Source organism: Oceaniglobus indicus, assembly GCF_002751875.1.
Classification (GTDB): Bacteria; Pseudomonadota; Alphaproteobacteria; order Rhodobacterales; family Rhodobacteraceae; genus Oceaniglobus; species Oceaniglobus indicus.
The window spans coordinates 112,284-169,954 of record NZ_NMZM01000009.1 but is presented as its reverse complement, the minus strand read 5'-3'; the positions used below and the strand labels follow the sequence as shown (position 1 = coordinate 169,954).

Sequence of the window (57,671 nt, the reverse complement as noted above, 5' to 3'; positions counted from 1 at the left end):
AGGACGCGATTTCTTGGCTCGAAAAACACCTTGAGGCCCGAGGCAGCGATACCGAGGAATCCCTGATCGCCGAGCAGAACCGCCAGACCGCCGCCAACGTGCGGATCGGCAACGTGATCCGCAGCCTGCGCAAACTCAACGACATCGATTGGGCCGACTGGCTGGAATCCGTCAGCGTGGTCGACAGGCAGCTGCGGGCGCGGTCCGACTTTGCCGCGCTCGATCCGCGGTCGCAAAGCCAGTATCGCCGCGCGGTCGAGGATCTTGCGCAATGGTCCCGGCGCCCTGAACCCGACGTGGCGGAGGTGGCCCTTGACCTGGTCGATGCGGCGGGGCCGGACATCGCCATTCACGATGTCGGATCGTTCCTGATCGGCCCCGACCGCGATCGGCTTGAATCCGCGCTGTCGGCCAGGGTTCCGTGGAATGTCCGTCTGCGTCGCCGGGTCCGGTCGCTGGACTGGCTGGCGGTCGCCGGTCCGGTGGGCCTGATCACGCTGGCGCTGGTCGCGGTGGCCTATGGCGCGCTCGAGCGCGGGCCGGCCGGAACCGTCGCGGCGATCTTCCTGACGCTTCTGGCGTTGCTTCCGGCCAGCGAGGCGGCGACCGGATTGTTCAACACGCTGGTGACGATGTTCACGCCGTCGACGCGGCTGGTCGGCTATGCCTATGACGACGGGATCCCGGCACACGCACGCACCATGGTCGTGGTGCCCTGCCTGATCGGATCGCGCGACACCATCGATGACCTGGTGCGCACGCTCGAGGTGCATCACCTGTCCAACCCGAAGGGCGAGATCGGCTATGCCCTGCTCAGCGACTGGCCGGACAGCGCCCACGAGAGGACCGATGAGGACGACGCGCTGCTTGCATATGCCCGGCGCGCCATTGCCGATCTGGCCGCGCGATATGCGCAGGACGACAAGACACGGTTCTTTCTGCTGCACCGCATCCGCCTGTTCAATCCCGGCCAGGGCGTGTGGATGGGTTGGGAACGCAAACGCGGCAAGCTGATGGAGCTTGACGCGCTGTTGCGTGGCGATACCGACACGACGTTCCTGCCCCCCGACACCCCTCTGCCCGACGATGTGAAATACATCATGACGCTGGATGCCGACACCCGGATGACGCGCGACGCGGTGACCCGGCTGGTCGGCAAGATGGAGCATCCGCTGAACCAACCCCGCATCGACCCCGAAACCGGGACCGTGCAGCGCGGATACGGCATCATGCAGCCTCGCGTCACCGCGTCGCTGACCACCGGCAAGGAAGCGTCGATGTTTCAGCGCATCTTCTCGATGAACCGGGGGTTCGACCCCTATGTGTTCACCGTTTCGGATGTTTATCAGGATCTGCTGGGCGAAGGGTCGTTTACCGGCAAGGGCCTGTATCACATCGATACCTTCCGCGAGATGGCGGCCGAGGGGATCGGCGAGAATACCGTGCTCAGCCATGATCTGCTTGAGGGCGGGCTGCTGCGCTGCGCCCTGGTCACCGATGTCGAGTTGGTCGAGGATTTTCCGATCCGCTATGATACCGAAGTGGCGCGACAGCACCGCTGGACACGCGGCGACTGGCAACTGCTGCCCTATCTGCGCGGCGACACCCTGCCGTTGTCTGCCCTGCAACGCTGGAAGATGCTGGACAACCTGCGGCGCAGCCTGGTGCCCGTGGCATGGCTGGGTGCGTCGATCCTGGGATGGATCGTGCTGGATGTGACCGAGGCGACGATCTGGCAAATGCTGCTGGTTCTCAGCCTGTTCGTGTCCCCGACCCTGGGCCTGATGCGCGAGATTACAACGCTGCCCGAGGGCACGGGATGGCAGGCCAACCTGAACTGGCTGGCGAACCAGATCGCCGACAACACGGCACAGGTCGTGCTGCGGATCGTGTTCATCGCCCATACGGCAACGGTGATGACGGATGCGATCCTGCGCACGCTCTACCGGCTGTTTCTTTCCCGGCGCAACCTTCTGGAATGGCAGGCGGCAAGCGCCGCGCCGCGCATCGTGCGCACCTCGCCGTTCGCCTATTGGTCGTCGATGCGATGGTCTGTCGCCATCAGCCTGACCGCCGTGGCGGCGACGCTTGCCTTCGGCGGCGCGTGGCCCCTGGCGGTGGTGTTTGGCCTTGTCTGGGCGGCGGCGCCTTTTGTCGCCTGGTCCGTCAGCCGATCGGCCGAAACCGAGGATCAGCTTGTCCTCTCGCCCACCGATCGCGACGCCTTGCGACAGGTGGCGCGGCGCACCTGGACCTATTTCGAAACCTTCGTAACCGCCGATCAGAACTGGCTGCCGCCGGACAACTTCCAGGAACTCCCCGCGCCCGTCATCGCCGAACGCACCTCGCCCACCAATATCGGCCTTTACCTGCTGTCGGTCGTGGCGGCGCGCGATTTCGGCTGGATCGCCCTCGCCGATACCGTCACCCGGCTTGAGCGGACCTTGGCATCGGCCGAGACGCTGGAGAAACACAGGGGTCATCTCTACAACTGGTACGACACCCGGCGCGCCGCGCCGCTTGAGCCGCGCTATGTCTCCACCGTGGACAGCGGCAACCTTGCCGGTCATCTGATCGCCGTGTCGGCAGCCTGCACCGACTGGGCGGCAGCGCATTTTGCGCAGTTCCAGCCTGATTTTGACGGCCTGCGCGATGCGGCCGGTGTGCTGAGCGCCGAAATCGCAAACGTCCCGGATGACCGGCGCACCCTGCGCCCGCTGCGCCATCATCTGACCGAACGCATCGCGGAATTCCGTCGCGCCCTGGGCCGGATGGAGGCCGAGCCGGAAATGGCGTCGGTCCGTGTCATCGGCCTGTCGGTGATCGCGGCGGATATCGAAACGCTGGCCCGCGACTATGCCGCCGAAACGGACACCGCGGCCAGCGGATCGGTCGTCGAATGGGCTGGCACCCTGCGCCGCGGCTGCGAGGCGCGGATCGCCGATGCGACGCTGACCCGCGAGGCGCGCGATGACCTGCGCATCCGTCTGCAAGGCGTGGCGCAAACGGCCCGCGCGATGGCCTTCGGGATGGATTTCGCCTTCCTTCTGCACCGTGACCGCAAACTGCTGTCGATCGGCTATCGGGTCGATGACGATGCGCTGGACGAATCCGCCTATGACCTGCTGGCCTCCGAGGCGCGATTGGCCAGCTTCTTCGGCATCGCCAAGGGGGATCTTGCCACGGAACACTGGTTCCGCCTGGGCCGCCCCATCGTGCCGGTCGGGGCGCGCGGATCGCTTATGTCGTGGTCCGGATCGATGTTCGAATACCTGATGCCGACGCTGGTGATGCAGGAACAGCAGGGCAGCATCCTGAACCAGAGCAACCGCCTTTCGGTGCGCCGCCAGATCGCCCATGGCAAGCGGCGCGGATTGCCCTGGGGGGTTTCGGAAAGCGCGTTCAACGCCCGCGATCCGGAAATGACCTATCAGTACATGACCTTCGGCATGCCCTCGCTGGGTCTGAAACGGGGTCTGGCAAGCCAGGCCGTCGTCGCACCCTATGCCACCATGCTGGCCAGCCAGTTCCAGCCGGCGGCCGCTGTCGCCAATCTCGCACGGTTGCAGCAGATGGGCGCGCTTGGCCGCTACGGGTTTTACGACGCGCTGGATTTCACCCCGGCGCGGGTGTCCGAACACGAAAGCTTCGCCGTGGTGCGCAATTTCATGGCGCATCATCACGGCATGTCGATTGCCGCGATTTCCAACGTCGTTCACGAAGGCCGGTTGCGTGAACGGTTCCACTCCGATGCCGTGATCGAGGCGTCCGAACTGTTGCTGCAGGAGCGCGCGCCGCGCGCCGTGCCGCGCAAGGTCGCCCGCATCGAGGCCGAGCCGGTCAAGGGGCGCGCCGAACTGTCGGCACGGGAAAGCCTGGTGATCGACAGCCCCGGCACCCAACCGAACGCGGCGGGTTTGCTGTCGAATGGACATTACGCGCTGCTGTTGTCGTCACGCGGTTCGGGGCGGGCGACATGGAACGGACAGGCCGTCAACCGCTGGCGGCCGGATCCGGTGGAGCCGGGTGCCGGACCCTATCTGTTCCTGCGCGACACCGGCACCGGCGACTGGTGGTCGGCCAGCGTCGATCCGCGCCCTGCCGCGGGCGAGGCGGCACAAACCGTCATCTCCGACAGCAAGGTCGAGTATCACAAGACCGTCGGCAACCTGCGCTCGCAGATCGACGTGATCGTGGCCAGCGACCGCGACGCGGAAGGGCGGCGCCTGACCCTGACCAACACCGGATCGCGCGACCGGTTGATCGAAGTGACATCCTATTGCGAACCGGTGATCGGGCCTGCCGATGCCGATTTCGCCCACCCGGTCTTTTCCAAGATGTTCGTGCACACCGAAGTGTCGCGCAACCGGCAGGTGATCCATGCCCGCCGCAACCCGCGCCGCGCGGATGAACCGGCGATGCGGGTGGCGCATATGCTGGTTGATTGCGGCGCGGGTGTCGGTGCCGCCGAGGCCGAGACCGACCGGCGCCGGTTCATCGGGCGCGGTCGCACCCTGGGCGATGCGGCGGCGTTTGACAGCGGGGCCGCGCTGGACGCGACCGACGGCTTCACGCTTGACCCGATCTTTGCATTGCGCCGGACCCTGCTGGTGCCGGCAGGCGGCACCGCGCGGCTGATCTTCTGGACGATCGCCGCCCCCTCACGCGCCGAGGTCGATCAGGCGGTGCAGCATTTCATGCACCAGGAGACATTCACCTATGAGGCGATGCAGGCCTGGACCCGGTCGCAGATCCAGTTGCGCCATACCGGCAGCGACCTGATCGAAGCCGTGATGTTCAAGCGGCTGGCGTCCTACCTGATCTGGCCGGATCCGCCCTTGGCCAGCAATGGTCCTGTGGCCAAGGCGGCGGCCCAGTCCGCGCTTTGGCCGATGGGAATTTCGGGCGATCATCCGATCATGGTCCTGCGGATCGATACCGTCGATGACATCGCCGTGGCCCGCAAGGCACTGCGGGCGCAGAACTATCTCTATAGTCGCGGATTGAACACCGACCTCGTGATCGTGAACGAACGGGCCGCGTCCTATGTTCAGGACCTTCAGACCACGCTGGAGGAAATCGCCGAGTCCACCCGCGCGCGCAGCCTGGTGCCCTCGGCGCGCGATCACATCTTCACCCTGCGCCGCGATGCCTTGGCCGAGCAATCCTATGATGCGCTGATGGCGGCGGCGCGCGTCGTGCTGCACGCGCGCAACGGCATGTTCTCGACCCAGATCGACCGGGCCGAGACACTGGGCGCGCCGCGCGCCGACCCGCCCCCGCCCGTCGCACGGCCCCGTCCCGCGCAACCGGGCACGGCGGTGGCACGCCACCGCCCCAAGGGCGATCAGGGCGATCTTCAGTTCTGGAACGGCTATGGCGGGTTTTCGCAGGACGGGCGCGATTATGTCGTGCGCCTTGGCACGGGACAGTCGACACCACAGCCCTGGATCAACGTCGTCTCGAACGGCGATTTCGGCTTCCATGTCTCGGCCGAGGGCGCGGGCTTCACCTGGAGCCGCAACTCGCGCGATCATCACCTGACCCCCTGGTCCAACGATCCCGTCATCAACCGCCCCGGCGAAACCATCCACCTGACCGACCTGGACAGTCACGAGGTGTTCACCCCCTTCGCCGCCCTGTCGACCCGCCCCCACGCCCGGTTCGAAGCCACGCACAGCGCCGGGATCAGCCGCCTGTCCTGTACCGACGGGCCGTTGACCATCACGGCGACCCAGCTTGTCGATCCGCAGGACCCGGTCAAGATCACCCGGCTTTCCGTCACCAACGACGGGCCGACCACCCGGCAACTGCGGCTTTATTGCCAGGCCGAATGGGTCATGGGCAACAACCGCGACAAGACCGCGCCGATGCTGCGCACCTTCGAGGATGCCGGCATCCTGATGGCCGAAAATCCGTTCTCGATCCAGTTTCCCGGCCGCACCGCGTTTCTGGCCAGCGACGCGCCGCTGTCCTCGTTCACCATGAACCGGGGGGAATTCCTGGGCCGCGGATCGGCCTTCCTGCCGGATACGGTGGCGCAGGGTGCGGCGCTGCCCTCGGATGACGCCAGCAACGGCGATCCTTGCGCCGCGCTGGCCATCGACCTGACCCTTGCGCCCAACGAAAGCCGCACCGTCACGCTTGTGCTGGGCGACGCGGCGGGGCGCGAAGCGGCCAAGGCCCTGGCCCGGCGCCACGGGGCGGACAGCTTCGATACCGCGAAGGCCGCGACCACAAAGACCTGGGACGATTTCCTGAACGTCCTTCAGGTTGATACGCCTGATCCGGCCTTCGACATCATGGTCAACCGCTGGCTGCCGTATCAGACGCTGGCCTGCCGGATCGAGGCGCGCTCGGCGTTTTATCAGGCCAGCGGGGCCTTCGGTTTCCGTGACCAGCTTCAGGACACGCTGTCGCTGCTGCTGCATGATCCGACACTCGCGCGCGCGCAGATCGTCAATGCGGCAGGGCGCCAGTTTCCCGAAGGCGATCTGCAGCACTGGTGGCTGCCGGAAACCGGTGCCGGGGTGCGCACGATGATCTCGGACGATGTGGTCTGGCTGACCTACGGGATCACGCAATACATCGACAGCACCGGCGACGCATCGGTGCTGGACGAAGTCGTGCCGTTCCTGACCGGGCCCGCGCTTGAGCCGGGTGAACACGACAGGTTCTTCCAGCCCGAAACCTCCGACGAAACCGCCAGCGTTTACGAACATGCCGCGCGCGCTCTCGACCTTGCCATCGACCGGACGGGTGAACGTGGGCTGTCCCTCATCCTTGGCGGCGACTGGAACGACGGGATGAACCGCGTCGGTGAAGACGGGCGCGGCGAAAGCGTCTGGCTGAGCTGGTTCCTGGCCCATGCGCTGGACGTCTTCGCCCCGGTGGCCGAGGCACGCGGTGAAGCGGAACGCGCGCAACACTTGCGCGCCCACCTTGCCGTGCTGACTCAGGCGATCGAAAGCAACGGTTGGGACGGCTCCCAGTACCGGCGCGGGTATTACGACGACGGAACGCCCCTTGGATCGCAGGACAGCACCGAGTGCCGGATCGATTCCATCGCCCAATCCTGGAGCGTGATGTCGGGCCAGGGCGATCCGGCGCGCCAGAACGACGTCATGGATCAGGTGCTGCACCACCTTGTCGATGACGACGCGCGGATCGTCCGGCTGTTCACCCCGCCCTTTGCCGAAACCGCGCAGGAGCCCGGCTATATCAAGGGCTATCCCCCCGGCGTGCGTGAAAACGGCGGCCAATACACCCATGCGGCTACATGGGTGGTCTATGCGCTGGCGCTTCTGGGGCGCGGCGACGATGCCAAGCGGTGTTTCGACATGCTGAACCCGATCAACCATGCCCTGACGCGTGCGGCCGCCGATCATTACCGGGTCGAACCCTATGTGGTGGCGGCCGACATTTATGGCGCCGATGACAAGGCCGGTCGCGGTGGGTGGACCTGGTACACCGGTTCGGGCGGCTGGCTCTACCGCGCGGCGGTCGAGGCCATCCTGGGCATCCGCCGCAAGGGCGACCGGCTGTTCGTGGCCCCGGTCCTCCCGTCCGACTGGCCCGGCTTCAAGGCGCGGTTGACCCTGGAGGGCAAGACATTCGACATTGTGGTCGAGGGGGCAGAGGTGAAGATAAATGACGTGGCCGTCGCGCCGCAGGACGGCATCGCCCTATGATGCAGGTCGCGCCACGAAAGGTCATCCCGTGACCTTGGGCGATCTTGACGACGACGCCCTGCTGGACGCCCTGCAACGTGCGGCGTTCGACTGGATGCTCGAGAACGCGAACCCGGACAACGGCCTGGTGGCGGACAATTCGGATGATGGCGCGCCCGCCAGCATCGCGGTCGTCGGCTTTGCGCTCACCTGCTGGCCGGTCGGTGTGGCGCGGGGCTGGATGGATCGGAACCGCGCCCTTGCCCTGACGCTGGCGACGCTGCGCTTCTTCACCCATGCCGAACAGGGCGGCGACGAAACCGGCACCGGGCATCGGGGATTCTTCTATCACTTTCTGGATATGGAGCGCGGCAGGCGGGTCTGGAACTGCGAATTGTCGCTGATCGACACCGCCCTGCTGCTGGCCGGGTGCGAGGCCGCCTCCTGCTATTTCGACGCCGACACCCCGGACGAGGCCGAGGTGCGCGCCCTGGCCCGCGCTCTGATCGCGTCGGTCGAATGGCCCTGGGCGCTGGACCGGGGCGACACTTTATCCCAGGGCTGGCACCCGGAAACCGGTTTCATCCGCTATGATTGGGAGGGCTATTCCGAGGCGTTGATCCTCTATGTCCTTGCGCTGGGGTCCGACACCCATCCCGTTCCGCCCGACAGCTATCGTGCATGGCGCGTCACCTATCAGTGGGAGAAAATCTATGGCCACGACACGCTTTATGCCGGACCGCTGTTCATCCACCTGTTTTCCCACATCTGGCTGGATTTCCGCACCATCGGCGACGGCTTCAACCGGGAAAAGGGCATCACCTATTTCACCAACACCCGCCGCGCCGTACAGATCCAGAGCGATTACGCCCGCCTGAACCCACGGGGCTTTGCGGGTTACGACGCGAATTGCTGGGGCCTTACCGCCTGTGACGGGCCGGGCGGCGCCATGAACACCGCAGATGATACCGGCCGGCAATTCCTGGAATACACCGCACGCGGCGCGCCTTTCGGCCCGGATGACGGCACCCTTGCCGGATGGGCGCCGGCCGCGGCCATGCCCTTTGCGCCGACCACCGCCATGGCGGCCCTGCGCACCATGCTGCACCGGTATCCGGGCATGCTGCGCGACGACAGGTTTCTCGGGTCGTTCAACCCCAGCCTTCCCGGCGAAGGGCCCGAAGGCTGGATCTCGCCGCGGATCTACGGGCTGGATCAGGGGTTGCTGGTGCTGATGATCGAAAATCATCGCAGCGGCATGATATGGGATCTGATGCGCGCCTCGCAGGTCTGCAACACCGGGCTGCGCCGGGCCGGGTTCAAGGGGGGCTGGTTGGATGAATAAGGCCACGTTCGATCACGACTCCACGGATCCGCGGCTGGAGCTTCGGCGCAACCTCAGGCCCGACGATTGGAACAACCCCGCGCCCGCCGGCCCCTACAACCTTGTCGTGATCGGTGCCGGTCCCGCCGGTTTGACGGCGGCCCGGATCGCCGCGCGGCTGGGCGCGCGCGTGGCGCTGATCGAGGCGGGGGCGATCGGCGGCGATTGCACGAATATCGGCTGCGTGCCGACCAAGGCGATCATCCGCAGTGGCAAGCTTTATGCCGATGCGCGCAGGGCGCGGCATTTCGGGGCCGATGCCGCGGGCGAAACACCCGATCCGGCCCTGGCTCTTCAGCGGGTGCGCAAGGTGCAGGCCCGGATCAGCCGGTCGGAAACCGCCGAACTGCTGAAATCCGAAGGCATCGACCTGTTTTTCGGCAAGGCCCGCTTTGCCGATCACCGCTCGGTGCGGGTGGGCGATGCCACCCTGCGGTTCCTGCGCGCCCTGGTCGCCACCGGCGGCGTGCTGCGCCCGCCCGCCATTCCCGGTCTGGCCGAGATCGGTTTCGAGACGGTCGAGACGCTGTTTGACCGTGACACCCTGCCCCGCCGGATGATGGTGATCGGTGGCGGCCCGCTGGGCTGTGAAATGGCGCAGGCGCTCTGCCGCCTTGGGGTCGGGATCGTGCTTGTCCACGACGCGCCCAAGTTCCTGCCGGAGGAAGAACGCGACGCGGCGCAACTGCTGTCGGAATCGCTGGCGCGCGACGGGGTGCAGGTTCACCTGAACACCACGGCCGTCAGCGCGCGCACCACGTCCGAAGGCAAGGAAATCACGCTCAGCACCGGCGGCGACCGTTTCGCGATCACGGTGGACGAGGTGTTGACCGGTGTCGGGCGGGTGCCCCGGATTGCGGGGTTGGACCTGGCGGCAGCGGGTATTGCCGCCGATCCCGAAACCGGCATTGAGGTGGATGATTTCATGCGCACGACCAACCGGCGGGTGTTTGCCGCGGGCGATGTCTGTGGCGGGCACATGTTCACCCATGTGGCCAATGCCGCGGCCCGCATCGCGGTGCGAAACGCGCTGTTCTTCGGACGGCAAAGGCTCAGCCGTCAGATAATCCCGTGGTGCACCTTTACCGACCCCGAGATCGCCCATGTGGGGCTGCGGGCCGATCAGGCCATCAGCCAGGGTATTCCGATCAAGACCTATACCGTCCTGATGCACGAGAACGACCGCGCCATCACCGACGGCGAGGAAACCGGTTTCGTCAAGATCCGCGTGCGCCAGGGCGGTGACCGGATCCTCGGCGCCACGGTCGTCGCGCGTCACGCCGGTGACATGCTGAACGAAATCACGCTGGCGATGGAACGCAGGATCGGGCTGCGCGCGCTGTCGGGTGTCATCCATGCCTATCCGACGCAAAGCGCCGCGATCCGCACCGCCGCCGACGCCTGTGTCGCCGACCGCCTGACCCCGCGCCTGCGACGCCTGTCGGGCATGTGGATGTCGCTTCTGCGGCGTGGCGGATAGGTTTCTTCGGTCAGGTTGGGCCACACGCACGCCCGCTCAGGGGTTGGAGGCTTCGGCGAACTCGGTGCGGTCGACCTCGGAACCGTGGATGTGGTTCATGATCTTCCGGCTGATGTCGTCATAGACACCGGTGTTCGGGACTTCGCCGCGGATGCGGTAATCGTCCATCACCGCGATCCGGTCGGCCAGGGCGATCATCTCGGGCATGTCGCTCGAGATCAGCAGGATCGCCGTGCCGTTGTCGGCCAGTTCGCGCAGCAATTCATGAAGATAGGCCTTGGTCTTGATGTCGATGCCGACAGACGGTTCATCGACGATCAGAAACGACACACCGGCCGCCAGCCACTTGGCGACGCTGATCTTCTGCTGGTTGCCGCCGGACAGGTTGCCGACGGTCTGGGCCAGGCTGGGCGTCTTGACCTCAAGCTTGTTCAGGAATGGCGTGACGACCTGTTGCACCCGTCCGTCCGACAGGCTGCCCAGGGCGCCGGCCAGCTTGCGCCAGATCGGCACGCCCGCATTGGCCAGAACCGAGTGCTGAAGGATTAGCCCCTCGCCCTTGCGATCCTCGCTGATATAGCCAAGGCCGTGCCGGTGGATCGCCTCGGCGACCGAGCCGATCTGAACGGCGGTGCCGTTCACCCGCACCTCGCCGCCGGTGACCGCGAACTGGCCCATGATCGACTTGGCCAGTTCCGTGCGCCCGACCCCGATCAAGCCATAGAGGCCGACGATCTCGCCCTTGCGCACCGACAGCGTGATGTCGCGATGGCCCAGGACCGTGGACACGCCGGTCAGGCCCAGAACCTCGGGGTGGCTGGCGGTATCGCGGTGGCGCCAGGCCGCGGCCCCTTCCGAGCGCCCGATCATCATCTGCACCAGTTGGTCGCGATCCACACCGTCCATCGAGCGGCTGTCGCAGGCGTTCGCCCCGTCGCGCAGCACTGTGACGCGGTCGCAGATCTCCTGCACCTCTTCCAGCTTGTGACTGACGAACACCAGGCTGGTGCCGTCATCGCGCAGGCGGCGCAAGATCGTGAACAGCCGGTCGGTTTCGCTTGAGGTGAGCGAGGCCGTCGGTTCGTCCAGCAGCAGCACGCGGCTTTTCAACGACAGGGCCTTGGCGATCTCGACCAGCTGCATCCGCGCCACCGAAAGTTCGGACACCGGGGTGGCGGGATCGATGTCCAGCTCGAGCGCGTCCAGCCAGGGGCGCGCGTCGCGGTTCAGCTGGGCATAGTTCACCGGCTTGAGATACGAAGTCGCCAGTTGTTCCAGGAATATGTTCTCGGCCACCGAAAAGCGGGGAAAAAGGTTCCGCTCCTGATGGACGACACCAATTCCCTTGGCGATGGCGTCGCGCGGGCTGGTGAAACGCGTCTCGGCGCCGTCAAGATACATCGTTCCGGCGGTGGGTTGATGAACCCCCGTGATCACCTTGATCAGGGTGGATTTCCCGGCGCCGTTCTCGCCCAGCAGGGCGTGAATCGAACCGGGGTGCAGCGATATGTCGACACCCTTGAGCGCGAGAACGCCGGGAAAGGCCTTTTCGATGGATTGGGCCCGGAAGATCGGAGTCTGGGTCATGTCACATGCTTCCCTTCAGCGGCTGGCGCGCCCGCAGCCTGTTCAGGCCCACGGCCGCCAGGATCATCGCGCCCAGCACCACCTGCACCAGGAACGGATCGATCGAAAACAGCACCAGCGCCTGGGTGATGATTGCCACGATCACGACACCCAGCATCGTCGCCATCGTGCTGACATGCCCGCCGGCCAAGATGGCGCCGCCGATGACCGGTGCCGCGAATGACAGGATCAACCAGTCGTCCCCGATCGAGGGTTGACCGATCTGAAGCCGCGCCACCACAAGCACGCCCGCGATCGCCGCCAGCAGGCCCGATATCGCATGGGCCGCGATGACGGTCTTGCTGACCGATATGCCCGACAGGGCGGCGGCGTGGTCGTTGCTGCCGACGGCCAGAATGAAGCGCCCGATGGGCAGACGGCGCAGCATGAACCACAGCAGAAGCGTCACCACGATCGTCGGCGCAACCAGCAGCGGGATGGGCCCGACCAGAATGGCCGATCCGAAACTCTTGACGCTTTCGGGAATGCCATAGAACGGCTGTGCCTCGGTGATGCCAAGGTTGATGCCCTTGTAGATCGACAGCGTGGCAAGGGTGATCACGAAGGCCGAAATGCCGGTGATCCGGATCAGGATGCCGTTCACCATGCCGGCAAGCACCCCGATGAACAGCGCGAACACCAGGGCCAGCGGCGCCGGCAGGCCCCAGACCTCCATCGCGCCGGCGAAGGAAATGGCGGCCAGGCCGCCGATGGCCCCCACCGACAGGTTCATCTGGCCGATGGCGATGATGATCATCTGCGCATAGGCCACCAGCGCGTTCACCGCGATCGCCAGCAACAGGATCTCGATGTTGTAGGCGGACAGGAACGTGGCGCTGAAGCTCTGGATCAGAACGATGGCGATGATGGTGGCCAGCAGCGGGCCGAACCAATCGGCGCGCGACAGGCGGGAGATCTGCAGCATGGGGGTGCCTTTCACGCCAGGTTTCGACGGGTGAGATAGGAGCGGCGCGCCTTGTCCAGAAGCACGGCGATCAACAGCATCAGGCCCAGGAAGGTCTGAACCCAGAAGGCGCCGATCTGAAGCATCAGAAGGCCGCTCGACAGCATGGTGACAAGGAAGGCGCCCAGTACCGTGCCCAGCACCGACACCTTGCCGCCCTGCAGCAACGTGCCGCCCAGCACCGGCCCGAGGAATGCCGGCAACAGCCAGTCCTGCCCCAGCTGACCCGCCATCGACGGGATCGCGGCGCCGTTGCGCGCCACCAGCATCAGCGCGGCCATGCCCGCAAGAACGCCCGACAGCATGTGACACAGGATGATGATCCGGCCGACGCGGATGCCCGAAAGTTCGGCCGCCGCCGGACTGGCCCCGGCCGCCAGCATCTCGCGCCCCGTGACGGTGAAGCGATAGAGCCAGGTCAGCGCCAGCGCGCAGGCCAGCGTCACCAGCAGCAGCGGCGACAGGTAGGTTGCGATCTTCATCTTGCCGAGGGCCGAAAAGACATCGGGAATGGCGCGATAGGATTCGGCCCGGGTGAGAAAGATCATCACCCCGAAGAAGATGCTCATGGTGGCAAGGGTGATGATGAAGCTGTGCAGCCCGGTGCGCACCACGGTCCAGCCGTTGATGAAGCCCAGCGCGGCCCCCATCCCCAGTCCGCCCAACAGCGCGATCGGCCATGGCAGGCCCAGAACCTCGATCAACCAGCCGAAGGCCATCGCGGCACAGACCCCCATGGCGCCCACCGCCAGGTTCAGCCCGCCGGTGACGATCACGGTCATCATCGACAGGCCGATCATGATGTTCACGGCCGAGTTCCGACCGAGGGAAAACAGGTTGAACGGCGACAGGAAGCCGCGCGTGCTGACGGCGAAGATCACGATGAAGGCGGCGATCAGCAGGATCAGGCCGAATTCATTGGACAGGAAGAACCGGAGCCAGGTCTGTCTGCCATCCCCTGTCGATGAGTTTGGGGACGGCGCAGACGGGGTATCTTGTGCGGACATGGACAGATTTCCAGTTCGAGGCAGGCAAACACGACGCGGACAGACAGGTGCCGTCGGCGCACAGCGGCGCCGACGGCCGGCACGGAGGTGTCATCCGTGCCGGGGTCTGCTTTAGTTGCAGGTCAGATAGGTGGCTTCGAAATCCTTCAGGATCCGGTCGCTTTCGGCGCGCATGGCATCGATATAGCTATCAACCGTGCTGGCATCGACATAGGAGGTGCCCGAGTCGATGAACTTGTCGGTCAGCGCGTTCGAGGCGAACGGTGCGTCGTCCTTGACGGTGCAGCCCGACCGCAGCTTGTCCAGCGCAAAGGTGCCGATATAGCCCTGTCCATAGGGGTTCTGAAGCATCGTGCCGTCGATGACGCCATCCTTGATCGCGGTCAGCACGACCTCGTCGTGGTCGATGCCGACCATGTGGATGCCGGTGTCACCCATCTTGCGCAGGGCGTTGGCGGCCACGACAGCGGGCACCCATGCGGTGGTGATGATGCCGTCGACCTCGTCGGCATGGGCCGCGAGATAGGCGTTGATCTTTTCTTCCGCCGGCTCGGGCGCATCGATGTCGGCGATCACCTGAACCACCGTCGCGCCAGCCTCTTCGGCGGCCTTGTTCACGGCGTCGATCCGCAGCTGGGTGTTCGGATCCACGAGGAAGCCGGTGAAATGCGCGATCCGCTTTTCGCCGTCACCCATGGCCGCCAAAAGCTCCTTGGTGCCCAGATAGGCCGAATTTCCGGTGTCGGTGCCAAGGCAGAACGCCGCCGGTGACGGATCCTTGAAGCATCCCGCGCCGGCGATGACCTGGGCGCCGTTTTCGGCAAGCTCTTCGGCGGTCGACACGGCACCTACGGGATCGCCCGGGAAGATCATGAACCCGTTGTATCCCTGGCTCAGCAGGCTCTCCAGAAGCTGGTTCTGCTGGGTCAGTTCCCACTTCTGGGGCACCTTGTAATCCGCAGCCTCGATGCCGAAGTCGCGCACCGCGTCCGCGCCGGCCTGTTCCCACGCCGCGAAATAGGGGTGCGGGCCACCGGGAATCATGGCGATGCGGCTGTCGTCGGCCGCCTGCGCGGCCGCGGCGGCCATGCCGCAGATGCCGGCCAGTGCCATGGTCTTGAACGGGGTATTCATGTGTTTCTCTCCTCCACTATGGATTGCCATCCACGGACAAAACCGCCCGAACAGCCGGGCCTTTTTTCGCTTTGTTGCGGATTGTGGCGCGCCGGCTTGCAATCATGTCCGAAACACTAGTATTCTTGTATCCAAGCCGCAAGACACTTTACGAGCTGTTCGAGGACGCCACGATGGCCTGGGAAGATTCTTCGCGTCCGATCCTCGATCCGCCGATCGGCGCACAGCACCCCGGATTGGGGTCGCTCACGCTGGACGTCGATCGCCGTCTGTCCGTGTCGGACCAGGTTCACGCGGTGTTGCGGCAGGCCATCGTCGATGTCCGCCTTGCCCCCAATGAACGGATCAGCGAAAATTCCATCTGTCGACAGTTCTCGGTGTCGCGCACGCCGGTGCGCACCGCGATCCAGCGCCTCGTGGAAGAGGGGCTGGTGGATGTGTCGCCGCAACGCGGCAGCTATGTGGCACCGCTGCGCCTCGACGGTCTGCGCGACAGCCATTTCGTGCGCCGCTCGCTCGAACTGGCGCTGCTGCGCGAGACGGCGACGCTGTGGACGCCCGAAATGGGCGTCGCCCTGCGCGACGTCATCGCGGATCAGGCGCGCACCATCGAAACCCGGGATCCCGACGAGTTCCTGCGTGCGGATGAGCGGTTTCACCAGATGCTGGCCGGGTATTCCGGCCGCCACGGGGTCTGGCCGGCGATCCAGACCGCCCAGACCCCGTTGCGACGCTTTCACCGCTATTGGGCCCATGAGAACCGGCTGTTCGATGTATTGGATGAACACCGCGCCGTGATCGACGCGCTTGATCGGGGCGACGCCGCCGCCGCCCATGACGCCCTGGCGCGGCACCTCGACATGGTGTTCGTGATCTTCGACCGGATGTCGGACGAACAGCAGGCAAAGCTGCCGTTCGACGTGCCCCTGCGCGGCCCATCGTGAACGCGACATCAAACAACAGAAGGAACGTGACATGAAACGAAGACGCCTGGGCGCCACCGACCTGCACCTGACCGAATTGTCGTTCGGCGGGGCCGGGATCGGCAACCTCTATCGTCCGGTGTCACGGGCCGATGCGATGGCCACGCTGGACACCGCCTGGGACGCAGGAATGCGTTATTTCGACACGGCGCCCTATTACGGCCAGGGCCTGTCCGAACGGCGGATGGGCGATTTCCTGCAGGGCAAGCCGCGCGGCGACTTCGTTCTGTCGACCAAGGTCGGACGGATCCTGAAGCCGATCACGGACGGCCGGCAGCCCGACAACGGCTTTGTCGATGCCCTGCCCTTTTCGGTGAACTATGACTACAGCCATGACGGGATCATGCGGTCGTTCGAGGACAGCCTGACGCGGCTTGGCCTGACCTCGGTCGATATCCTGTTCGTCCACGACCTGGAAAGCGGCAGCTTTGCCGGCGACGAATACGCCAGGCATCTCGACACGTTCTGCCACGACGGCATCCATGCCCTTCGCAGCCTGAAATCGTCCGGCCGGATCGGCGCGTTCGGCCTGGGCGTGAACGAGGTGGCGGCCTGCATCAACGTGATGGAGCGGGTGTCGCTGGATTGCCTGCTGATGGCGGGGCGCTATTCGATGCTGGATCGCAGCGCCTCGGGCCGGCTGATGTCGATGTGCGAGGACAGCGGCACCGCCATGATCGTCGGCGGCGTGTTCAACTCGGGCATCCTGGCCACGGGAGCGAAACCGGGGGCCACGTTCAACTATGCCGCCGCCTCGCCCGAGATCCTGCAAAAGGTCGAACAGATGGAGAAGGCCGCCGCCGACCATGATGTCGCGCTGGCCAATGCCGCGCTGCATTTCCCGCTGCGCAATCCCGTGGTGGCCAGTGTCCTGATCGGCACCGCCAAACCATCAAGCCTGACACGCAACCTGGATCTGTTCAGCCATCCCGTGCCCGACGCCCTCTGGCCCGAGATGGACCGGATCGCCCTTCAGCCCTGAGCGAGGACCGCACGATGCAACTGATCGACACCCACCAGCACCTGATCCTGCGCGACCGGCTGGGTTATGCCTGGACGGACGACATCCCCCCGCTTTCCGGCAGTTTCACACGCGAGGATTACGCCGCCCTGGTCGCCGGACGCGATGTTATCGGCACCATTTTCATGGAAACCGGTGTGGACGACGCCGACTATCAGGCCGAGGCGCGCCTTGTGGCCGAACTGGTCGGCACGGGCGATGTGCCCATGTTCGGACAGATCGCGGCCTGCCGTCCCGAAACCGACGACGGATTCGCGGCCTGGCTGGACGAATGCCGCGACCTGAAGGTGGTCGGCTTTCGCCGCCTCCTGCAGACGATGCCCGATGACACCAGCCGCGCCGAGACCTACCGCGCCAACATCCGCCGGATCGGCGCTGCCGGATGGCCGGTGGATCTGTGCTGTGCCGCCCGTCAGCTGGGCATTGTCGCCGATCTGGTGCGCGCCTGCCCGGATGTGGCCTTCGTGCTGGATCACTTCGGAACCAACAACATGGCCGCGGGCGGGTTTGCCGCCTGGCGCGACGACATGGCGCGACTGGCCGCGTTGCCGAACCTCTGGGTCAAGTTTTCCGGCGTGACCGCCTATGTGCCCGCAGATGCCGGCCCGCCCGATCCCGCCGAAGCGGTGGCAAACGCGGCGCTTGAGCTGTTCGGACCCCGGCGCCTGATCTGGGGCGGCGATTGGCCGGTGGTGGATCTTGGCATCGGCCTTCCCGCCTGGATCGACATGACCCATCGCCTTTTGGCGCCCCTGTCACAGGATGAACGCGACATGATCGGCCAGCGCAATGCGCGCAGCTTCTACAACCTGCCCGACTGACCCCCCCCGTCCCTGTGCCCTGAACCAGAGAAGTACTCCCATGCCCAAGATAGAACGTGTCCAGTTGTCCATGGTCGACCTTGTCCCCCAGGTCAAACGCACCGATGCCATCCAGAGCTTCGTCAGCCAGGAAACACCGCTGGTGACGATCACCGACAGCGATGGCGCCGTCGGGATCGGGTATTCCTATACGATCGGCACAGGCGGATCGTCGGTGATGCGCCTTCTGGCCGATCATCTGGCGCCGCGCCTGATCGGGCGCGATCCCACCGAGGTCGAAGCGATCTGGCATGACCTTGAATTCGCCACCCATGCCACGACCATCGGCGCCATCACCTCGATCGCGCTGGCGGCCGTAGATACCGCCCTGTGGGATCTGCGCTGTCGCAAGGCCGGACTGCCGCTGTGGCGCATGGCCGGCGGCGCCCGTCCGGCCGCCCCCTGCTATACCACCGAAGGCGGCTGGCTGCATATCCCGCCCGAGGCGCTGGTCGAAGATGCTTTGGCAGCCCGCGAGAAGGGCTTTACCGGCTCGAAGGTCAAGATCGGCAAACCCACGGCAGCCGAAGACGTGGCGCGGATCGCGGCGGTGCGCGACGCGCTTGGCGCGGGTTACGAGATCATGACCGACGCCAACCAGGGGTTCGCCCGCGACACCGCCCGCCGCCGGGCCGAAGCGCTGCGCCCGTTCGACCTGGCCTGGATCGAAGAGCCGATGGCCGCCGACGACATCACCGGTCACGTCGATCTGGCGCGGGCCGCCGCGATGCCGGTGGCCGTGGGCGAAAGCCTGTATTCCGTGCGCCACTTCGCCGAATACATCGCGCGCGGGGCGGCGTCGGTGATCCAGGTCGACGCCGGGCGGATCGGTGGCATCACGCCTTGGCTGAAGGTGGCGCATATGGCGGAATGTTTCGATCTGCCCGTCTGTCCGCACTTCCTGATGGAACTGCACGTGAGCCTGGTCTGCGCGGTGCAGAACGGACGCTATGTCGAATATATTCCGCAACTGAACGAGGTGACCGAGAGCGGTCTGATAATCGAGAATGGCATGGCACTGGCCCCCGAGACGCCCGGGCTGGGGATCGCCTGGGACATGGACGCCCTGGCAGCCCGCGCCATCCCCGAGTTCAACGTGGATCTGCGCACGAAGAACGCGTAATCACGCTGCGATAGCGCTGTGCCGGGACGGGCTGGCGTAAGCGAGGCCGCGGGCCGAAGTGCCGGCGGCGCCCTTTGCCCCAAGCGGATCGTTGTGAGCGACCGAACGCCGGCACGCCATCACTGTCGGACAAGCGCGGGGTTGCTGTGCCCGACCTGGTGAACCGCGGCGGCATTGGCGCTGCCGCCCTGCAATATGCCCAGTTCGTTGTCATCGCCCTGGATCAAGACGAGAACGCTGTTCAGGCCGCCGATCTGGCGCGTCGCGACGGCGTTGGAATCGGCCACGACTGTGATCGTCGCTGTGTTGTCGCTGCCACTGCTGGTGGTGCCGGACTGGACCAGTTGCCCCGCGCGCAGGCCCAACGTCGCAAAAGCGCCCGACTGGCCGCGGGAATTGTTGTCGCTTCCCGTCAGCGATACGATCAGGTTGTTCTCGCCTTCCTGCACGACGTCGAAATAGTTGTTGTCGCCGGCGAGACCCATGGTGAGGATGCTGTCGCCCGCCTCTCCGAAATTGCAATCCTGCCGTGCCGTGATCTCGTTGGTGTCGCCTTCGATCGTCAGGGCCGCATCGTTCGTTCCCATCTGATCGACCGAGACGATGTTGAAATCGCTGTCGCCGAAGATGTTCAACGCCAGGCCGTTGGTTCCGTATTGATCGACCCCGATGACGTTCTGGATGCCTTCCAGCGCCGCAGCGGTCATGTCGTTCTCCAGCCCCTCCTGACGGATGCCCAGCGCGTTTCCTGCACCGCTGACCGTGATTGGGCCGATCCGGTTCATCCGGCCGCCTTGCCGGCTGCCGAAACGGAAATCATCGGCAAGCACGAACAGTTCGACCTCGTTGCCGTTCGACGCCGGATCCAACGCGCGTCCCGTCTGGACGATCGCACTGTTGCGCAAACCCGGCACAAGCGCCACGCCCGACAAGTTGACCCGTCCGTTGTCGTTGCCCGCAAGCGTCAGGACAACGCGGTTCGGATCGCCGCCGAAATCGCTGCCGGCTTCCTGGTGAACAAGGCGCACTATGTTGCCCGCGCCATCCATCGTGATCTCGGCGCGCTGGGCGACCTCACTGGGCTGCTGGTCCTGGACGATACCGGCGACGGTGTTGTCGCGCCCGGTCTGGGTGATCAGAAGGGTATTGGTGCCCTGCGGCACGGCCCCACGGGCGATCTGGGTGACGGCGCCAACAAGGTTGCGGGTGCCGGTCTGCGTCAGGGTCATGCTGTTGTGCACCAGCGGCGTGGTTTCAAGACCGCGCTGGACGACGCGGCGGGTATCGGTGCCGACGCGGTTGGCGCTGCCGGCCTGGTCGATCCGGATCTCGTTCCAGTATCCCGATTGCAGGATCGGGTTGCTTTCGGTCCCGCCTAGGTTGTTGGAGCCGGTCTGATCGATGGTCGCCGTGTTGTCGGTGCCGTCCTGTTCGATGACGACATCGTTGCCGAACCGGGACTGCGCGTTCGCTGGCACACCCGCCATGACCAGCGCGGCGGCGGCCGCGTCGACAAGGCTGAGACGTGCGTTCTGCCGATGGTTCACTGAAACCACCTGATCTGGGCGCGCCGGTTCATCGGGGTCCGGCCGCGCCGTCGGGATGTTATTGCGTCACGCCCAGCACGTTGCCGGTGCCGTTCTGGGTGAAGTTCGCGACGTTGGTGTTGCCCAACTGTGCGACCACGGCTTGGTTGCCGGTCCCACCGCCAATGGTACCCATGATCGAGTTGTTGCTACCCTGCTGGAGGGTGGCGAACAGGTTGTCGCTCGAGTTGACGGTCAAGGTCAGATAGTTGTTGCCACCATTCTGCCACAGACGACCGTGCCCGAAAGTCAGACCCGTCGCATTGTTGGCATAGTGGCGCGCCGCAAGCGCGTCGCCGGTGAGGAAGTCACCGTTGTTGTTGTTGCGGTCACCGGTAACGCGGACGGTCATGATGTTCGTGCCACCATAATGCTGCTGACCATCGAGATAGTTGTCGCCGGCTCTGTTGCACAGATCGGCTGAACGCCGAAGTTCCTCTTTCCCGGGCGGACTTATCCCACAGTTTTCGTGACGGATATGCCGAGCGCAGTATAGCCTTTCAGGACGGCGATGCGGACCCGGAGCTCGGCGACCTGTCGGTCGAAGTTCCCCACCATGAGCCTCTGGCCCGGCAGTTTGACACAATGCCGGTGTTGTCGATCGGCAGGTGCAAGGGGCCCTTGGAGCCGCGATACGGGATAGGGACGGCCAGCGTCTTCTGACGGTGCGAAAGCGTGCTGAAGTCAGGCACCGTCCAGTCACGGCATCCCAGCTCATCTCGGGGTCAAACCAGCCGTCAGCGAGCCCCGGCGTTTGAGCGCCCCGTTATAGGCTGGCCAGCTCCTGGTTCTGTAGGTTGAAGGCGCAGGTCTGCTCATGAAGCCCAGCTACCACGCTGGAGTCACGAAATGAATCCCTCACGCAATTTGTGCAACAGAGCCGGCTGGGGCGAGTTTCGCCAGGCCTTTTCCGGCGAATGGTACGTCTTCGACCCCGCCTTCGGCCGCACGGGTCAGGTCTGCCGGATCGAATTGTCCCAGACCGGTGACGTGCCTTGGTCTGCGTCGTCGAAGAACTGCAATCGCCCCTGTCGAGCCTTGCCAGCTGGTCAATCGAAGACGGCCAGATCCTGCTGTCGGACCGCGACGACGTCGCGCTGTTCCTTGCCATCGGTGGCAACCAGTTCAGGCTGAGCGGCGAGATCAGGGGCGTGGGCGAAACCGTCATAGTCGAACGCCAGACCGGCGACGGCACCGCCGCGCATCGCCAAGGCGCTGGAGAGGAAAGCGTTTTTCTCCAAGGGGCTGACCCGCGAATGCGTGCCGTCAAGCGATCTTCAGGCATCGTCCCTCACGGGAAATGAGACGATGATAGAAACCTGTGCGCCGCCTGCCCCGCCGCGATGCCTTGATCGTCGGCGTTGTTCCCGCGGCCACAAAGGTCGTTTTCAATCAATGCCTTGTGGCATCCGACGGTGTCTGGTGCCGCGCCGATTTCTTGGGCGAAAGCGGCTTTTTCGCCAGAACCGCATTGCGGCAAGATGAATGGCCCGTGGCGACGTTCAGGATTCTGGACGAAGGCATGTAACCGGAGCCTGTCGGCCGATGGGTCGGACGCCGTCATACCGCGTTTGGCCCGGTGTCAGGGGCGCGTTGTTACCTTCAGCCCGCTTTCGCGCAGATCGGCGGCAAGGCGGCTCAGCACCTTCGAAACATCGGGATTTGGCAGGCCGGCCGCGTCATCGTCGATGGCCCATTCGACGGGGTCCTCGCGCGTTACCGTGCCGACGAACACCGTCTCGCCCCGGGCGGTCCTGAACCGGCTGTCCCAGAACCGCGCGTGCAGGCGCTGATCGTCCGATCCGCCTGACGCGGGCATGGCAAAGCCAAGGGTGCTAGGCCGGTCGTCCCAGAAGGTCGGAATGACCAGCGGATCGGGCAGCGCCCGGCCGGTGACGTCGTCGAAAACGGCTGCCGCCAACCGCCCAAGGCCGGGACGCGGCGCATCCAGCCAACCGGCATTCTGCATGGCCGTCGCCAGGGCCTTGCCATCCGGCGCCGTGACGATCAGGTTCACGCGCTGACGCGCAACCCCCACCAGGCTTTCCGTGCTGTCGGCAAGCGGTTGCGCCTCAAACAGGCCGGCAGGCTGGGCGATGATCCGCGTTGCCGGATCGACGGGCGGATTCAGGGGGTTGGCGGTGGTGAAGGCGAAATAGGTCGTGAGCGCCAGCGCCGCCGCAAGACAGCCCGCCGCGGCCCAGGCGCGTGGGCCCGCGGGGGGCGGGCGCGGCCGGTCGCGACGCCACTCGCACCAGGCCACGCCAAGGATCAGCCACAGCGCCCCGACGAGATAGCCGTTCAGCACGTCCGACAGGTAATGTTCGACCAGATAGACCCGGCTGAACCCGATCAGGAACGCGACCGTCACCGCCGCGATGGCCGCCACCCCTGCCGAAAACAGCCGCATCCGCCAGCCGACATAGAACAGCATCGCCCAGACCGCGACCGATCCCGCCGCGTGGCCGCTGGGAAAACTGCCCGAGGTTTCGACGAAATACCCCAGCGCGGATCGCGGGCGGTCGAAAAAGCTCTTGAGCAGGGTCACGGTCAACTGGTTGCCGATGGCCGCGATCGCGACGCCGATGAACAGATCGAACCGGCGCAGGATCAGCAGCGCAGCACCCGTGCCGGCCAGCATCGGCAGCACACCGTGCCGCCCACCCGCATCCGTGATCCAGCCCAGAACGGCGACAAGATGGGGATCGCGCATAGCGAACAGCATGTTGGCCAGGCGGTTGTCCGATGTCGTCACGTCGCTGTCGCCCAGGAAATCGAACACCGACTCGGTCCAGACCCCGACGACATAGAGAAACAGTACCACGAGGATCGTCGCCGTCAGACCCAGGAACCGTTCGGTCCCGAAGCGCGCGGCGACAAAGCCCGACAGGCGCGGAAACCGCGCAAGGACCGCGCGCACCGGCGGTTTGCGCAACAGGCTCTGGCGCAGGGCACCCGCGATCTCGGCCAGCAGCGGCAGCGCGCGGCGGATCCGCGCCATCACGAACCACAGGAACGCCAGAACGACAACGCCCGCCCCCGCCACCGCCAGCGCCCTCGGCGCCGCCGCCCCCAGGGTGCCCAGCGCCCGCCCCGAAGCATAGCCGAACGCGGGCAGGATCAGGGCATAGGGCACCGCGCTGACCGCGTTCCAAGCCGAAAACCGTCGCTGCGTCATCCCCGCCAGCGCGGCGGAGAACGGCACAAAGGCCGCAAGCGGGCCCAGGAAACGCCCGATCACCATGGCAAACGCCCCGTGCCGGCGCAAAAGATCGGCGGCGCGCCCCGCATGGTGCGATCCGGCAAGGGCGCGCCGGTGGCCCAACCCGCCGGTCGCAAGCCGCCCCAACCGAAAGCTGATCTCGCCACCGATCACCGCACCGGCCGCCACGAACCACGCCAGATCGAAGAAATCCAGCGTGCCGCGCTGCGCCAGCATGCCGCCGGCGATCACCACCAGCGTTCCGGGCACGACGATGCCGGTCAGCACGACCGCCTCGAGCAGCGCGAACAGCGCGATGATCCAATAGGTCCACAGCCCCAGCGACTGAAGTGACGGCAGGATCTGGTCGAGAGAAAGGGGCATTGCGGCAGGAACCTCGTTTTTGAAGTGAGGGAGCGAACGATACGATCCCGCTTGATGTCTTGTGCCACGGATGCACCACCGACGCGATGCATGCCGCTTGGGTGACCCGGCCCTTACACCATGAAATTCGATTGCGCCGCATGGCAAATTTGTAATGTTTGCGACAAGCCGCGCGGCGCGGCGGTGCCTAGGTTTGATCCAGACGGCGACACTGGCGTCGCCGCGAACCCAAGGAGACCACCATGACCATCAAGTCGCTGAAAACCCTCGGTGCGGCCACCCTGATTGCACTGGGCGCCGCCGGAGCCACCGCCGCCCTGGCCGATCGCAACTCCGATGCCGATGACCGGGCCGAAACCCAAGCGTTCCTGGCCGCCCCCGGATCCATCATGGATGCCATCACCGCCGCCGAGAACCAGACCGGCGGCAAGGCGATGAGCGCCGATTTCGACACCGACGATACCGCCTCGGGCGTCTATGAGGTCGAGATCGCCATGACGGACGGCACCACGAAAGAGGTCGCGGTGAACCCCGCCGACGGCACGGTTACCGCGATCATCGACGACGACGACAAGAACTGATCGTCGCGTTATACGAAGACAGGACCGGCGGCGCCCTGCCCGCCGGTCAAGCCTCGGGGGACGCCATGAAGATCCTGGTCATCGAAGACGACGCCTCCACCGGGGCCTATATCGCCGAGGGTCTGCGCGAGGAAGGGCATTGCGTCGATCTTATCGCTGACGGCGCCGACGGCCTGGTGCAGGCGGCCGTCGGCACCTATGATGTCATGGTGATCGACCGGATGCTGCCGGGTCTGGACGGCATGAGCCTGGTCAAGACCCTGCGCGCGACGAAAAACGCGACGCCGGTGTTGTTTCTGACCGCGCTTGGCGGCGTCGACGACCGGATCGAAGGTCTGTTGGCCGGGGGCGATGATTATCTGGTCAAACCCTTCGCCTTCGGCGAGCTGAGCGCCCGGATCGCCGCCATCGCCCGCCGTCCCCCGTTTCAGGACCAACCGACGGTCCTGACGGCCGGCGATCTTCGGATGGACCTGTTGCAGCGCAAGGTCACGCGCGCCGGCCGGCCGATCGACCTGCTGCCGCGCGAATTTGCCCTGCTGGAACACCTGATGCGCCGCAAGGGTCGTGTGCAGACCCGCACCATGTTGATGGAGGCGGTATGGGACATCCATTATGACCCGCAGACCAATGTCGTCGACACCCATATCAGCCGTCTGCGCGGCAAGATCGACAAGCCCTTCGACACCGAGCTGATCGAAACGGTGCGCGGATCGGGATACAGGATCGTCGAATGACGCGAGGGCGCAGCATCCGCTCGACCCCTCTGCGCCTGACGCTGATCCTTCTGGCGATTTTTGCGGTTGCGGCCATCGGCTGCCTTGGCGTGGCCTATGGGGTGACGCGCGCGCATATCGACGCCGCGATCGAAGCCGACCTGGAACAGACGCTCGATGACTATCGCGCGATCCGCGACAGCGATGCCCTGATGGACCGGCTGGCCGCCGCGGTATCGAACACCGACCCCGAAGTGCGCATCCTGCACTTTCTGCCCGGGCATGGCGATCCGATATCGAACGTCGATGATTTCCCCCCCGTCCGCGGCCCGACCATCGTCGCGAAGGACGCTGTCGCGGCTGACGATGACGACGATCTTGCCGACAGTTACCTGGCACTGGGCGAACAGGTCGGGCGCGGCTGGCTGGTCGTGGCACAAAGCCGCGAACAGGTCATCGAAATGGGTGAAATCTTTGTTTCGGTCCTGCTCATGGGGGTGTTGCCGGCGCTGCTGATCGCCGGAGCGGCCGGCGCTTGGATCGCCCACACCGCGCGGCGCCGGATCGACGACATCGAAACAACGCTGCGCGAATTGACGGGCGGCACGCTGTCGGCCCGGGTGGGCGGCATCGAAGGGCGCGCCGACGATCTGTCGGGCATCGGTCACAGCGTCAACCAGATGGCAAGCGCGCAAGAGGCGCTGATTTCGTCCATGCGCCAGATCTCCGCCGACATCGCGCACGACCTGAAGACACCGATCCAGCGGGTGGCGGTGGTGCTTGACCGGATGCGCACCCGAACGGTGCTGAGTGACGGGCAAGAACCCCTGCTGGACCGCGCGCTGGACGAAACCGACCGCATCGTGCGGACGTTCCAGGCGCTGTTGCAACTGGCCCAGATCGAAGGCGGCGCGGTGCGTGACCGGTTCCGCCCCACCGACCTGGCAGACGTGGCACGCGATGTCGTCGACCTTCTGGGGCTGGACGCGGAGGAGCAGGGTTTCGATCTGACCATCGCGGCGCCGACGGATCGCAGCGCGACGATCATGGGCGACCGCCAGCTTCTGTCGCAACTGATCACCAACCTGATCCAGAACGCCCTGACCCATGTGCCGGGGGGTGGCCCCGTCACCATCGTGATCACCGCGGCGCCGGGCGATGTCACGCTAACGGTTTCGGATCGCGGCCCGGGCATCCCGCCCGAGGAACGCGACAAGGTGCTGCGCCGTCTTTACCGTCTTGAACAAAGCCGCACCACCGAAGGCAACGGTCTGGGCCTCAGCCTTGTTTCCGCCATCGCGAACCTGCATCGTGCGACCCTGACCCTGGACGACAACGCGCCCGGCCTGACGGTGCGCGTCCGGTTTCCAAACCCCCGACACGCCTAGAGCCAAGGGGTTTCAATTCGGCTACGCCTGCCCGGCCAAAGGGCGAAAGGCCCCGCAAGGTTGCAAATTACTTTCCGTGCAATCCGTGAAAGACTGCCTCCCATGCAAAGATATTTCTCCATCGACATGCCGGCGCTGGTGTTTGCACGCAATACCCTGTTGTTCAGCCTGCTCGGGCTGGTGCCGGCCGTCGTGATCTTCGTCGTGACGACCCCAGGGTTTGGCGGCATGTTGGTGGGCGGCGGCGCGCCACTGGTCCGGTTTGCAAGACAGGTCGCGATCAATGGCCTGCCGGTCGTGTTCGTGGTGAACTATGTCAGCTTCTTCCTGTTCGCATTGATCGTGGCCAGTCCCGGGCGGAACTATGGGATCCGGCTGGTTCTTCTGGTCGATCTGCCGGTCCGCGTGTTCGGGTTCATCGCGCTGCACGGAGCGATCTATGTCCTGTCGGCCGATCTGTTCGGATCTTTCGGCGGCAGCCGCGCGACCGCCCTTCGGGTGGTGGCGCCGACGCTGGTGCGCTCGGTCCTGTTCGAGAACATCTCGGGCGCCTATCTCTATGCCACGCTGGCCAGCGCCCTGCCGCTCTATGTCACGGCCATCCGGACGTCGGAAAGGCTCGGCGCCCTGGCGCACAGGTTTGGGGGGCGGTCGGGCGCGGTGCTGTTCGCAATCGCGGGCTTCGTCCTTGCAACGCTGGCCCTGACCGCCTGCGCGGCCCTGCTGATCCGGTGGCAGGCACGCTGACCACCACCGGAAGATGGGTTGGCGACCGCCACCCATGCGTCCCTTCAGATCTTCGTCGCCCTCAACCGCAGCGCGTTGGCCACCACCGAAACCGAAGACGCACTCATCGCGAAGGCCGCGAACATCGGGCTGATGAGGATGCCGAAAAAGGGAAACAGAACGCCCGCCGCGATCGGCACGCCCAAGGCGTTATAGATCAGGGCAAAGAACAGGTTCTGGCGGATGTTGCGCATGGTGGCGCGGGCAAGGCGGCGCGCCCGCACGATCCCGTCGAGATCGCCCTTCACCAGGGTGATGCTGGCGCTTTCGATCGCCACATCCGCCCCGGTGCCCATGGCGATGCCGACATCCGCCTGCGCAAGGGCCGGTGCATCGTTCACACCGTCGCCCGCCATGGCAACGCTGCGCCCTTCCTGCTGCAAGTCCCTGATGATGCGCGCCTTGTCCTCGGGCAGCACATCGGCCTTGATCTCGTCGATGCCCAGCCGGGCGCCGATGGCCTTGGCGGTGCGCGCGTTGTCGCCGGTCGCCATGATGACCCGGAAGCCGAGATCGTGCAGTGCCGCGATCGCGGCCGGGGTGGTTTCCTTCACCGGGTCGGTGACGCTGACCAGGCCGACGATCTCATTGTCCAGCACGACGAACATGACCGTCTCGCCCTCGTCCCGGCGCGCGTTGGCCGTGGCCGTCAGGTCGCCGGGGTCAAGCCCCAGGTCGGTGAGCATCGCCAGGTTGCCAAGGGCAACGGTCCGGCCATCGACGACGCCCTTGACGCCCTTGCCGGTGACCGCCTCGAAATCCTCGGCGTCGCTCATCGTCACGCCCCGGCCCTCGGCGCCGCGAACGATGGCTTCGGCCAGCGGATGTTCGGATCCGCGCTCAAGCGAGGCGGCAAGGCGCAGCACTTCGGTTTCGTCATGGCCGGCCTCGGGCAGAACGGCCACAAGCCTGGGCGCGCCTTCGGTCAGGGTGCCGGTCTTGTCGACGATCAGGGTGTCGACCTTTTCGAACCGCTCCAGCGCCTCGGCGTTCTTGATCAGCACGCCCGCCTGTGCGCCGCGCCCCGTCGCCGTCATGATCGACATCGGCGTGGCAAGGCCAAGCGCGCAGGGACAGGCGATGATCAGCACCGCCACGGCAGAGACCAGCGCATAGGACAGCGACGGCGCCGGACCCCAACTCGCCCAGGCGATGAACGACAGAACGGCGATGCCGATCACGGCGGGGACGAAGATGCCCGCCACCTTGTCGGCGTATTTCTGGATCGGCGCGCGCGAGCGTTGGGCGTTCGCCACCATCTCGACGATGCGGGACAGCATGGTGTCGGCGCCGACGCGCGTCGCCTCCATCACCAGGCTGCCGTTGCCGTTGATCGTGGCACCGGTGACGGGATCGCCTTCGGTCTTCTCGACCGGGACGGGTTCGCCCGAAATCATGCTTTCGTCGACGAAGGACTGGCCGCTGACCACGACGCCATCCACCGGCACCTTGTCGCCGGGGCGCACGCGCAGGTGGTCGCCGACCTGCACATCCTCAAGCGGGATCGCCTCTTCTGTGCCATCGGGCCGGATCACCCGCGCGGTCTTGGCCGCCATGTCCAGAAGTGCGCGGATCGCCTTGCCGGTCCCTTCGCGGGCGCGCAATTCCATGACCTGGCCCAGCAGCACCAGCACCACGATGACCGCCGCGGCCTCGAAATAGACGCCGACATGACCTTCGGCGTCGCGGAACCCGTCGGGGAAGATATCGGGCACCAGAACTGCCACCACGCTGAACAGCCAGGCCGCCATGACGCCCATGGCGATCAGCGAGAACATGTTGAGGTTCATGGTGCGGAACGAAGTCCAGCCGCGCACGAGGAATGGCCAGCCGCTCCACAGGACCACCGGCGTGCCCAGCACCAGTTCGATCCAGAGCGATGCGCGTTCGCCGAAGACCTCGCGCACCTCGGGGAAACCCACGAACGGGCCCATGGACAGAACCAGAAGCGGCAGGGCCAGGATTGCGCCAACCCAGAAGCGCCGGGTGAAATCGACCAGTTCGGGATTTGGCCCATCTACCGCCATCGCCGCCGATTCAAGCTCAAGCCCCATGCCGCAGAGCGGACAGGAACCGGGCGCAACCTGGCGGACCTGGGGATGCATCGGACAGGTATAGACGGCGCCGTCGTGATCGGCGGGAACGGTGTCGTATTCTCCCTGATCGTGCGCGTCGTTGTCGTGCGGTGCGTGGGTGTGGGCGCCCTGCGCGTCAAGCTCGGCCTCGGGCACAAGGTGCATGCCGCATTTCGGGCAGTCGCCGGGCCCGTTCTGCCGCACCTCGGGGTGCATCGGGCAGACGTGAACGATGGTGTCGATATCGGATGGGGCAGCATGGCGGTCGCTCATTTTCGTGACCTTTCCTGGCAGGGTTATCTTACCCTGCACCTTCCACCGGCGGGAAGGTCAAGGACCGCGGCGCTTTCGCCAATCCCTGAATGCCACCCCCAGAAGCGGCGCCAACGTCAGGGCGCCCAACCCGATCGCGATCCACATCACGCTGGACGGCTTGCCGCTGACGGCTTCGTTGCCGAAATGGGCAAGGACAAAGCTGGCGGGAATGATCCCCGCAAGCGTGGCCAGCGCAAAGCGCCAGAAGTGAAGACAGCTCAGTCCCGCGGCATAACTGACGATATCGAACGAGATGAATGGCATCAGGCGGCTGGCGAAAACGGTGAAGGTCAGCGCGTTCTGCGAGCCGAGCCAGCCGGGATCGACCTTGTCGCCAAGCCATCGGACAAGGGCATCGCGCCCGAGGAACCGGGCCAGCCCGAAGGCGACAAGCGCGCCCAGTTCGGCCCCGGCAACGATATAGAGCGTCCCCATCGTATGCCCATAGGCGGCACCGGCGGCCAGCGCGATCGGCGCGCTCGGGATTGGCGACGCGACGATCGCGACCGTCATCAGCGCCACGACAAGCACCGGCCCCCATGCCCCCGCGCCGTCGACCCACGCGGCGATCCGTTCACCATCGACGTTCTCGACAGCATCGGTCAGCGGCCCCCACCCCAACGCGACTATGGCGAAGACCAAAAGCGCGCCCCCGATCAGCGCCAGGGTTCGCCAGCTGAGGAATCGGGTCATCTGCCCCCCAGGGGACCGGCTGCAACACCTGCGATCCGGTCGATGACGCGACCGGACCGGCCGGATTCGCGGCACGCCTTGGTCTTTTCAGCATCGTCACGCAACATCGTTCTGCCTCCCGGCCCCCGGCCTGACGCTCTGGCCACCGGCGGGCGCAATCCGGCGGCGTTCACTGAAGCCCTCCCCCACCTGCGGATGCCAGCGCGAAGGATGCGACCAGCGGATCAGCCCGCGTCGGCCTGGTTCGCCACCCTCAACCTGACAGCGGGTTCGGTCAAGGCACCACGGCGACGATCCGCCCTGTCACGGAATGACACAAAGCTCACGCTGATGTCAGCGCGGGACTGCTTGACCTTCCGGTGCGGGAAGGTGGTCTGACCAGCCCGGCAACGACGACGCGGATAGGATCGCCCGGGTCTTTTCCGATGGCGAGACCAGGCTGCCATACCATGCAGGGGACACAAACGCATGAACAGAACACTCGTGGCGATTGCCGCCCTTCTTCTTGTCACGGGCGCCGCCATCTATTGGACGGCGACCGGGCCAGCCCTCCAAGGCCCGGGCCATTCGATGGTGCCGCCCGATACCGGCGCGATCGCCGACGGCGCGCCGCTTGTGACGGTGGCGCTTCCGGGTGAATTGTCGCCGGATGCCCAGATCGGCAAGCGGGCGTTCACCGCCAAATGCGCCGCCTGTCACGGCGTCAATGCCGCAGGCCAGAATGGCGTCGCCCCGCCGCTGGTGCACAAGATCTATGAGCCGAGCCACCATTCCGACATGGCATTCGTCCTTGCCGCGCGAAATGGCGTGCGCGCCCATCACTGGACCTTCGGCAACATGCCCGCCGTCGACGGATTGACCGACGCGGACGTGAAGCTGATCGCGCGCTACGTGCGTGAACTCCAGCAAGAAAACGGCATCTTCTGAGCGACCCGACCCGGCCCGATCCCCGGGCCCGTGACTGTAAGGAACACCATGCTTGAGCGTCGAACATTCCTGGGCGGTTGTCTGGCCGTCGCGACGGCGGGCCATCTGTCCGCGCCGGCCCGTGCCGGGACCAAAGCGCCGACCCTGACCGCGCGACCGGCCAGCGTCCAGCTTGCCCCGTCGGGTTTTCCCGAAACCGCGATCTGGGGCTATGACGGGGCGATGCCGGGGCCGCAACTGCGGATCGCCCAGGGCGCCCGCCTTCGAAGATCGTTCGTGAACGACCTGCCCCAGGCCAGTTCGGTCCATTGGCACGGCCTGCGCATCGACAACGCGATGGACGGTGTGCCCGGCCTGACCCAGGCAGCCGTCGCACCGGGACAGCAGTTTGCGTATGATTTCATCGCGCCCGACGCGGGCACCTATTGGTATCATGCGCACAACCGGTCCAGCGAACAGGTCGCGCGCGGCCTCTATGGCGCGCTGATCGTCGAAGAGCCCGAAGCGGCGGATGTCGACCGCGACGAGGTGCTGATCCTGGACGATTGGCTTCTCGATCCCGAAACGGCACAGATCGACCCCGACTTCCTGTCGCGCCACGATCGCAGCCATGCGGGCCGGAACGGCAACTTCATCGCCACCAATGGCCGGCACGACCTTTCGCTGGATGTCTCACAGCACGAACGCCTGCGCCTGCGCCTGATCAATGCGGCCAACGCCCGGATCTTCGTGCTGGCGCTTGCCGGGATGGAGGGCTGGACCGTGGCGCTTGATGGCATGCCCCTGCCCGCCCCCGAACCGATAAACGATCTGCTGGTGCTGGGACCGGGCCAGCGCGCCGATCTGATCGTCGATATCACCGCCGGGCCGTCCGAAACCGCCCATCTGGCGCGGATCGACCGTCAGCAGGGCGTGCCGCAGGTGGCGTTCCCGGTATCGGGTCGCGCGGCGGCGGCGCGTCGTGGCCCGCCCCGCCCCCTGCCCCCCAACCCGCGCATGGCGGTGTCCGGCCTGGAAACTGCCGTCACCACTCGCCTCGAGATGCAGGGCGGCGCCATGGGCACGCTGGACGCGGCGATCCTGAACGGCGAACGCAAGAGCTTTCGCCAACTGGTCGCCGCCAACCAGTTCTGGGCCTTCAACGGCACCATCGGGATGACCGAGACACCACTTGCAAGCGTCCCCCAGGGCGAGACGATCAAGCTTGAGATCCGCAACGACACGGCATTTCCCCATGCGATGCACCTGCACGGGATGCATTTCCGCGAGGTCACGGGCGCGGCCACCCTGGGGCCGTTCCGCGACACCCTGCTGATGGCCGGTGGCGAAACCCGCACCATCGCCTTCGTCGCGGACAATCCGGGGAAATGGCTGTTTCACTGTCATATGCTCAGCCATGCCGCGTCGGGGATGATGACCTGGCTTCATGTGACGTGATGCGCAGATACCTGATCGCGGGCGCCCTTCTGGCGTCCGGTGCGGGCGTGGCCCTGATGCTGATGGCGCGGGACAATCGCGCGCCCTTGGCGTCCGGCAACCGGGATCTGGCGCAGGGCGCAGACCTGTACCAGAACTTCTGCGCCGCGTGCCATGGTGCGAACCTCGAAGGGCAGCCGGATTGGCGCTCACCCGGCGCGGACGGCCTCCTGCCCGCGCCGCCCCATGACGAAACGGGCCACACGTGGCATCATTCCGACAGCGTTCTTTTCAGCTATACCAAACTGGGCGGCGCGGCGACGCTTGCAGCACGGGGCATCGACTTTGAAAGCGGCATGCCCGGCTTCGGTGATCAACTGTCCGACGGGCAGATCCGCGATATCCTTGCCTATATCAAATCGACCTGGCCGGATCGACAGCGACAGATCCAGGCCGACCGCAGCGCCGCCGAAGGCGACTGACGCATCCTTGGCACCAGGCCGCCTGCGCGGCCCGGGGCAGCGGTGTGCCGTCAGTCCGGGCACCCGCGGATCGACCCGCCGACACCCGTGATGCTCAGGACCACGGCCCGGCCTGCCGGCGGCCCCTGGTATTTGGCACACGGCTGGCCGACGTCTGATCGGGCCCGCGTTGCGGCGTCATCGCACGAAGTGCGGCGATGCGGTTCTCGGTCGCGGGGTGGGTCGCGAACAGGCTGTCGTGCTTGTGGGCGTGCAGCGGGTTGATGATGAACATGTGTGCCGTCGCCGGATGCCGCTCGGCCGCGTGGTTGTCGATCCGGGCCGCGCCCATGGCGATCTTCTCCAGCGCCGAGGCCAGCCAGAGCGGCTGACCGCAGATCTCGGCTCCGGCCTTGTCCGCCGCATATTCCCGCGTCCGGCTGATCGCCATCTGCACCAGTGCCGCCGCGAGCGGCGCAAGGAACATCATCAAAAGCGTGCCGATCAGCCCCAGGCGTTCCCGCGAGCCGCCAAAGAACAGCGCGAAGTTGGCCAGCATCGAAATGGCACCGGCGAACGTCGCGGTGACGGTCATGATCGCGGTGTCGTGGTTGCGGATATGCGCCAATTCATGGGCGATCACCCCGGCCAGTTCCTCGCGCGACAGACTTTGCAGCAGGCCCGATGTCACCGCGACGGCAGCGTTCGCCGGATTGCGCCCGGTGGCAAAGGCATTGGGTTGGGGCGTGTCGATCAGATAGACCGCCGGTGTCGGCAGGTTCGCATTGCGCGCAAGGTCGGCCGTCAGCGCATGAAGGCCCAGCCGGTCACCGGGCGCCACCGGCCGGGCGTTGTGCATGCGCAAAACCATCCGGTCCGACCGCCACCAGGTAAAGGCGTTCATCGCCGCCGCGACGACAAGCGCGATCACCGCACCCCCCGACCCGCCGATCAGATAGCCCACGCCCATGAAAAGCGCGGTCATCGCCGCCATCAGCATCGCTGTCTTCACATAGCCCATGTCGGTCTTTCGAATCCCAGGTTGAGGTCGCAAGGGAAATATGGGGAGCTTCCCGAGCGGTGCAAGCACGGAGAGGAAGCGCCGTGCAGCCAGGCCGGGACGCAAACGAAAAAGCGCGCTGCCGATGGCAGCGCGCAATATGGTCCGGGCGATGATCGCGCGTCCCGGTGTTTCACGGTCGCGGCAAACGCGTATCAGGGATTGATCGTGTCGGTCCCCGATTGGTCCGTGTCCGGTGCATTGTCCGCGTCCGGGCCTGGTGTGGCGTCGGGCGCGTTGTCTTCCGGCGTGGCGGGGGTGGTGCCCGCGCTGTCGGGTGCCGTATCTTCAACCAAGGCCGCGGGTGCGCTGTCTTGGGCGACCGACGCCTGATCGCGGTCGCTGCCGCGGGGCTGATCGGACTTGAGATAGTCGAAGAACTCGGTGTCCGGCGACATCACCATGGTCGAGTTATCGGCGTTCAACGAGCGTTGATAGGCCGTCAGCGAGCGATAGAACTCGAAGAACTCCCTGTTTTCGCCGAAAGCGCCGGCAAAGATGGCACTGCGCTCGGCGTCGGCTTCGCCTCGGGTGACCTCGGCGTCGCGGGTCGCTTCGGACACCAGTTCGACCACGGTCCGGTCGGCCTGGGCACGCACGCGCTGTGCCGCTTCTTCACCGCGGGCGATCTCGTCGGCGGCTTCCCGTTCGCGTTCCGCCCGCATCCGCGCAAAGGTGGCTTCCAGGTTCTGTTCCGGCAGCGCCGTCTGCTTCAGGCGCACGTCGATCACGTCGAGGCCCAGCGGCAGGGCCCGGGCGCGGGACTGCGTCGTGATCCGTTCCATCAATGCCGCCCGGTCGGCCGACAGGATGGTGTTGGATGTCACGCCGTCCGAACCCAGAACCGCGCGGATCTGCGGGTTCAGGATACCTTCCAGCCGGCTTTCGGCCGCCCGTTCACCGCCGATGCCGACAGCCTGCCGGAACTGCACCACGTCGATGATGCGGTAGCGTGCGAAGGCATCGACGACCAGACGCCGGTCATCCGAGGGGGTGACTTCGATCGGGTCGGTGTCGATCGACAGGATCCGGTCGTCATAGCGCACGACCTCCTGGATCAGCGGGATCTTGAACGCCAGCCCCGGCTCTTCCTTGACGGCCTTGATCTGGCCGAACTGAAGCACCAGCGCCTTTTCGCGTTCGTCGACGATGAAGATCGACGACATGAACACGACGACAACGACCACGATGGCCGGCAGGATGAATGCGGATTTCTTCATCAGTTGGACCCTCCGGTGGTCGAGCGGCGCAGTTCATTGAGCGGCAGATAGGGCACAACACCCTGCCCGTCGCCACCCGCGACATTGTTGTCCAGGATGATCTTGTCGACGCGGCCCAACACTTCTTCCATGGTTTCGAGATACAGCCGCTTGCGGGTCACTTCGGGGGCCTTTTCGTATTCGCCCAGAACCGCGCTGAAGCGGCTGGCTTCACCCGACGCCTCGTTGACGACCTGGGCGCGGTATCCTTCGGCCTCTTCCAGAAGCTGCGCCGCCTCACCGCGCGCACCGGCCAGGGCCTGGTTGGCATAGGCGTCGGCCTGACGTTGCAGGGTGTCGCGCTTCTGTTCGGCGGCCTGCACCTCGCGGAAGGCGTCGATCACCTCGCGCGGGGGGTCGGCCTTGTCGAGGTTGAGACGCACGATGTTCACCCCGGCGTCATAGCTGTTCAGCGTGTTCTGGATCAGTTCCTGCACCGTATCGGCAATGACCGCACGATCGCGGTTCAGGATCGGCGCCAGTTCCGAGCGCGCGATCACCTCGCGCATGGCGGATTCCGACACGGCGCGGATCGTCTGGCGCGCGTCGCGCAGGTTGAACAGGAACATGGCGGGATCGCTGATGTTCCAGACCACTTCGAAATCGATATCGACGATGTTCTCGTCGGTGGTCAGCATCAGGCCGTCGTCATTGCGCCCCGAAGCACCACCGACGCCGATCGCTTCGGTCTGTTCGCGGGTGACGGGCAGCACTTCGGCCGTGACGAATGGCCAGGGCGCAAAGTTCAGGCCCGGCCCGCCGGTGGACGAGTATTTGCCGAGGAACAGTTCGACCGACTGTTCTTCCGGCTTCACGGTGTAGAAGCTGGAGAACAGCCACAGACCGACAACGCCCAGCGCCACCAGCCCGACGGTGCCACGGGTGAAGGCCGGGCCGCTGGGACCGCCCGTGCCGCCGCCATTGGGGCGGTTGCCGCCGCCGCGTCCGCCCATGAGCACGCGCAGACGTTCCTGGCCCTTCTTCACGATCTCGTCGATTTCGGGGATCTGTGATCCACCTTCGGGCCGCCGGTCGCCCGGCCCCCTGCGATCATCGCCGCCGCCGTCTCGGTCGCCGCCTCCCCGGGGGCCGTTGCCCCAGGGTCCGCCATTATTGCTGGCCATCTAGGTCGCATCCCTTTTGTTGGTCAGTGTCATTTTCGGTGAGTGTCACGGGTTCCACTGCAGATGTGCTCATCCGCGAATATTTCAAGAACGCCGCACCGGTTCACGCATCGTCACGATTTCCTCGGCCATCGTCGGATGAACGGCGCAGGTGCGGTCGAAATCCTCTTTGGTCACGCCCATCTTCATTGCGATGGCGACCATCTGGATCATTTCGGCGGCGCCCTCCGCGACGATATGGCACCCCAAGATCTTGCGCGTGTCGGCATCGACGACCAGCTTGAACAGCACCCGTTCGGTCCGTTCGATGAACGCGCCCTTCATCGGGCGGAACGCGGTGGCATAGATCAGGATCGAATGATCGCGCCGCGCCTCCTCCTCGGTCATGCCCACCGATCCCATTTCGGGCTGGGTGAAGACGGCCGAGGCGACGTTGTCATATTCCATCTTGTGCTTCTTGTCGCCGAACAGCGTATCGGCCAGCGCGTGGCCTTCGCGGATCGCCACGGGGGTCAGCGCGATCCGGTCGATCACGTCGCCGATGGCATAGATCGACGGCACCGCGGTCTGGCACCATTCGTCAACCTCGATCTGGCCCCGGTGGCCGATCCCCACGCCAAGCTCCTCAAGGCCAAGGCCGGCGGAGTTCGGCACGCGCCCGGTGGCATAGAGGACGCGGTCGAACACCCGGTCCTTGCCGTTGGTCAGCTTGGCCAGGATGCCGTCGTCGGTCTGCTGCAACTCCATCACGGAACAGCCGAGGTGGATGTCGATCCCACTGTCGATCATCGATTCCGAGATCAGGCCGCGCACCTCCTCGTCAAAGCCGCGCAGGATCTGGGCCCCGCGATAGGTCAGATGCGTCTCGACCCCCAAGCCATTCATCATGCAGGCAAATTCGCAGCCGATGTAACCGGCGCCGACGATCAGGATCGACTTCGGCATCTCCTCCATCAGGAACATGTCGTCGGACACGCAGGCCAGTTCGGCCCCCGGCAGTTCAGGCACCGACGGCCGCCCGCCGGTGGCGATGACGATGTGTTTCGCCGTCACGGTCCGGTCACCGTCCAGCTTCACCGTATGGGCATCGGCCAGGGTCGCGCGGCAATCGAAGATCTCGACCCCGGCGTTTTCCAGGTTGCGCCGATAGATGCCTTCCAGCCGGTCCAGTTCGCTGTGCAGACGCGGGCGGAAACGGCCCCAATCGAAATTGCCCTTGTCGATGTCCCAACCATAAGCCTTGGCGTCTTCGACCATGCCCGAGAACCCGCTGGCATAGACCATCAGCTTTTTCGGCACGCAGCCCCGGATCACGCAGGTGCCGCCCATGCGGCTTTCCTCGGCAAGACCGACCTTGGCGCCACCTTCGGATGCCGCGATACGCGCTGCGCGCACCCCGCCCGAGCCGCCGCCGATCACAAAAAGGTCGAAGTCGAAATCCATCTCTGCCAGTCCTTTTCAATGCGCCGCGCCGGTATCCCACAGGCAGCACGGGAATGCCAGAGCGGGGGGCGCACCGTCAGTCGGTCAGATCCGTAAACAGGTTGTCATTGTCGATGAATTCGATGCGGTCCTCGGTGCGGACCCCGGTGTTGATGTCCCGCACCTCGACCCGGCCATCGCCGTGGCCCATCACCACCACGTCACAGATGTCGATGAACAGCCCGTTTTCGACGATCCCGGGGATCTGGTTCAGGATCAGCGCAAGCTGGCGGGCGTTGTCGATGCGGTGCAGGTGCAGATCGATGATGTAATTGCCCTCGTCGGTCACGAAGGGCGTATCCCCGATCATCCGCAGGATGCCCGAATCGCCCATCACATCCAGCGACGACAGGGTTTCCTCGACCAGGGCCTTGGTGGTCTGCCAACCGAACGGCACGACCTCGATCGGCAACGGAAACGCGCCCAGGGTTTCGACCTGTTTCGTGCGGTCCGCGATCACCACCATGCGGTCGGATGCGGTCGCGACGATTTTCTCCTGCAACAGCGCGCCGCCACCGCCCTTGATCAGGTTCAACTCGCCGTCGAATTCGTCGGCACCGTCGATCGTCACGTCCAGCCATTTCGCCTCGTCCAGGCTGACCACCTTGATGCCGACCTTGCGCGCCAGATCGGCGGTGCGCGACGATGTGGGCACGCCGGTGATGCGCAACCCGTCCTCGTTCACCATCTCGCCAAGGCAGCGCACCAGCCACGCGGCGGTCGATCCGGTTCCCAGCCCGACGCGCATTCCGTCCTCGACAAAATCGCAGGCCCGCTTGGCCGCGACGAACTTGGCGGTATCGATGGGGGACAGGCGTGACGACATGGCGCGGTTCCTTGGGCTGAGATGGTGTCATCGGGCAGGCGACTTGGGGCAACCCTATAGACGCAACGCCCCCGCGGGGCGAGCGGGAATTACATCCGCCCTCCGCCGCGTCCCATCGGACCTGTTGGGTTTCGCGGCGCCGGTGCTATGGTCGCGCCAGCCCCGAGGATCCAGCACAGGCAGGCCCATGTTTCTTTCCGTCTTCGAGATGTTCAAGATCGGCATCGGCCCGTCGTCCTCGCACACCATGGGGCCGATGGTGGCAGCAGCGCGGTTCCTTGATCTGTTGCGTGCGCGCCCCTTCACGGCCCATGGCGTTCGCGCGTCGCTGCACGGATCGCTGGCCTTCACCGGACAGGGCCATGCCACCGACCGCGCGGTGATCCTGGGCTTGGCGGGCTTCGCCCCCGAAACCTATGACGCCGCGGCGGCCGAGGTCGCGCTGCAAGACATCCGCGATACCCGCCGCGTGGCGCCCGAAGGGTTGCAGCCGCTGGCCTTCGACCCCGACACCGATCTGGTGTTCGACTATGGCCCGCCCCTGCCCGGCCACGCCAACGGTCTGATCCTGCGCGCCGTGGACGGCCAGGGCGACGTGATCGCGCAGGAGACGTATTATTCCGTCGGTGGCGGTTTCGTGCTGAGCGAAGGCGAACTGGCCGAGGGGCGCGACACCGACGACGGCCCGCCGGTGCCCCATGCGTTCAAGACCGCGGCCGAGATGCTGGCGATGTGCGCGCGCACCGGCAAGACCATCGCCGGGCTGAAACGCGCCAACGAACTCAGCCGCCGTGACGCGGCAAGCCTGGATCGCGGCATCGCGCGGATCTGGGACGTGATGAACGATTGCATCGACCGCGGGCTGGCGACCGACGGCACCCTGCCCGGCGGTCTGAACGTGCGCCGCCGCGCCCCCGCGATCCATCACGCCCTGCTGGCCGAACGGGGCCGCAACCAACCCGCACCGCACACCATCAACGACTGGATGGGCGCCTATGCCATGGCCGTGAACGAGGAGAACGCCGCCGGCGGCCAGGTCGTCACCGCCCCCACCAACGGCGCGGCAGGGGTGATCCCGGCGACGATCCGCTATTACCTCGACCACGTGCCGGGCGCGACGGCGAAGAAGATCCCCGACTTCCTGCTGACCGCCGCCGCCATCGGCGGGCTGATCAAGCACAACGCCTCGATCTCGGGCGCCGAATGCGGCTGTCAGGCCGAGGTGGGCAGCGCCGCCGCCATGGCCGCCGCGGGACTGGCCGCCGCTCTGGGCGGCACGCCCGAACAGGTTGAAAACGCCGCGGAAATCGCGCTGGAACATCACCTTGGCATGACCTGTGATCCGGTGCGCGGGCTGGTCCAGGTGCCCTGCATCGAACGAAACGGCCTTGGCACGATCAAGGCGGTGTCGGCGGCCTCGCTTGCGCTGCGCGGTGACGGTGCGCACATGGTTCCGCTGGATGCGGCGATCGAAACCATGCGCCAGACCGGCGCCGACATGAGCGAGAAATACAAGGAAACATCGCTGGGCGGGCTTGCCGTGAACGTGCCCAACTGCTGAGGTATCACGGCGCGGCAACGGTTGATCCAAATCAACGCGATCGGTCGCGGACGGGTGCATTATGACACCTGACACAGCAACGGGAGAGACAGATGTTCACGACAATTCTGGTGGCATTCGACGGGTCCGACCAATCGCAGACGGCGCTGCGCACGGCCTGTGACGTCACGCTGAAATACGGCGCCGCGCTTCATGTCGTCCATGTGCCCGAACCGCACGCCGAAACGCTTGTCGTCGGCGCGGCCTATGCGACGATTCCCGAAACCGAAGAGCATCTGATGGAACGCGCCAAGCCGGTGATCGAGAAGGCGCGCGCGCTGGCTGTCGAAGCCGGGGTCGAACCGGCGTCGGCGGAAATCCTGCGCGGCTATCCTGCCGATGCGATCCTGGACCATGCGCGCGAAAACGACATCGACCTGATCGTTTCGGGACGCCGGGGCATGGGACGCCTGAAAGGCCTGATGCTGGGCAGCGTCTCGCAGAAGCTGGCCGCGCTGGCTCCCTGTGCCGTCCTGACGGTAGGCCAGAAAGGCAAGGCAGCGGGCGCCTGATCGCCACCGTGCCCGGCCCCGAAAGCTGAATCAACGCCGACCCCGCCGCGTGCCGCGGACGGGGTCATCGGCACCCCATCGCAGCGATCAGCGTGTCCCGTCGCGCAGCACGCCATCGGCCGACATCTGCGAATACAGCAGCCCCTCGCGCAGCCCCCGATCGGCCACCGAAAGCCGGTCGGTCGGCCAGATCCGCAGCAACGCCTGAAGGATTGCGGCCCCCGACATGATCAACGCCTGGCGGTCGCGCCCGATGCGCGGATCCACCCGCCGCCCTTCCGGGCCAAGGGTCAGGTATTCGCGGATCACCTTGTCGATCTGGTCCGACGTCATGCGCAGCCCGTCAACCCGGTTGCGGTCATACCGCTTCAGCCCCAGGTGCGACGCCGCCACCGTGGTAACGGTGCCGGAGGTGCCGATGATCTGGAACCCCTCCTTGTCCTGCGTGGCCGATGCCGGGGTGAACTCGGACAGGTTTTCCTCGAAGAACCACGACATCAGGGCAAAGCGCGCGGCATCGCTTTTGACATCGTTGAACTGATCGCGCAGGGTGGCCACGCCCAGGGGCACGGAGATCCAGTCGACGACCCGCGCCGCCGCAAACACCGATGCCTTGTCGGGCGCGAACCCCGAATGCAGCCGCATGATCGCCTTGGGGCGCTCCTCGCGCGGGACGCGGGTCAGATCGATCCAGACCAGTTCGGTCGATCCGCCGCCGATATCGACGACCAGCAGTTGTTCGGTCCGGTTGCCCACCAGCGGCGCACACGAGATGACGGCCAGCCGGGCCTCTTCCTCGGGCTGGATGATTTCCAGCTTCAGACCGGTTTCCCGGCGCACCAGCGACATGAACTCGCGCCCGTTGGTGGCCCGCCGGCACGCTTCGGTCGCAACAAGGCGCATCCGGCGCACGTTGTTCTTCTTCAGCTTGCCGGCACAGATCCGCAGGGCCTGGACCGTCCGGTTCATCGATGCGCGCGACAATCGGCCCGACGCCTCCAGCCCCAGACCCAGTTGCACCGACTTGGAAAAGCTGTCCACGACCTGAAACTGGTTGCCCCGTGGCTGGGCAATCAGCATCCGGCACGAGTTCGTGCCAAGGTCCAGCGCAGCATACAGTGCGCCGGAGTCGGGTTTTACGGTGCCGGACGGCTCGACCGGTTTCGGGAACGCGCCCGCACCTGTGGGACGCTCGGGCGCCATGATCGCGCCTCCAATTCAGTTGCGTTCAGCGTAATGGCCGACGTGGGTCGGCGCAAGCGGTCAGCGGGCCGCGCGCCTCATCATCATGGTGAATCCTTTTCACATGGCGATGGGTGGCGCGCGCGGCCTGCCCCCGATACCAAGGGCGCAACAGGCGTGCCCCTGCCGCCCGTCGGCGCCGCTGGGTGCAACATCAGGAGGTCGGTCATGACACAGGTCACCATCGTCTATTGGCGCGACATTCCCGCGCAGGTCATCGCCGGCAAGGGCCGCCGGGCCGCCAAGGTGCAGCTGGCCGAACGGTTCGAACAGGCCATAGACCGCGCGGCGATGAAATCGCGCGCCGCCGGCACCGACGATTACCTTGCCGAATGGCGCCGCGCCGACCCCTATACTGTCGAAGGAGACGATGAAGAGGTCGCAAAAGCCGAAGCGGCCCGGATCGAGGCAGAGTACGACCGGGACAGGATCAAGACCCTGATCGGCAACGACGGGTGGGCATGATCCCCGTCCGCATCTGGGAGAGAACCATGGCCTTGCTGAACTTCCGCCGCACCGACACGCGCGCCCCGTCGAATGCCGCCGTCGCGGCCTTTCTTGACGGCTATTCGATCGAGGTCATGCCCAGAACCGCCGAGAAGGTCGGGGATTTCCGCGCCCTGCTGCCCTTGGGCACCCGCGTCTACATCGCCCACATCGACGGCACGCCGATCGACGACATGGTGGCGACCGCCGCGCGGCTGGCGCGTGACGGATTCGACGTCATGCCGCATTTTCCCGCCCGGAGCATCGCCGACAAGGCCACGCTGGCCGACTGGATCGCGCGTTACCAGGGCGAGGCGGGCGTCAGCCAGGCGCTGTTGCTGGCCGGTGGCGTGGCCGAACCGCGGGGGACGTTCCAATCTTCGATGCAACTGCTGGAAACCGGGCTGTTCGACGCCGCCGGGTTCACCCGACTGCACGTCGCGGGCCACCCCGAAGGCAACCGCGACATCGACCCTGACGGATCGGACACCAACGTTGCCGCCGCCCTGAAGTGGAAACAGGACTTTTCCAGCCGGACGGATGCGCAGATGGCCCTTGCCACCCAGTTCTGTTTCGAGGCCGCGCCGGTGATCGCCTGGGCCGACGCCCTGAAGGCGAACGGCATCGACCTGCCGATCCACATCGGCATCGCCGGTCCCGCAAAGCTGCAAACGCTGATCCGCTTTGCCATCGCCTGCGGTGTCGGCCCGTCGCTGCGCGTGTTACAAAAGCGCGCGATGGATGTGACCCGGCTGCTGCTGCCCTATGAGCCGACCGACGTGGTCGCCGAACTGGCGGCGCACAAGGCGGCCCATCCCGCCTCCAATATCCGGCAGGTGCACATCTTCCCCCTGGGCGGGATCAAGGCCAGCGCGGAATGGGCGCTGCAACAGGGCGGCGATGCCGTCAAACCGGCGGGCTGAACGACGTGCCAGCCCTTCTTTTCGATCTCGACGGAACGCTCATTCATTCCGATCCGCTGCACGCGCAGGTCTTTGCCGAACTGCTGGCCGACCATGGCCGGATCATCGACGAGGCCTATTACCTGTCGCACCTGCACGGGCGGCACAACTCGGCCATCTTCGGCGATCTGTTGCCCGACGAAGATGCACAGGCCCTGTCCGATCAGAAGGAAGCGATGTTTCGCGACCGGCTGGGCGCCAGCGTGCCCGCGACCCCCGGTGCCGTCGCCCTGCTGGATCACGCGGCGGCCCGCGGTTGGCCGGTGGCCGTCGTCACCAACGCGCCGCGCGCCAACGCCGACGCCATGCTGGGCGCGATCGGCCTGGGCGACCGCTTTTCCACCGTCATCATCGGTGGCGAATGCTCGGCCGGAAAACCCGATCCGGCGCCCTATCTTGCCGCTCTGGCGCAACTGGGTGCAGATCCCGCCAAATCACTGGCGTTCGAGGATTCACCTTCGGGCATCCGCGCCGCCGTTGGCGCGGGCCTGTTCACCTATGGCATCCGATCCAGCCTGCCCGGCGCGACCCTGGCCGACGCCGGCGCCGCCGCCTGCATCGACGATTTCAACGACACCGCGCTCTGGGATCACCTCAGACGCCTGGAAGGACACCATCCATGACCCGCACCGTAATCGAATCCAAAACGAAAACCGTCGTCATCGGCTTTGACGAACCGTTCTGCGTGATCGGCGAACGCATCAACCCCACCGGGCGCAAGAAGCTGTCGGCCGAACTCGAGCTGGGTGATTTCTCGACCATCGAACGCGACGCGCTGGAACAGGTGGCCTGCGGGGCGATGGTGCTGGACGTCAACTCGGGCGCGGTGTTCACCAACAAGATGGCCGAAGACCCGCGTTACGCCGACAACAACTTTGTCGAACCCCCGCTGATGCGCGATCTGATCACCCGGATCCAGGCCATCACCGACGTGCCGCTGTGCATCGATTCCTCGGTCCCCGGCGCGTTGCAGAACGGTCTCGAGGCCGCCGAGGGCCGGCCGCTTCTGAACTCGGTCACCGGCGAAGAGGAACGGCTGGAACTGGTCCTGCCGCTGGTCAAGAAATACAACGTGCCGGTGGTGGCGATCAGCAATGATGACACCGGCATTTCCGAAGATCCCGAAGTCCGCTTCGCCGTGGCCAAGAAGATCGTCGAACGCGCGGCCGATCACGGCATCCCGGCCCATGACATCGTCGTCGATCCGCTGGTCATGCCGATCGGCGCCATGGCCACCGCCGGCCAGCAGGTCTTTGCGCTGATCCGTCGCCTGCGCGATGAACTGGGCGTCAACACCACCTGCGGCGCGTCGAACATCAGCTTCGGCCTGCCCCACCGCCACGGCATCAACGCCGCGTTCCTGCCCATGGCGATCACCGCCGGCATGACCTCGGCCATCATGAACCCGATGCGCGTCGCCGAGATGGAGGCGATCCGCGCCGCCAACTTCCTGATGAACCACGACGCCAACGGGTCACAGTGGATCGCGTTCTCGCGCATCATGGACGCGGTCGAGGGTGGCGCGACCTTCGCCCAGGCATCGCAGGCGTCACAGGATTCGGGCGCCGGCCGGGGCGGACGCCGCCGCCGGCGCGCCTGATCGCGCACGCGGGCCGGCGCCGCGCCGCGCCACGCGCGCGCCCTTCCCCCGCGCAGCACCCCGCGCCACGACCGAACCACCTGAAGTTTTTCGCCCTCCGGAGCGCGCCATGACCGATCCTCTCGTCATCTTCACCCCCTCGGGCAAACGCGGCCGCTTTCCGGCCGGCACGCCCATCCTGACCGCCGCGCGCCAACTGGGCGTTGATCTGGATTCCGTCTGCGGCGGGCGCGGCATCTGCTCGAAATGCCAGGTGTCGCCGGGTTATGGCAGCTTTTCGAAACACGGCGTCACCGTTCAGCAAGACGCCCTGTCCGACTGGAACGCGGTCGAAGAGCGGTATAAATCCAAACGCGGCCTGAAGGAGGGTCGCCGTCTGGGATGCCAGGCCAAGGTGCAGGGCGACGTGGTGATCGACGTGCCGCGCGAAAGCCAGGTGCACGCCCAGGTGGTGCGCAAGGAAGCAACCCTGCGCGACATCGAACTGGACCCGGCCACCCGCCTCTATTTCATCGAGGTGGCGGAACCCGACATGCACGAACCCTCGGGTGATCTGGAACGGGTGTCGCTGGCCTTGAAAGAGCAATGGAACATCGGTCCGGTTTCTGCCCCGCTTTCGGTCCTGCGCAAGCTGCAACCGGTCCTGCGCGCGGGAAAGTGGCAGGTGACGGTGGCGTTGAACCAACCCCACACCGACCGCGCCCCCACGATCGTCGATCTCTGGCCCGGCCTTTACGAGGGGGGCCTGTACGGCCTTGCCATCGACCTCGGATCGACCACCATCGCGGCGCACCTGTGCGACCTGTCCACCGGCGAGGTGAAGGCATCGGCCGGCGTCATGAACCCGCAGATCCGTTTCGGCGAAGACCTGATGAGCCGGGTCAGCTATGTCATGATGAACCCCGGTGGCGAGGCCGAGATGACGCGTGTCGTGCGCGAGGCGATGAACGATCTGGCACTTGAAATCGCCGCACAATCCGGCGTCGCGGCCGAAGCCATCATCGAGGCGGTGATCGTCTGCAACCCGGTGATGCACCATCTGCTGCTGGGGCTGGATCCGGTCGAACTGGGCCAGGCGCCCTTCGCGCTGGCGACGTCGGACGCCATGGATCTGGACGCGCGCGATCTTGACCTGTCGGGGCTGAACCCGGCGGCCAAGCTCTATCTGCTGCCCTGTATCGCGGGCCACGTCGGCGCCGATTGCGCCGCTGTCGCCCTGTCCGAAGAACCGGGCCGCCAGACCGACCTGACCCTGATCGTGGACGTCGGCACCAACGCCGAGATCCTGCTGGGTGACACGACCCGCGTGCTGGCCTGTTCATCGCCCACCGGCCCCGCCTTCGAAGGCGCGCAGATCTCGTCAGGCCAGCGCGCCGCGCCGGGCGCGATCGAAAAGATCCGGATCGACCCGATCACCAGGGAACCCCGCTTCCGCGTCATCGGGTGCGCGTTGTGGTCCGACGAAGCCGGTTTTGACGAGGCGACGAAATCCACCGGGATCACCGGCATCTGCGGATCCGGCATCATCGAGGCGGTGGCCGAGATGCGGATGGCCGGTCTTGTCGACCCCAACGGCCTGATCGGCTCGGCGGCACAAACCGGAACCGACCGGCTGATCCCCGAGGGCCGCACCCATTCGTATCTGATCCACGACGCCAGCGCGACCGACGGCCCCCGGATCACCGTGACGCAGGGCGACATCCGGGCGATCCAGCTGGCCAAGTCAGCGCTTTACGCCGGTGCGCGCCTGCTGATGGACGAGTTCGGCACCGACACCGTCGATCGCGTCGTTCTGGCCGGGGCGTTCGGGGCGCATATCTCGGCGAAACACGCCATGGTTCTGGGCATGATCCCCGATGCCCCCTTGGATCACGTGCGCAGCGCGGGCAACGCCGCGGGAACCGGGGCCCGGATCGCCCTGCTGAACCGTGCGGCGCGGCGCGACATCGAAGCAACCGTGCACCGGATCACCAAGGTGGAGACCGCCATTGCCCCCCGGTTTCAGGAGCATTTCGTCAACGCCAACGCCCTGCCCCACGCCACCGATCCCTTTCCGCACCTCAACGGCATCGTGGATCTGCCCGACGTCAGCTTCAACACCAACGGCAGCGGCGCGGATGGCGGACGCCGCCGCCGCCGGCGCGGTTGACACGAAAAAGGGCCGGTGGTTTCCCCGGCCCTGATCTGCGATGCAGCGTGGGTTTTACGCGGCCGCGGTCACCGCGCGGCCGGTCAGCACCTTGATCAGATGCGCCCGATAGTCGGCTGATCCGTGCAGGTCGGTGATCAGACCCTCGGCCGACGCGCTCAGCCCCTCCAGCGCCCCGACCGAAAAGTCCGACGACAGCGCCGTCTCCGCCTCGGACCAGCGGAACACACCGCCTTCCGATGCACCGGTCACGGCGACGCGCACGCCGTCGGCAAACCGTGCCACGAACACGCCGACCAACGGGAACCGCGAGGCGGGCTGCGCGAACTTCTGATAGTTCGCCGCCTCCGGTATCGGGAACCGCACCTCGGTCACGATTTCGCCCTCGGCCAGCGACGTGGTGAACATCCCCTGGAAAAAATCATCCGCCGCGTATTCGCCGCGATCGGTCACGATGGTCGCGCCCGATGCAAGGCAGGCTGCCGGATAGCAGGCCGAAGGATCGTTGTTCGCGACCGATCCGCCGATCGTGCCACGGTTGCGCACGGCCGGATCGCCGATCCGCCCCGCCAGGGCCGCGAGGGCCGGATAATCCGACTGCGCCGCGATCTCGCCGTGGGTGGTGCCGCCACCGACGCAAAGCCGACCGGCATCATTGCGGCAAATTCCCTTGATCTCGTCCACCCCGGCAAGGCTGACCAGCTTCGCGGGCATGGCCAGCCGCTGTTTCAGCGTCGGAATCAGGGTCTGGCCGCCCCCCAGCGCCTGCGCGTCCTCGCCCTTCAGCGCCGCGATGGCGTCCGCAAGGGTCGTGGGCCGTTCCAGGTCGAATGCATACATCGTCTCTCTCCTCCAGTCGAAAACAGGGAACCACGCCCTGACTTCTTACTGATCCAAATACTCGAAATCCCGCGGCAGCCCCGAAAGGCCGCCGCCCGCCGTTCAGCCCTGCCCGTGCAGCGAGCGTCCCTCGGCCGACCCCGCCGATCCGGCGGCCGGTTGCGCCGCCCCCATGGTCGGCTCTGCCCCCTGCATGGCGGCCCAGACCCGCGCCGGGCTCAGTGGCATGTCGATATGGGTGACGTTCTTGCCGGCGCGCTGCAGCGCGTCACAGACCGCGTTGACCACCGTGGGCGGTGACGCGATCGCTCCCGCCTCGCCACATCCCTTCACGCCCAGCGGGTTGTGGGTGCAGGGCGTCTGGCAGGAATGATCGACCGTGAACATCGGCAGATCGTCCGCCCGCGGCATGGCATAATCCATATAGCTGGCCGAGATAAGCTGACCGTTCTCGTCATAGGCGCAGTTTTCCAGCAGTGCCTGCCCGACCCCTTGCGCGATGCCGCCGTGGACCTGCCCCTCGACGATCATCGGGTTGACGACGTTGCCGAAATCGTCGGCGGCGGCAAAGCGTTCGATGGTGACCTTGCCCGTCTCGGGATCCACCTCGACCTCGCAGGCATAGGCGCCCGAAGGATAGGTGAAGTTGTTGGGATCGTAGAAGGCGGTTTCCTCCAGCCCCGGCTCCATCTCGGCCAGCGGATAGTTGTGCGGCACATAGGCCGCCAGCGTGACGTCGCCCCAGGCCAGTTCCTTGTCGGTTCCGGCGACGGTGAACTTGCCGTCCTTCAACTCGATGTCCTGGTCCGACGCTTCCATGATGTGGGCGGCGATCTTCTTGGCCTTCGCGATGATCTTTTCCGTCGCGCGCACGATGGCCGATCCGCCCACCGCCAGGGACCGCGAGCCATAGGTGCCCATGCCCATGGGCGTGTTGGCGGTATCGCCGTGCACGATCTCGATCATGTCGTCGGGGATGCCGATCATGTCGGCGACAACCTGCGGAAACGACGTCTCGTGGCCCTGGCCGTGGCTGTGGCTGCCGGTCATCACGACCAGCCCGCCGGTGGCGTTGACCCGCACCGTCGCCGATTCATACAGACCGGCCCGCGCACCCAGTTGCCCGACAAGGTTTGACGGCGCGATGCCGCAGGCTTCGATATAGGAATTGACGCCGAAACCGCGCAGCTTGCCGCGCGCGCGGCTCTCCTCGGCGCGCGCCTCGAAGCCGGCGACATCCGCGATCTCGATCAGCTTGTCCATCGTGGCGTGGTAATCGCCGGTGTCGTATTCCACTGCCACGGGCGTGGCATAGGGAAACTCGGTGATGAAATTCTGCCGGCGCAACTCGATGGGATCGACGCCCAGCTCGCGCGCCGCCTTGTCGATCACCCGCTCCAGCTGGAACGTCGCCTCGGGGCGCCCGGCCCCGCGATAGGCATCCACCGGCACCGTGTTGGTGAACACCGCCTTCACGTTCACATAAATCAGCGGCGTGCGGTAGTTGCCCGCCATCAGCGTGCCGTGCAGCCAGGTCGGCACCGACGGCGCGAAGGTCGACAGGTAAGCCCCCATGTTGGCATAGGTTTCCGTGCGCACGGCGGTAAAGTTGTTCTCTGCGTCCAGCGCCAGTTCGATCTTGGTGACATGATCGCGCCCGTGCGCATCGGACATGAACGCCTCCGACCGGCTCGACGTCCACTTGACCGGACGACGGCATTCCTTGGCGGCGAAGGTGCAGAACGCCTCCTCGGCGTAGTGGAAGATCTTGGTGCCGAAGCCGCCGCCCACATCCGGTGCGACCACGCGCAGCTTGTGCTCGGGGATGCCCAGGACGAAGGCCCCCATCAGCAGCCGGATCACATGGGGGTTCTGCGACGTCGTGTAAAGCGTGTAATCGCCGGTGCCCTTTTCCCACTGGCCCACCGCCACGCGCGGCTCCATCGGGTTGGCGATCAGACGGTTGTTGACCAGTTCCAGCGTCGTGACATGGGCCGCCGACTTGATCGCTTCGTCCACCGCGTCGCGGTTTTCCTCGACGAAGCCCCAGTCGTAACACAGGTTGCCGGTCAGATCGTCATGCACCTTGGTCGCGCCGTCCTTCACCGCCTCCTTCATGTCGATGACAGCGGGCAGTTCCTCCAGGTCCAGAACGATCGCCTCGGCCGCGTCGCGCGCCTGGGCCAGCGTATCGGCCACCACGGCACAGATCGGATCGCCGACATGGCGCACCTTGCCGTGGGCCAGCACGGGGTGCTTCGGCTCCTGCATCACTTCCCCGTGGCGGTCGGTGATCTGCCAGCCGCAGGGAATGCCCCCCACCGCCTCGAAATCCGCGCCGGTGAAGATCCGCACGACGCCCGGCATCCCTTCCGCCTGCGAGGTGTCGATGCCCGCGATCCGCGCATGGGCGACGTCCGAGCGCAGGAAATGCACATAGGCCTGCCCGGCCACGTTGATGTCGTCGGTATAACGCCCGTCGCCGGTCAGAAACCGTACGTCCTCGCGCCGCTTCGGGCTGGCCCCGATGCCTGAATCCTTTGGCATGTCCTTGTCCTCCCAGACAGACGGGCCTCCCCGCCTTGCGCCCCGGACCGGTCGTGCGGCCCCGGCTTTTTCTTGCTTCAAATACTCATGGCGCCAGCGCCGGCGCCGCGCGCCTCACTCGGCGGCGATCGCCACATCCTGGCCCGACGCGGCCTGGATCGCCTTGACGATGTTGTGATACCCCGTGCAGCGGCAGATGTTGCCTTCCAGGTAATGGCGGATCTCGGCCTCGCTCGGCTTCGGGTTGTCCTTCAGCAGGGCGGCGGCGCTCATCACCATGCCGGGCGTGCAGAACCCGCATTGCAGACCGTGGTGGTCCTGAAACGCCTGCTGGATGACGCCCAGCGATCCGTCGGCGTTGGCCATTCCTTCGATCGTGGTGACCTCGGCGCCCTCGGCCTCGGCGGCAAACATGGTGCAGGCCTTGACCGCCTTGCCGTCCACATGCACTACGCAGGCGCCACACTGGCTGGTGTCGCAGCCGACATGGGTGCCGGTCAGCCCCAGCGGTCCGCGCAGCGCCTCGACCAGAAGGGTGCGCCCCTCCACCTCTGCGGTGACGGCCTTGCCGTTCACCCGCATGGAAACCTTGGTCATGAATGTCCTCCCTGGGTATCTTTGCGCAGAGTTAAGCACCGTTTTGCCGGTTTGAGAACCACCGATTTCACCCGGTATCCCATCGCCGCATCCGGCCGCCGTCAAACGCGGCCCGCGCGCCGCCCCCGCACGCAGGGCCGCACCCCGGTCACGGGGCGCGGCGCCGGGCTTACTGGCGCGCGCTGCCGATCGCCTTCCACAGGCTTGGCAGAAGCAGCGCCGCCAAGGCCAGTTTCAGCGCATCGCCGATCAGGAACGGCGTCAGCCCCCAGGCAAGGATCGGCTGGTCCCAGCCGTAAAGCTGGCCCAGCCACGCCAGGCCCGGGACATAGATCAGCGCCGTGCCGATCGCCATGGCACCGGCCATCCACAGCACCGACCGGTCCCAGCCGCGTCGCGCCAGCAGGCCCAGCGCCAGTGTCGCAAGGACATACCCCACGAGGTAGCCGCCCGTGCTGCCCGTCATGTAGGCGATGCCGTTCAGATCTGCGGTCGAGCTCTGGAAGATGTCCATACCCAGCGCGCCGAGCAGCATGTAACCCAGGATCGTCGCCAGCCCCAGGCGCGGGCCATAGGCCGCCCCGATGGACAGGACGGCGAAGGTGCCCATGTTGATCGCCACCGGGCTGCCCGGCACGGGAACGGCGATTTTCGCCGCGACGGCGAGCACGGCAATGCCCAGCACGATCAGTCCCGCCTGCCGGACGCGCCGCATGGTGCCGCCGGTCGTATCCAGTGTTTCGATCAACACCTGATCTTGTGTCATGCTCGTCATGTGTCCCGTCTCCGTCTTCTGGGGGTTCGGTGCGGGTTTGCACCGAGCCGTGACATGCTGCAAGCCCCGCCTCAGCGGCGATAGGCGGTAGTGCTGTTGTAATCCTTGCGCGGGCCGCTAACCGTCCAGGTCACGCGCCAGTCGGGCCAGCCGGTGAAATCATAGCGCACGACGTAAAGGTCCGGCGCGCAATCGTGGCGCGCGCCTGGCTGTCTGGCGACGGGATCAAAGGTGTGGAACGGCACACCGGTCGCGAAATGAACGGCGATGCCGCCGGGCGCTGGTCGCCATAGATACCGCCGCGTCGCGGTCAGTGGCGCGGCACCCGGCAGGCGCAGAACCCCCGCCTCGTCATGGATCAGGCCGGCGTGATCGCGGCTGAAGGTCGCCGTGCCCGCCAGATCGGCCATTGTTCCCGTGCGCCGGTCGTCGATCCGCCGCGCGATTCGCCATGCGCCGGCGAAATCCGCCAGACGGCGGCTCACCGTGCCGGATCGCTTCTGACCATCGCACCCCGGGGCCTGCGGCATCCGCCCGCTGCACCCTGCGTCCCGCCGCCTCTTGCCCCCAGCCCCGCGTGCCATATCCGCACCGCATGTTCCCCGCCCATTGCCCCGTCTGCCCGCGCAGTCTAGAACGCGCGCAACCCGCAGCAACCCCCGAAAGGCCGCCGATGATCGAGCGTTACTCCCGCCCCGAAATGGTCGCCATCTGGTCGCCCGCCACCAAGTTCCGCATCTGGTACGAGATCGAAGCCCACGCCTGCGACGCGCAGGCCGACCTTGGCGTGATTCCCAAGGCCAGCGCCGAAGCGGTCTGGACGGCAAAGGACACCGAATTCGACGTCGCCCGCATCGACGAGATCGAGGCCGTCACCAAGCACGACGTCATCGCCTTCCTCACCCACCTGGCCGAGATCATCGGCCATGACGAGGCGCGGTTCGTCCATCAGGGCATGACGTCGTCCGACGTGCTGGACACCTGTTTCAACGTGCAACTTGTGCGCGCCTCGGACATCCTGATCGCCGACCTCCAGGCGTTGCTGGCCGCCCTGAAACGCCGCGCGCTGGAACACAAGGACACGATCCGCATCGGCCGCTCGCACGGGATCCACGCCGAACCGACGACCATGGGGCTGACCTTCGCGCGCTTCTATGCCGAGATGGACCGCAACCTGACCCGGTTGCGCGCCGCGCGCGCCGAAATCGCCACCGGCGCGATTTCCGGCGCCGTCGGCACCTTCGCCAACATCAATCCCGCGGTCGAGGAGCACGTTTGCGCCAAGATGGGTCTGACCCCTGAGCCGATCAGCACCCAGGTGATCCCCCGCGACCGCCACGCGGCATTTTTCGCCTGCCTCGGCGTGATCGGATCGAGCATCGAGAATATCGCCACCGAAATCCGCCACATGCAACGCACCGAAGTGCTGGAGGCCGAGGAGTTCTTCTCGAAAGGCCAGAAGGGCAGTTCCGCCATGCCCCACAAGCGCAACCCGGTGCTGTCGGAAAACCTCACCGGCCTTGCCCGGCTGGTGCGCATGTCGGTGATTCCGGCCATGGAGAACGTCACCCTGTGGCACGAGCGCGACATCTCGCATTCCAGCGTCGAACGTAACATCGGGCCGGACACCACGATCACGCTGGACTTCGCGCTGGCCCGCCTGACGGGCCTGGTGGACAAGCTGGTGATCTATCCCGACACGATGCTGGCCAACATGAACAAGTTTCGCGGGCTGGTCATGTCGCAGCGCGTGCTGCTGGCGCTGACCCAGGCAGGCGTCAGCCGCGAGGACGCCTATGCCATGGTGCAGAGGAACGCGATGAAGGTCTGGGAACAGGGCCGCGATTTCAAGACCGAGCTTCTGGCCGATCCCGAAGTCACCGCCGCCCTGCCCGCTGCCGAGATCGAAGAGAAATTCGACGTCGGCTATCACACCAAGCACGTCGACACGATCTTCCGGCGCGTGTTCGGCGAGGGGTGAACCTGGGCGGGCGCGGGTCGGCGCGGACATGGGGAACAGTCCCGGGCGACGCCGGGCGCGGACAGGGCGGATGAGAACACTCTCTTAACCGGTTTCGTCCTAGGGTCGGGCATCGCCACTGACGTTTCGGATGTTCCATGACGACTGACCTCACCGTTCCCTCGGCCCCGCGCCCGCCTTCGTCCAAAGCCACCGTCGCGGCACCACGCGGCCGGCTGACCGGGATTCAGGCGGCACCGACGCTCAATCGTCGCCAGAAGGCCGCCATCGTGGTGCGGCTGTTGCTGGCCGAGGGGGCAAAGCTTCCGCTGGTCGGGCTGCCCGAACCCCTGAAGGCGGAATTGACCACGCAGATGAGCCAGATGCGCTATGTCGATCGGCGCACGCTGAAATCCGTGATCGAGGAATTCGCCAACGAGCTGGACAGTATCGGTCTGGCCTTTCCGGGCGGCCTGGAAGGGGCGCTGGCGATTCTGGACGGTGTCATCAGCCCCGACATGGCGGCCAAGTTGCGCGAACAGGCCGGCATGGTCTGGCACAACGATCCCTGGGAAGCCCTGGCAGAGTTCAGCGTCGATCGCCTGCTGCCGTTGTTGCGCCGCCAGTCGGCCGAGGTGGGCGCGGTCGTGCTGTCGAAGCTGAAGGTCGCCAAAGCCGCTGAAATCCTTGAAAAGCTGCCCGGCGACAAGGCCCGCCGCCTGACTTTCGCCATGTCTGAGACCGCCGCCATACGGCCCGATACGGTGCGCCGGATCGGCCTGTCGCTGGCGGCGGAACTGAACGCGGAACCGCCGCGGGCCTTCGCATCGGATGCGGTCGCTCGGGTCGGAGCGATCCTGAACGTCTCGCCCTCGGCCACCCGCGATGACCTGTTGCAAGGGCTGGGCGAAACCGACGCCGCCTTCGCCGACGAGGTGCGGCGCGCGATCTTCACCTTCCCCGATATCCCCACCCGGCTTCGCCCGCTGGACGTGCCGGCCGTACTGAAGGATGTCGACCGCGACAGCCTGGTGGTCATGGTCGCGGGCGTCGACGAGGCGAACGCCGCGGCCGTCGAGTTCCTGTTGGAAAACACGTCCAAGCGCATGGCCGCCACCCTGCGCGAGGAAGCGGCCGAAATCGGCACGGTCAAGGCAAAGGTCGCCGATGCCGCGCGCACCAGCGTCGTCACAACGATCCGCGGCCTGGTGGATCGGGGCGACATCGCGCTGGTCAGCGAAGAGGATGAATAGCTGGTGCCGGCGCCGGTTGCGGCCGTGTGATGAGTATTTCGGGCAAGAAAAAACGGGGATCCGGGCGCCACGAACCATAGATGCCTGTAAAACGGTGTGCGGGGGCAGTTGACCCCTCACTGTCGAGGGCTGGTGTCAGAAAACGGATCGATACGGACGCTCGGGTCTGTTTCAGGCGCGGCGTTGCCGTGCCTGGCTGTCGTTCTGCGCGATCGGATTTGCCACATCGGTCTGCCAGGATGGAACGGCGGCCGCTGCTGCCAGCGCGTTGGCAGGGGCCGGCCTTGATCGGCGCATCGCGGCCGGTGCGCTTGTGGTCATACGGGGCGGGCTTTATGGACTGGGCTGCAAATCACACGGGGATCCCACCGATGCCGCTCAGGCGCAGCACGCTTCGTGACAGGGTGCAGAATACCGCGATTCGCAGCGTTTTGGGTGCCATGACGCTGTTGCCGTATCGCGTGCGTGTCCCTTTCATGGGCTGGATCACCGCGCGCATCGCGGCCCCCCTTTTGGGATGGACCACGAGGGTGCGCGAAAACCTGGCCCATGTCATGCCGGATCTGTCCGAAGACGAAGTGCGGCGCCTGACGCGCGCCGTGCCGAACAATGCCGGCCGCACCCTGATCGAACTGTATTCGGGACGCGCCTTTACCGAGCGGGTCAAGGACAGCCCGCTTGGCGGGCCGGGTCTGGAGACATTGCGGCGCGCGCGGGCGGCCAACCGGCCGACGGTCGTGATCACCGCCCATTTCGGCAGCTATGACGCGGCACGCACCGTCCTTGCCGCCCATGGCCATGATCTGGGCGGGTTGTATCGTGAAATGCGCAACCCCCGGTTCAATGCCCATTACGTCAACGCGCTGACGCTGATCGGCGCGCCGATGTTTCCGACGACGCGCAAGGGATTGGCCGGATTGATCGGCCATCTGCGCGGCGGCGGGATGATCGGGATCCTGACCGATATATATGCCGGGGCCGGCGCGCCGGTCACGTTCTTCGGCAAGACCGCGCCCACCGCCACGTCGGCCATGGAATGGGCGTTGAAATACGACGCCTGCGTCATTCCGATCTACGGGCGGCGGCGGGCGAACGGGCTGGATTTCGACATCATCGTCGACAGCGAGATACCGCAAAGCGACCCGGTCACCATGACCCAGGCCGCCAATGACAGCCTCGAGGCGATGGTGCGCCAGAACATGGATCAATGGTTCTGGATACACCGCCGCTGGAAACCCGAGGATCAGTTGAGGCGAGCCGCCGCCAGAACCGGGCCGTAGTCCGCCCGCTGGATGATGACGGCAAGCGGCGCGTCGGCGGGGGCGTCGACCGCGATCGACAGGGGCGCGGTGCCGTCCCAGTCGCCGACCTTGTCGAGGCTGCGCACGATGTTGGAATATACCACGGTCTTGCCCGCGTTCTCGCCCCGTTCGATGTGCACGGTTTCGCGGGGGATGAACACGGCGACCTGCACCCACATCTCTCCGGGTTCGGCGCTGGCCATCTCGGCCGTGATGACGACCTTGCCGTTCTCGCGGTGCAGGGCCAGGTGCACTGCATCGGGGCGGGCCTTGTGCGCCATCAGCAGGTCGGCCACCTCCATCGGGCGATAGCC

General features: G+C 66.0%; 45 protein-coding genes and 3 pseudogenes (2 of these 48 cut by a window edge). 24 read left to right on the top strand and 24 right to left on the bottom strand.

The window, feature by feature from the left end; translation table 11 throughout:
- The 3 genes in view from CFP68_RS14650 to CFP68_RS14640 are tightly spaced (each overlapping or abutting the next) and all read left to right on the top strand, a layout consistent with a single transcriptional unit that may run on beyond the window.
- Positions 1-7,691, top strand: partial view of a glycoside hydrolase family 94 protein gene (locus CFP68_RS14650; RefSeq protein WP_099827679.1) — the 3' portion only. Its footprint begins 739 nt before the window's first position; 7,691 of the gene's 8,430 nt are visible here — the last part of the coding sequence; its start codon lies off the left edge, out of view; it ends in the stop codon at positions 7,689-7,691.
- Positions 7,651-9,015, top strand: a complete 1,365-nt coding sequence (locus tag CFP68_RS14645) for a glucoamylase family protein (RefSeq protein ID WP_099827678.1) — start codon at positions 7,651-7,653, stop codon at positions 9,013-9,015. Before CFP68_RS14650 ends, CFP68_RS14645 begins: the two co-directional genes overlap by 41 nt.
- Entirely contained in the window at positions 9,008-10,534 is a 1,527-nt protein-coding gene (locus CFP68_RS14640) for a mercuric reductase (protein WP_099827677.1), read from the top strand. Before CFP68_RS14645 ends, CFP68_RS14640 begins: the two co-directional genes overlap by 8 nt.
- 36 nt (positions 10,535-10,570) lie before the next feature.
- On the opposite strand, the gene CFP68_RS14635 is transcribed toward CFP68_RS14640, so the two are convergent.
- The 4 genes from CFP68_RS14635 to CFP68_RS14620 form a co-directional block, all read right to left on the bottom strand.
- Positions 10,571-12,121, bottom strand: coding sequence for a sugar ABC transporter ATP-binding protein (locus CFP68_RS14635; protein WP_099827676.1), 1,551 nt, complete (start codon positions 12,119-12,121; stop codon positions 10,571-10,573).
- A gap of 1 nt (position 12,122) precedes the next feature.
- On the bottom strand, positions 12,123-13,085 hold the full coding sequence (locus CFP68_RS14630) for an ABC transporter permease (protein WP_099827675.1): 963 nt from the start codon (positions 13,083-13,085) through the stop codon (positions 12,123-12,125).
- A gap of 11 nt (positions 13,086-13,096) precedes the next feature.
- On the bottom strand, positions 13,097-14,131 hold the full coding sequence (locus CFP68_RS14625; protein WP_099827674.1) for an ABC transporter permease: 1,035 nt from the start codon (positions 14,129-14,131) through the stop codon (positions 13,097-13,099).
- A gap of 111 nt (positions 14,132-14,242) precedes the next feature.
- Positions 14,243-15,265 carry a sugar ABC transporter substrate-binding protein gene (locus tag CFP68_RS14620; RefSeq protein ID WP_099827673.1) on the bottom strand — a complete coding sequence of 341 codons (1,023 nt, stop codon included), beginning with the start codon at positions 15,263-15,265 and terminating at the stop codon, positions 14,243-14,245.
- A gap of 104 nt (positions 15,266-15,369) precedes the next feature.
- On the opposite strand from CFP68_RS14620, the gene CFP68_RS14615 reads away from it, so the two are divergent.
- From CFP68_RS14615 to CFP68_RS14600, 4 genes are read left to right on the top strand one after another with little or no spacing between them, the layout of a single operon-like run.
- Positions 15,370-16,209 (top strand): GntR family transcriptional regulator, encoded by an 840-nt coding sequence (locus CFP68_RS14615; protein ID WP_206601919.1) that lies wholly within the window; start codon positions 15,370-15,372, stop codon positions 16,207-16,209.
- A gap of 31 nt (positions 16,210-16,240) precedes the next feature.
- Complete coding sequence (locus CFP68_RS14610) at positions 16,241-17,230, top strand: aldo/keto reductase (protein WP_099827672.1); 990 nt, start codon at positions 16,241-16,243, stop codon at positions 17,228-17,230.
- 14 nt (positions 17,231-17,244) lie between these two features.
- A complete protein-coding gene (locus tag CFP68_RS14605; RefSeq protein WP_099827671.1) occupies positions 17,245-18,090 on the top strand; it encodes an amidohydrolase family protein in 846 nt (281 codons plus the stop codon).
- 40 nt (positions 18,091-18,130) lie between these two features.
- Positions 18,131-19,252, top strand: coding sequence for a mandelate racemase/muconate lactonizing enzyme family protein (locus tag CFP68_RS14600; RefSeq protein ID WP_099827670.1), 1,122 nt, complete (start codon positions 18,131-18,133; stop codon positions 19,250-19,252).
- 119 nt (positions 19,253-19,371) lie between these two features.
- On the opposite strand, the gene CFP68_RS14595 is transcribed toward CFP68_RS14600, so the two are convergent.
- From CFP68_RS14595 to CFP68_RS14575, 6 genes and pseudogenes are all read right to left on the bottom strand, one after another.
- A complete protein-coding gene (locus CFP68_RS14595) occupies positions 19,372-20,799 on the bottom strand; it encodes a hypothetical protein (protein WP_099827669.1) in 1,428 nt (475 codons plus the stop codon).
- 58 nt (positions 20,800-20,857) lie between these two features.
- Entirely contained in the window at positions 20,858-21,190 is a 333-nt protein-coding gene (locus tag CFP68_RS14590) for a hypothetical protein (RefSeq protein ID WP_099827668.1), read from the bottom strand.
- A 101-nt stretch (positions 21,191-21,291) separates the two neighbouring features.
- A pseudogene (locus CFP68_RS18650) lies at positions 21,292-21,426 on the bottom strand (IS5/IS1182 family transposase); the annotation flags it as partial.
- A pseudogene (locus tag CFP68_RS18275) lies at positions 21,393-21,657 on the bottom strand (transposase); the annotation flags it as partial. The pseudogenes CFP68_RS18275 and CFP68_RS18650, both read right to left, overlap by 34 nt.
- A 230-nt stretch (positions 21,658-21,887) precedes the next feature.
- Positions 21,888-22,079 (bottom strand): hypothetical protein, encoded by a 192-nt coding sequence (locus tag CFP68_RS17965; RefSeq protein ID WP_145953460.1) that lies wholly within the window; start codon positions 22,077-22,079, stop codon positions 21,888-21,890.
- 341 nt (positions 22,080-22,420) lie between these two features.
- Complete coding sequence (locus CFP68_RS14575; RefSeq protein WP_099827666.1) at positions 22,421-24,424, bottom strand: bifunctional DedA family/phosphatase PAP2 family protein; 2,004 nt, start codon at positions 24,422-24,424, stop codon at positions 22,421-22,423.
- Between the two features lie 242 nt (positions 24,425-24,666).
- Here CFP68_RS14575 and CFP68_RS17960 point away from each other — a divergent pair, with 242 nt between their 5' ends.
- The 4 genes from CFP68_RS17960 (at position 24,667) to CFP68_RS14550 (ending at position 27,856) form a co-directional block, all read left to right on the top strand.
- Positions 24,667-25,005, top strand: coding sequence for a PepSY domain-containing protein (locus tag CFP68_RS17960; RefSeq protein ID WP_145953459.1), 339 nt, complete (start codon positions 24,667-24,669; stop codon positions 25,003-25,005).
- Between the two features lie 65 nt (positions 25,006-25,070).
- Entirely contained in the window at positions 25,071-25,742 is a 672-nt protein-coding gene (locus CFP68_RS14560) for a winged helix-turn-helix domain-containing protein (protein WP_099827664.1), read from the top strand.
- Positions 25,739-27,109, top strand: coding sequence for a sensor histidine kinase (locus tag CFP68_RS14555; RefSeq protein ID WP_099827663.1), 1,371 nt, complete (start codon positions 25,739-25,741; stop codon positions 27,107-27,109). Before CFP68_RS14560 ends, CFP68_RS14555 begins: the two co-directional genes overlap by 4 nt.
- A 102-nt stretch (positions 27,110-27,211) precedes the next feature.
- Positions 27,212-27,856: a hypothetical protein gene (locus tag CFP68_RS14550; RefSeq protein ID WP_099827662.1), complete on the top strand. Its 645-nt coding sequence runs from the start codon at positions 27,212-27,214 to the stop codon at positions 27,854-27,856.
- A gap of 44 nt (positions 27,857-27,900) precedes the next feature.
- Here the strand turns inward: CFP68_RS14550 and CFP68_RS14545 are convergent, their stop codons facing one another.
- On the bottom strand, positions 27,901-30,243 hold the full coding sequence (locus tag CFP68_RS14545; RefSeq protein WP_193825231.1) for a copper-transporting P-type ATPase: 2,343 nt from the start codon (positions 30,241-30,243) through the stop codon (positions 27,901-27,903).
- 57 nt (positions 30,244-30,300) lie between these two features.
- Positions 30,301-30,978, bottom strand: a complete 678-nt coding sequence (locus tag CFP68_RS14540) for a TVP38/TMEM64 family protein (RefSeq protein WP_099827661.1) — start codon at positions 30,976-30,978, stop codon at positions 30,301-30,303.
- A gap of 468 nt (positions 30,979-31,446) precedes the next feature.
- Here CFP68_RS14540 and CFP68_RS14535 point away from each other — a divergent pair, with 468 nt between their 5' ends.
- From CFP68_RS14535 to CFP68_RS14525, 3 genes are read left to right on the top strand one after another with little or no spacing between them, the layout of a single operon-like run.
- Positions 31,447-31,905 carry a c-type cytochrome gene (locus CFP68_RS14535; protein ID WP_099827660.1) on the top strand — a complete coding sequence of 153 codons (459 nt, stop codon included), beginning with the start codon at positions 31,447-31,449 and terminating at the stop codon, positions 31,903-31,905.
- A gap of 48 nt (positions 31,906-31,953) precedes the next feature.
- Positions 31,954-33,342, top strand: coding sequence for a multicopper oxidase family protein (locus CFP68_RS14530; protein ID WP_099827659.1), 1,389 nt, complete (start codon positions 31,954-31,956; stop codon positions 33,340-33,342).
- A 56-nt stretch (positions 33,343-33,398) separates the two neighbouring features.
- A complete protein-coding gene (locus CFP68_RS14525) occupies positions 33,399-33,803 on the top strand; it encodes a c-type cytochrome (RefSeq protein ID WP_241524110.1) in 405 nt (134 codons plus the stop codon).
- A 94-nt stretch (positions 33,804-33,897) separates the two neighbouring features.
- Here CFP68_RS14525 and htpX read toward each other — a convergent pair whose 3' ends face one another.
- From htpX to rpiA, 5 genes are all read right to left on the bottom strand, one after another.
- Positions 33,898-34,803 (bottom strand): zinc metalloprotease HtpX, encoded by a 906-nt coding sequence (gene htpX, locus CFP68_RS14520; protein WP_099827657.1) that lies wholly within the window; start codon positions 34,801-34,803, stop codon positions 33,898-33,900.
- Positions 34,804-34,997: 194 nt separating this feature from the next.
- Positions 34,998-36,062, bottom strand: coding sequence for a protease modulator HflC (gene hflC / locus CFP68_RS14515; protein WP_099827656.1), 1,065 nt, complete (start codon positions 36,060-36,062; stop codon positions 34,998-35,000).
- On the bottom strand, positions 36,062-37,225 hold the full coding sequence (gene hflK, locus CFP68_RS14510; protein ID WP_099827655.1) for an FtsH protease activity modulator HflK: 1,164 nt from the start codon (positions 37,223-37,225) through the stop codon (positions 36,062-36,064). Before hflK ends, hflC begins: the two co-directional genes overlap by 1 nt.
- 84 nt (positions 37,226-37,309) lie before the next feature.
- Positions 37,310-38,668, bottom strand: coding sequence for a glutathione-disulfide reductase (gor, locus tag CFP68_RS14505; protein WP_099827654.1), 1,359 nt, complete (start codon positions 38,666-38,668; stop codon positions 37,310-37,312).
- Positions 38,669-38,744: 76 nt separating this feature from the next.
- On the bottom strand, positions 38,745-39,533 hold the full coding sequence (rpiA, locus tag CFP68_RS14500) for a ribose-5-phosphate isomerase RpiA (RefSeq protein ID WP_099827653.1): 789 nt from the start codon (positions 39,531-39,533) through the stop codon (positions 38,745-38,747).
- Between the two features lie 187 nt (positions 39,534-39,720).
- Between rpiA and CFP68_RS14495 the strand changes: the two genes are divergently transcribed.
- Together CFP68_RS14495 and CFP68_RS14490 are read left to right on the top strand one after the other, a co-directional pair.
- The gene (locus CFP68_RS14495; RefSeq protein WP_099827652.1) at positions 39,721-41,094 is read left to right on the top strand and encodes an L-serine ammonia-lyase; all 1,374 of its coding nucleotides are present in this window, start codon (positions 39,721-39,723) and stop codon (positions 41,092-41,094) included.
- 92 nt (positions 41,095-41,186) lie between these two features.
- Positions 41,187-41,645 (top strand): universal stress protein, encoded by a 459-nt coding sequence (locus CFP68_RS14490; protein WP_099827651.1) that lies wholly within the window; start codon positions 41,187-41,189, stop codon positions 41,643-41,645.
- An 87-nt stretch (positions 41,646-41,732) separates the two neighbouring features.
- Here CFP68_RS14490 and CFP68_RS14485 read toward each other — a convergent pair whose 3' ends face one another.
- Complete coding sequence (locus CFP68_RS14485; protein ID WP_099827650.1) at positions 41,733-42,848, bottom strand: Ppx/GppA phosphatase family protein; 1,116 nt, start codon at positions 42,846-42,848, stop codon at positions 41,733-41,735.
- A gap of 207 nt (positions 42,849-43,055) precedes the next feature.
- Between CFP68_RS14485 and CFP68_RS14480 the strand changes: the two genes are divergently transcribed.
- From CFP68_RS14480 to CFP68_RS14460, 5 genes are all read left to right on the top strand, one after another.
- On the top strand, positions 43,056-43,352 hold the full coding sequence (locus CFP68_RS14480) for a virulence factor (protein WP_099827649.1): 297 nt from the start codon (positions 43,056-43,058) through the stop codon (positions 43,350-43,352).
- A gap of 26 nt (positions 43,353-43,378) precedes the next feature.
- A complete protein-coding gene (locus tag CFP68_RS14475) occupies positions 43,379-44,296 on the top strand; it encodes a methylenetetrahydrofolate reductase (RefSeq protein ID WP_099827704.1) in 918 nt (305 codons plus the stop codon).
- Positions 44,297-44,301: 5 nt separating this feature from the next.
- Positions 44,302-44,958, top strand: coding sequence for an HAD family hydrolase (locus CFP68_RS14470; protein WP_241524107.1), 657 nt, complete (start codon positions 44,302-44,304; stop codon positions 44,956-44,958).
- Entirely contained in the window at positions 44,955-45,935 is a 981-nt protein-coding gene (locus CFP68_RS14465) for a methyltetrahydrofolate cobalamin methyltransferase (RefSeq protein WP_099827647.1), read from the top strand. The genes CFP68_RS14470 and CFP68_RS14465 overlap by 4 nt, the downstream gene beginning before the upstream one ends.
- Positions 45,936-46,044: 109 nt before the next feature.
- On the top strand, positions 46,045-48,084 hold the full coding sequence (locus CFP68_RS14460) for an ASKHA domain-containing protein (protein ID WP_099827646.1): 2,040 nt from the start codon (positions 46,045-46,047) through the stop codon (positions 48,082-48,084).
- A 54-nt stretch (positions 48,085-48,138) separates the two neighbouring features.
- Here the strand turns inward: CFP68_RS14460 and CFP68_RS14455 are convergent, their stop codons facing one another.
- The 5 genes and pseudogenes from CFP68_RS14455 to CFP68_RS14435 all read right to left on the bottom strand — a co-directional run bounded on the left by CFP68_RS14455 (position 48,139) and on the right by CFP68_RS14435 (position 53,328).
- Positions 48,139-48,924: an FAD binding domain-containing protein gene (locus CFP68_RS14455; RefSeq protein WP_099827645.1), complete on the bottom strand. Its 786-nt coding sequence runs from the start codon at positions 48,922-48,924 to the stop codon at positions 48,139-48,141.
- 186 nt (positions 48,925-49,110) lie between these two features.
- Positions 49,111-51,471: pseudogene (locus CFP68_RS14450) on the bottom strand (xanthine dehydrogenase family protein molybdopterin-binding subunit); the annotation flags it as partial.
- 114 nt (positions 51,472-51,585) lie between these two features.
- Positions 51,586-52,068, bottom strand: a complete 483-nt coding sequence (locus tag CFP68_RS14445) for a (2Fe-2S)-binding protein (RefSeq protein ID WP_099827643.1) — start codon at positions 52,066-52,068, stop codon at positions 51,586-51,588.
- A 169-nt stretch (positions 52,069-52,237) separates the two neighbouring features.
- Positions 52,238-52,834: a biotin transporter BioY gene (locus tag CFP68_RS14440; protein WP_241524109.1), complete on the bottom strand. Its 597-nt coding sequence runs from the start codon at positions 52,832-52,834 to the stop codon at positions 52,238-52,240.
- Positions 52,835-52,914: 80 nt separating this feature from the next.
- Positions 52,915-53,328: a DUF6314 family protein gene (locus CFP68_RS14435; RefSeq protein WP_241524106.1), complete on the bottom strand. Its 414-nt coding sequence runs from the start codon at positions 53,326-53,328 to the stop codon at positions 52,915-52,917.
- A gap of 188 nt (positions 53,329-53,516) precedes the next feature.
- Here CFP68_RS14435 and purB point away from each other — a divergent pair, with 188 nt between their 5' ends.
- The 3 genes from purB to CFP68_RS14420 all read left to right on the top strand — a co-directional run bounded on the left by purB (position 53,517) and on the right by CFP68_RS14420 (position 57,336).
- Positions 53,517-54,824, top strand: a complete 1,308-nt coding sequence (gene purB, locus CFP68_RS14430; protein WP_099827641.1) for an adenylosuccinate lyase — start codon at positions 53,517-53,519, stop codon at positions 54,822-54,824.
- Positions 54,825-54,961: 137 nt separating this feature from the next.
- Positions 54,962-56,056 (top strand): flagellar motor switch protein FliG, encoded by a 1,095-nt coding sequence (locus tag CFP68_RS14425; RefSeq protein WP_099827640.1) that lies wholly within the window; start codon positions 54,962-54,964, stop codon positions 56,054-56,056.
- Positions 56,057-56,427: 371 nt separating this feature from the next.
- A complete protein-coding gene (locus CFP68_RS14420; RefSeq protein ID WP_099827639.1) occupies positions 56,428-57,336 on the top strand; it encodes a lysophospholipid acyltransferase family protein in 909 nt (302 codons plus the stop codon).
- Here the strand turns inward: CFP68_RS14420 and CFP68_RS14415 are convergent.
- On the bottom strand, positions 57,300-57,671 hold the 3' portion of the coding sequence (locus tag CFP68_RS14415) for a DUF1223 domain-containing protein (RefSeq protein WP_241524105.1). The gene runs 324 nt beyond the window's last position; only the last 372 of its 696 coding nucleotides appear in the window; its start codon lies off the right edge, out of view — the gene reads right to left on this strand; it ends in the stop codon at positions 57,300-57,302. The two genes, CFP68_RS14420 and CFP68_RS14415, sit on opposite strands and share 37 nt — an antisense overlap.

What these genes read in the sequence shown, in the direction of transcription:
- CFP68_RS14550 (WP_099827662.1), top strand. Translation starts at nt 27,212, where the DNA reads ATGCAAAGATATTTCTCCATCGACATGCCGGCGCTGGTGTTTGCACGC.
- CFP68_RS14645 (WP_099827678.1), top strand. Translation starts at nt 7,651, where the DNA reads ATGACGTGGCCGTCGCGCCGCAGGACGGCATCGCCCTATGATGCAGGT.
- CFP68_RS14560 (WP_099827664.1), top strand. Translation starts at nt 25,071, where the DNA reads ATGAAGATCCTGGTCATCGAAGACGACGCCTCCACCGGGGCCTATATC.
- CFP68_RS14485 (WP_099827650.1), bottom strand. Translation starts at nt 42,848, where the DNA reads ATGGCGCCCGAGCGTCCCACAGGTGCGGGCGCGTTCCCGAAACCGGTC.
- CFP68_RS14425 (WP_099827640.1), top strand. Translation starts at nt 54,962, where the DNA reads ATGACGACTGACCTCACCGTTCCCTCGGCCCCGCGCCCGCCTTCGTCC.
- CFP68_RS14615 (WP_206601919.1), top strand. Translation starts at nt 15,370, where the DNA reads ATGTCCGAAACACTAGTATTCTTGTATCCAAGCCGCAAGACACTTTAC.
- CFP68_RS14540 (WP_099827661.1), bottom strand. Translation starts at nt 30,978, where the DNA reads ATGACCCGATTCCTCAGCTGGCGAACCCTGGCGCTGATCGGGGGCGCG.
- CFP68_RS14600 (WP_099827670.1), top strand. Translation starts at nt 18,131, where the DNA reads ATGCCCAAGATAGAACGTGTCCAGTTGTCCATGGTCGACCTTGTCCCC.
- CFP68_RS14545 (WP_193825231.1), bottom strand. Translation starts at nt 30,243, where the DNA reads ATGAGCGACCGCCATGCTGCCCCATCCGATATCGACACCATCGTTCAC.
- CFP68_RS14590 (WP_099827668.1), bottom strand. Translation starts at nt 21,190, where the DNA reads ATGACCGTCCGCGTTACCGGTGACCGCAACAACAACAACGGTGACTTC.
- CFP68_RS17960 (WP_145953459.1), top strand. Translation starts at nt 24,667, where the DNA reads ATGACCATCAAGTCGCTGAAAACCCTCGGTGCGGCCACCCTGATTGCA.
- CFP68_RS14535 (WP_099827660.1), top strand. Translation starts at nt 31,447, where the DNA reads ATGAACAGAACACTCGTGGCGATTGCCGCCCTTCTTCTTGTCACGGGC.
- CFP68_RS14530 (WP_099827659.1), top strand. Translation starts at nt 31,954, where the DNA reads ATGCTTGAGCGTCGAACATTCCTGGGCGGTTGTCTGGCCGTCGCGACG.
- CFP68_RS14575 (WP_099827666.1), bottom strand. Translation starts at nt 24,424, where the DNA reads ATGCCCCTTTCTCTCGACCAGATCCTGCCGTCACTTCAGTCGCTGGGG.
- gor (WP_099827654.1), bottom strand. Translation starts at nt 38,668, where the DNA reads ATGGATTTCGACTTCGACCTTTTTGTGATCGGCGGCGGCTCGGGCGGG.
- CFP68_RS14475 (WP_099827704.1), top strand. Translation starts at nt 43,379, where the DNA reads ATGGCCTTGCTGAACTTCCGCCGCACCGACACGCGCGCCCCGTCGAAT.
- CFP68_RS14445 (WP_099827643.1), bottom strand. Translation starts at nt 52,068, where the DNA reads ATGACCAAGGTTTCCATGCGGGTGAACGGCAAGGCCGTCACCGCAGAG.
- rpiA (WP_099827653.1), bottom strand. Translation starts at nt 39,533, where the DNA reads ATGTCGTCACGCCTGTCCCCCATCGATACCGCCAAGTTCGTCGCGGCC.
- CFP68_RS14605 (WP_099827671.1), top strand. Translation starts at nt 17,245, where the DNA reads ATGCAACTGATCGACACCCACCAGCACCTGATCCTGCGCGACCGGCTG.
- CFP68_RS14440 (WP_241524109.1), bottom strand. Translation starts at nt 52,834, where the DNA reads ATGACACAAGATCAGGTGTTGATCGAAACACTGGATACGACCGGCGGC.
- hflC (WP_099827656.1), bottom strand. Translation starts at nt 36,062, where the DNA reads ATGAAGAAATCCGCATTCATCCTGCCGGCCATCGTGGTCGTTGTCGTC.
- CFP68_RS14525 (WP_241524110.1), top strand. Translation starts at nt 33,399, where the DNA reads ATGCTGATGGCGCGGGACAATCGCGCGCCCTTGGCGTCCGGCAACCGG.
- CFP68_RS14420 (WP_099827639.1), top strand. Translation starts at nt 56,428, where the DNA reads ATGCCGCTCAGGCGCAGCACGCTTCGTGACAGGGTGCAGAATACCGCG.
- CFP68_RS14625 (WP_099827674.1), bottom strand. Translation starts at nt 14,131, where the DNA reads ATGTCCGCACAAGATACCCCGTCTGCGCCGTCCCCAAACTCATCGACA.
- CFP68_RS14490 (WP_099827651.1), top strand. Translation starts at nt 41,187, where the DNA reads ATGTTCACGACAATTCTGGTGGCATTCGACGGGTCCGACCAATCGCAG.
- CFP68_RS14480 (WP_099827649.1), top strand. Translation starts at nt 43,056, where the DNA reads ATGACACAGGTCACCATCGTCTATTGGCGCGACATTCCCGCGCAGGTC.
- CFP68_RS14460 (WP_099827646.1), top strand. Translation starts at nt 46,045, where the DNA reads ATGACCGATCCTCTCGTCATCTTCACCCCCTCGGGCAAACGCGGCCGC.
- CFP68_RS14635 (WP_099827676.1), bottom strand. Translation starts at nt 12,121, where the DNA reads ATGACCCAGACTCCGATCTTCCGGGCCCAATCCATCGAAAAGGCCTTT.
- CFP68_RS14495 (WP_099827652.1), top strand. Translation starts at nt 39,721, where the DNA reads ATGTTTCTTTCCGTCTTCGAGATGTTCAAGATCGGCATCGGCCCGTCG.
- CFP68_RS14630 (WP_099827675.1), bottom strand. Translation starts at nt 13,085, where the DNA reads ATGCTGCAGATCTCCCGCCTGTCGCGCGCCGATTGGTTCGGCCCGCTG.
- htpX (WP_099827657.1), bottom strand. Translation starts at nt 34,803, where the DNA reads ATGGGCTATGTGAAGACAGCGATGCTGATGGCGGCGATGACCGCGCTT.
- hflK (WP_099827655.1), bottom strand. Translation starts at nt 37,225, where the DNA reads ATGGCCAGCAATAATGGCGGACCCTGGGGCAACGGCCCCCGGGGAGGC.
- CFP68_RS14555 (WP_099827663.1), top strand. Translation starts at nt 25,739, where the DNA reads ATGACGCGAGGGCGCAGCATCCGCTCGACCCCTCTGCGCCTGACGCTG.
- purB (WP_099827641.1), top strand. Translation starts at nt 53,517, where the DNA reads ATGATCGAGCGTTACTCCCGCCCCGAAATGGTCGCCATCTGGTCGCCC.
- CFP68_RS14610 (WP_099827672.1), top strand. Translation starts at nt 16,241, where the DNA reads ATGAAACGAAGACGCCTGGGCGCCACCGACCTGCACCTGACCGAATTG.
- CFP68_RS14640 (WP_099827677.1), top strand. Translation starts at nt 9,008, where the DNA reads ATGAATAAGGCCACGTTCGATCACGACTCCACGGATCCGCGGCTGGAG.
- CFP68_RS14465 (WP_099827647.1), top strand. Translation starts at nt 44,955, where the DNA reads ATGACCCGCACCGTAATCGAATCCAAAACGAAAACCGTCGTCATCGGC.
- CFP68_RS14455 (WP_099827645.1), bottom strand. Translation starts at nt 48,924, where the DNA reads ATGTATGCATTCGACCTGGAACGGCCCACGACCCTTGCGGACGCCATC.
- CFP68_RS14620 (WP_099827673.1), bottom strand. Translation starts at nt 15,265, where the DNA reads ATGAATACCCCGTTCAAGACCATGGCACTGGCCGGCATCTGCGGCATG.